The sequence below is a fragment of the Rhodococcus sp. NPDC003348 genome, assembly GCF_053589375.1.
Map to the genome: position 1 here is coordinate 1 of NZ_JBSFRT010000044.1, position 55,845 is coordinate 55,845.

The 55,845-nt window shown below is 69.7% G+C and carries 54 protein-coding genes, 1 tRNA gene and 1 pseudogene; 35 read left to right on the forward strand and 21 right to left on the reverse strand.

Going from position 1 to position 55,845, the window contains the following annotated elements:
* Nucleotides 1–133 precede the first annotated feature (133 nt).
* The 11 genes from ACWDU4_RS23215 (at nt 134) to xerD (ending at nt 12,098) form a co-directional block, all read left to right on the forward strand.
* Nucleotides 134–1,510, forward strand: coding sequence for a tetratricopeptide repeat protein (locus tag ACWDU4_RS23215; protein ID WP_450116290.1), 1,377 nt, complete (start codon nt 134–136; stop codon nt 1,508–1,510).
* A gap of 5 nt (nt 1,511–1,515) precedes the next feature.
* Nucleotides 1,516–2,475, forward strand: coding sequence for an HAD-IIA family hydrolase (locus ACWDU4_RS23220; RefSeq protein WP_450116291.1), 960 nt, complete (start codon nt 1,516–1,518; stop codon nt 2,473–2,475).
* Between the two features lie 84 nt (nt 2,476–2,559).
* On the forward strand, nt 2,560–2,775 hold the full coding sequence (locus ACWDU4_RS23225; protein ID WP_450116292.1) for a hypothetical protein: 216 nt from the start codon (nt 2,560–2,562) through the stop codon (nt 2,773–2,775).
* Between the two features lies 1 nt (nt 2,776).
* A complete protein-coding gene (locus ACWDU4_RS23230) occupies nt 2,777–3,592 on the forward strand; it encodes a TlyA family RNA methyltransferase (RefSeq protein ID WP_450116293.1) in 816 nt (271 codons plus the stop codon).
* Nucleotides 3,589–4,602, forward strand: a complete 1,014-nt coding sequence (locus ACWDU4_RS23235) for an NAD kinase (protein ID WP_450116294.1) — start codon at nt 3,589–3,591, stop codon at nt 4,600–4,602. Before ACWDU4_RS23230 ends, ACWDU4_RS23235 begins: the two co-directional genes overlap by 4 nt.
* Nucleotides 4,592–6,367: a DNA repair protein RecN gene (gene recN / locus ACWDU4_RS23240; RefSeq protein WP_450116295.1), complete on the forward strand. Its 1,776-nt coding sequence runs from the start codon at nt 4,592–4,594 to the stop codon at nt 6,365–6,367. The genes ACWDU4_RS23235 and recN overlap by 11 nt, the downstream gene beginning before the upstream one ends.
* Before the next feature lie 134 nt (nt 6,368–6,501).
* Nucleotides 6,502–7,686 carry a putative cytokinetic ring protein SteA gene (gene steA / locus ACWDU4_RS23245; RefSeq protein WP_450116296.1) on the forward strand — a complete coding sequence of 395 codons (1,185 nt, stop codon included), beginning with the start codon at nt 6,502–6,504 and terminating at the stop codon, nt 7,684–7,686.
* Entirely contained in the window at nt 7,683–8,627 is a 945-nt protein-coding gene (locus ACWDU4_RS23250) for a copper transporter (RefSeq protein ID WP_450116297.1), read from the forward strand. Before steA ends, ACWDU4_RS23250 begins: the two co-directional genes overlap by 4 nt.
* Nucleotides 8,628–8,775: 148 nt before the next feature.
* Nucleotides 8,776–10,524 (forward strand): CTP synthase, encoded by a 1,749-nt coding sequence (locus tag ACWDU4_RS23255; protein ID WP_450116298.1) that lies wholly within the window; start codon nt 8,776–8,778, stop codon nt 10,522–10,524.
* Nucleotides 10,525–10,531: 7 nt separating this feature from the next.
* Nucleotides 10,532–11,173, forward strand: coding sequence for an NUDIX domain-containing protein (locus ACWDU4_RS23260; protein ID WP_450116299.1), 642 nt, complete (start codon nt 10,532–10,534; stop codon nt 11,171–11,173).
* A gap of 1 nt (nt 11,174) precedes the next feature.
* On the forward strand, nt 11,175–12,098 hold the full coding sequence (gene xerD / locus ACWDU4_RS23265; RefSeq protein ID WP_450116300.1) for a site-specific tyrosine recombinase XerD: 924 nt from the start codon (nt 11,175–11,177) through the stop codon (nt 12,096–12,098).
* A gap of 37 nt (nt 12,099–12,135) precedes the next feature.
* On the opposite strand, the gene ACWDU4_RS23270 is transcribed toward xerD, so the two are convergent.
* The gene (locus ACWDU4_RS23270) at nt 12,136–12,930 is read right to left on the reverse strand and encodes a potassium channel family protein (RefSeq protein WP_450116338.1); all 795 of its coding nucleotides are present in this window, start codon (nt 12,928–12,930) and stop codon (nt 12,136–12,138) included.
* A gap of 274 nt (nt 12,931–13,204) precedes the next feature.
* Here ACWDU4_RS23270 and ACWDU4_RS23275 point away from each other — a divergent pair, with 274 nt between their 5' ends.
* The 8 genes from ACWDU4_RS23275 to ACWDU4_RS23310 all read left to right on the forward strand — a co-directional run bounded on the left by ACWDU4_RS23275 (nt 13,205) and on the right by ACWDU4_RS23310 (nt 19,791).
* A complete protein-coding gene (locus tag ACWDU4_RS23275; protein ID WP_450116301.1) occupies nt 13,205–13,615 on the forward strand; it encodes a hypothetical protein in 411 nt (136 codons plus the stop codon).
* A gap of 109 nt (nt 13,616–13,724) precedes the next feature.
* On the forward strand, nt 13,725–14,690 hold the full coding sequence (locus tag ACWDU4_RS23280) for a ParA family protein (protein WP_450116302.1): 966 nt from the start codon (nt 13,725–13,727) through the stop codon (nt 14,688–14,690).
* On the forward strand, nt 14,691–15,527 hold the full coding sequence (locus ACWDU4_RS23285) for a segregation and condensation protein A (protein ID WP_450116303.1): 837 nt from the start codon (nt 14,691–14,693) through the stop codon (nt 15,525–15,527).
* Entirely contained in the window at nt 15,524–16,309 is a 786-nt protein-coding gene (scpB, locus tag ACWDU4_RS23290; RefSeq protein ID WP_450116304.1) for an SMC-Scp complex subunit ScpB, read from the forward strand. Before ACWDU4_RS23285 ends, scpB begins: the two co-directional genes overlap by 4 nt.
* An 81-nt stretch (nt 16,310–16,390) precedes the next feature.
* Entirely contained in the window at nt 16,391–17,425 is a 1,035-nt protein-coding gene (locus tag ACWDU4_RS23295; RefSeq protein ID WP_450116305.1) for a pseudouridine synthase, read from the forward strand.
* A gap of 32 nt (nt 17,426–17,457) precedes the next feature.
* Nucleotides 17,458–18,120: a (d)CMP kinase gene (cmk, locus tag ACWDU4_RS23300; RefSeq protein ID WP_450116339.1), complete on the forward strand. Its 663-nt coding sequence runs from the start codon at nt 17,458–17,460 to the stop codon at nt 18,118–18,120.
* Complete coding sequence (gene der, locus ACWDU4_RS23305) at nt 18,117–19,553, forward strand: ribosome biogenesis GTPase Der (protein ID WP_450116306.1); 1,437 nt, start codon at nt 18,117–18,119, stop codon at nt 19,551–19,553. Before cmk ends, der begins: the two co-directional genes overlap by 4 nt.
* 164 nt (nt 19,554–19,717) lie before the next feature.
* Nucleotides 19,718–19,791 (forward strand) — tRNA-Pro (locus tag ACWDU4_RS23310).
* Nucleotides 19,792–19,877: 86 nt separating this feature from the next.
* On the opposite strand, the gene ACWDU4_RS23315 is transcribed toward ACWDU4_RS23310, so the two are convergent.
* From ACWDU4_RS23315 to ACWDU4_RS23365, 11 genes and pseudogenes are all read right to left on the reverse strand, one after another.
* Nucleotides 19,878–21,452: an MDR family MFS transporter gene (locus ACWDU4_RS23315; protein WP_450116307.1), complete on the reverse strand. Its 1,575-nt coding sequence runs from the start codon at nt 21,450–21,452 to the stop codon at nt 19,878–19,880.
* Nucleotides 21,449–22,066 carry a TetR/AcrR family transcriptional regulator gene (locus tag ACWDU4_RS23320; protein ID WP_450116308.1) on the reverse strand — a complete coding sequence of 206 codons (618 nt, stop codon included), beginning with the start codon at nt 22,064–22,066 and terminating at the stop codon, nt 21,449–21,451. The genes ACWDU4_RS23315 and ACWDU4_RS23320 overlap by 4 nt, the downstream gene beginning before the upstream one ends.
* A 67-nt stretch (nt 22,067–22,133) precedes the next feature.
* Nucleotides 22,134–23,633 (reverse strand): class I adenylate-forming enzyme family protein, encoded by a 1,500-nt coding sequence (locus ACWDU4_RS23325; protein ID WP_450116309.1) that lies wholly within the window; start codon nt 23,631–23,633, stop codon nt 22,134–22,136.
* A gap of 18 nt (nt 23,634–23,651) precedes the next feature.
* Nucleotides 23,652–24,473 carry a mycofactocin-coupled SDR family oxidoreductase gene (locus tag ACWDU4_RS23330; protein ID WP_450116310.1) on the reverse strand — a complete coding sequence of 274 codons (822 nt, stop codon included), beginning with the start codon at nt 24,471–24,473 and terminating at the stop codon, nt 23,652–23,654.
* Between the two features lie 138 nt (nt 24,474–24,611).
* Nucleotides 24,612–25,739, reverse strand: a complete 1,128-nt coding sequence (locus ACWDU4_RS23335; protein ID WP_450116311.1) for an NDMA-dependent alcohol dehydrogenase — start codon at nt 25,737–25,739, stop codon at nt 24,612–24,614.
* Nucleotides 25,736–27,415: a class I adenylate-forming enzyme family protein gene (locus ACWDU4_RS23340; protein ID WP_450116340.1), complete on the reverse strand. Its 1,680-nt coding sequence runs from the start codon at nt 27,413–27,415 to the stop codon at nt 25,736–25,738. The genes ACWDU4_RS23335 and ACWDU4_RS23340 overlap by 4 nt, the downstream gene beginning before the upstream one ends.
* Before the next feature lie 120 nt (nt 27,416–27,535).
* Nucleotides 27,536–28,213: pseudogene (locus ACWDU4_RS23345) on the reverse strand (hypothetical protein); the annotation flags it as partial.
* Nucleotides 28,203–29,753: a class I adenylate-forming enzyme family protein gene (locus tag ACWDU4_RS23350; protein WP_450116312.1), complete on the reverse strand. Its 1,551-nt coding sequence runs from the start codon at nt 29,751–29,753 to the stop codon at nt 28,203–28,205. The gene ACWDU4_RS23350 and the pseudogene ACWDU4_RS23345, both read right to left, overlap by 11 nt.
* A 17-nt stretch (nt 29,754–29,770) precedes the next feature.
* Nucleotides 29,771–30,571 carry an enoyl-CoA hydratase/isomerase family protein gene (locus ACWDU4_RS23355; RefSeq protein ID WP_450116341.1) on the reverse strand — a complete coding sequence of 267 codons (801 nt, stop codon included), beginning with the start codon at nt 30,569–30,571 and terminating at the stop codon, nt 29,771–29,773.
* 101 nt (nt 30,572–30,672) lie between these two features.
* Nucleotides 30,673–31,476, reverse strand: a complete 804-nt coding sequence (locus ACWDU4_RS23360; protein WP_450116313.1) for an enoyl-CoA hydratase/isomerase family protein — start codon at nt 31,474–31,476, stop codon at nt 30,673–30,675.
* A gap of 65 nt (nt 31,477–31,541) precedes the next feature.
* On the reverse strand, nt 31,542–32,378 hold the full coding sequence (locus ACWDU4_RS23365) for an enoyl-CoA hydratase/isomerase family protein (protein WP_450116314.1): 837 nt from the start codon (nt 32,376–32,378) through the stop codon (nt 31,542–31,544).
* A gap of 151 nt (nt 32,379–32,529) precedes the next feature.
* Here ACWDU4_RS23365 and ACWDU4_RS23370 point away from each other — a divergent pair, with 151 nt between their 5' ends.
* From ACWDU4_RS23370 to ACWDU4_RS23400, 7 genes are all read left to right on the forward strand, one after another.
* Nucleotides 32,530–33,195: a PaaI family thioesterase gene (locus ACWDU4_RS23370; protein ID WP_450116315.1), complete on the forward strand. Its 666-nt coding sequence runs from the start codon at nt 32,530–32,532 to the stop codon at nt 33,193–33,195.
* Nucleotides 33,192–34,433 (forward strand): CaiB/BaiF CoA transferase family protein, encoded by a 1,242-nt coding sequence (locus ACWDU4_RS23375; RefSeq protein ID WP_450116316.1) that lies wholly within the window; start codon nt 33,192–33,194, stop codon nt 34,431–34,433. The genes ACWDU4_RS23370 and ACWDU4_RS23375 overlap by 4 nt, the downstream gene beginning before the upstream one ends.
* Nucleotides 34,430–35,335: an enoyl-CoA hydratase/isomerase family protein gene (locus ACWDU4_RS23380; RefSeq protein ID WP_450116317.1), complete on the forward strand. Its 906-nt coding sequence runs from the start codon at nt 34,430–34,432 to the stop codon at nt 35,333–35,335. Before ACWDU4_RS23375 ends, ACWDU4_RS23380 begins: the two co-directional genes overlap by 4 nt.
* 120 nt (nt 35,336–35,455) lie before the next feature.
* On the forward strand, nt 35,456–36,631 hold the full coding sequence (locus ACWDU4_RS23385) for a thiolase family protein (RefSeq protein ID WP_450116318.1): 1,176 nt from the start codon (nt 35,456–35,458) through the stop codon (nt 36,629–36,631).
* A gap of 100 nt (nt 36,632–36,731) precedes the next feature.
* A complete protein-coding gene (locus tag ACWDU4_RS23390) occupies nt 36,732–37,493 on the forward strand; it encodes a crotonase/enoyl-CoA hydratase family protein (RefSeq protein WP_450116319.1) in 762 nt (253 codons plus the stop codon).
* Between the two features lie 84 nt (nt 37,494–37,577).
* The gene (locus ACWDU4_RS23395; RefSeq protein WP_450116320.1) at nt 37,578–38,348 is read left to right on the forward strand and encodes an SDR family oxidoreductase; all 771 of its coding nucleotides are present in this window, start codon (nt 37,578–37,580) and stop codon (nt 38,346–38,348) included.
* 30 nt (nt 38,349–38,378) lie between these two features.
* Nucleotides 38,379–39,176, forward strand: coding sequence for an SDR family NAD(P)-dependent oxidoreductase (locus tag ACWDU4_RS23400; protein WP_450116321.1), 798 nt, complete (start codon nt 38,379–38,381; stop codon nt 39,174–39,176).
* Here the strand turns inward: ACWDU4_RS23400 and ACWDU4_RS23405 are convergent.
* The 6 genes from ACWDU4_RS23405 to ACWDU4_RS23430 all read right to left on the reverse strand — a co-directional run bounded on the left by ACWDU4_RS23405 (nt 39,169) and on the right by ACWDU4_RS23430 (nt 42,909).
* The gene (locus tag ACWDU4_RS23405; protein WP_450116322.1) at nt 39,169–39,504 is read right to left on the reverse strand and encodes a rhodanese-like domain-containing protein; all 336 of its coding nucleotides are present in this window, start codon (nt 39,502–39,504) and stop codon (nt 39,169–39,171) included. The two genes, ACWDU4_RS23400 and ACWDU4_RS23405, sit on opposite strands and share 8 nt — an antisense overlap.
* Nucleotides 39,501–39,767, reverse strand: coding sequence for a hypothetical protein (locus ACWDU4_RS23410; protein ID WP_450116323.1), 267 nt, complete (start codon nt 39,765–39,767; stop codon nt 39,501–39,503). The genes ACWDU4_RS23405 and ACWDU4_RS23410 overlap by 4 nt, the downstream gene beginning before the upstream one ends.
* Nucleotides 39,764–40,219 (reverse strand): hypothetical protein, encoded by a 456-nt coding sequence (locus ACWDU4_RS23415; protein ID WP_450116324.1) that lies wholly within the window; start codon nt 40,217–40,219, stop codon nt 39,764–39,766. The genes ACWDU4_RS23410 and ACWDU4_RS23415 overlap by 4 nt, the downstream gene beginning before the upstream one ends.
* A gap of 34 nt (nt 40,220–40,253) precedes the next feature.
* A complete protein-coding gene (locus tag ACWDU4_RS23420; RefSeq protein WP_450116325.1) occupies nt 40,254–40,673 on the reverse strand; it encodes a MarR family winged helix-turn-helix transcriptional regulator in 420 nt (139 codons plus the stop codon).
* Nucleotides 40,674–40,770: 97 nt separating this feature from the next.
* Nucleotides 40,771–42,057: a cytochrome P450 gene (locus ACWDU4_RS23425; RefSeq protein WP_450116326.1), complete on the reverse strand. Its 1,287-nt coding sequence runs from the start codon at nt 42,055–42,057 to the stop codon at nt 40,771–40,773.
* Nucleotides 42,058–42,093: 36 nt separating this feature from the next.
* A complete protein-coding gene (locus ACWDU4_RS23430) occupies nt 42,094–42,909 on the reverse strand; it encodes a coniferyl-alcohol dehydrogenase (RefSeq protein WP_450116327.1) in 816 nt (271 codons plus the stop codon).
* A 210-nt stretch (nt 42,910–43,119) separates the two neighbouring features.
* Between ACWDU4_RS23430 and ACWDU4_RS23435 the strand changes: the two genes are divergently transcribed.
* A complete protein-coding gene (locus tag ACWDU4_RS23435) occupies nt 43,120–44,325 on the forward strand; it encodes a cytochrome P450 (protein ID WP_450116328.1) in 1,206 nt (401 codons plus the stop codon).
* Nucleotides 44,322–44,513 (forward strand): ferredoxin, encoded by a 192-nt coding sequence (locus tag ACWDU4_RS23440; RefSeq protein WP_450116329.1) that lies wholly within the window; start codon nt 44,322–44,324, stop codon nt 44,511–44,513. The genes ACWDU4_RS23435 and ACWDU4_RS23440 overlap by 4 nt, the downstream gene beginning before the upstream one ends.
* Nucleotides 44,514–44,581: 68 nt before the next feature.
* Here ACWDU4_RS23440 and ACWDU4_RS23445 read toward each other — a convergent pair whose 3' ends face one another.
* The 3 genes from ACWDU4_RS23445 to ACWDU4_RS23455 are packed head-to-tail and all read right to left on the reverse strand — an operon-like array spanning nt 44,582 to nt 47,923.
* On the reverse strand, nt 44,582–45,727 hold the full coding sequence (locus ACWDU4_RS23445; RefSeq protein ID WP_450116330.1) for a thiolase family protein: 1,146 nt from the start codon (nt 45,725–45,727) through the stop codon (nt 44,582–44,584).
* Complete coding sequence (locus ACWDU4_RS23450) at nt 45,724–46,161, reverse strand: Zn-ribbon domain-containing OB-fold protein (protein ID WP_450116331.1); 438 nt, start codon at nt 46,159–46,161, stop codon at nt 45,724–45,726. Before ACWDU4_RS23450 ends, ACWDU4_RS23445 begins: the two co-directional genes overlap by 4 nt.
* 58 nt (nt 46,162–46,219) lie before the next feature.
* Entirely contained in the window at nt 46,220–47,923 is a 1,704-nt protein-coding gene (locus ACWDU4_RS23455) for an acyl-CoA synthetase (protein WP_450116332.1), read from the reverse strand.
* A gap of 370 nt (nt 47,924–48,293) precedes the next feature.
* Here ACWDU4_RS23455 and ACWDU4_RS23460 point away from each other — a divergent pair, with 370 nt between their 5' ends.
* The 7 genes from ACWDU4_RS23460 to ACWDU4_RS23490 all read left to right on the forward strand — a co-directional run bounded on the left by ACWDU4_RS23460 (nt 48,294) and on the right by ACWDU4_RS23490 (nt 55,839).
* On the forward strand, nt 48,294–49,058 hold the full coding sequence (locus ACWDU4_RS23460) for an MlaE family ABC transporter permease (RefSeq protein WP_450116333.1): 765 nt from the start codon (nt 48,294–48,296) through the stop codon (nt 49,056–49,058).
* Nucleotides 49,059–49,072: 14 nt separating this feature from the next.
* A complete protein-coding gene (locus tag ACWDU4_RS23465) occupies nt 49,073–49,915 on the forward strand; it encodes an MlaE family ABC transporter permease (RefSeq protein ID WP_450116342.1) in 843 nt (280 codons plus the stop codon).
* Between the two features lie 67 nt (nt 49,916–49,982).
* Nucleotides 49,983–51,122, forward strand: coding sequence for an MCE family protein (locus ACWDU4_RS23470; protein WP_450116334.1), 1,140 nt, complete (start codon nt 49,983–49,985; stop codon nt 51,120–51,122).
* On the forward strand, nt 51,119–52,144 hold the full coding sequence (locus ACWDU4_RS23475) for an MCE family protein (protein ID WP_450116335.1): 1,026 nt from the start codon (nt 51,119–51,121) through the stop codon (nt 52,142–52,144). The genes ACWDU4_RS23470 and ACWDU4_RS23475 overlap by 4 nt, the downstream gene beginning before the upstream one ends.
* Before the next feature lie 85 nt (nt 52,145–52,229).
* Nucleotides 52,230–53,300: an MCE family protein gene (locus ACWDU4_RS23480; RefSeq protein ID WP_450116343.1), complete on the forward strand. Its 1,071-nt coding sequence runs from the start codon at nt 52,230–52,232 to the stop codon at nt 53,298–53,300.
* Nucleotides 53,297–54,646 (forward strand): MCE family protein, encoded by a 1,350-nt coding sequence (locus ACWDU4_RS23485; RefSeq protein WP_450116336.1) that lies wholly within the window; start codon nt 53,297–53,299, stop codon nt 54,644–54,646. The genes ACWDU4_RS23480 and ACWDU4_RS23485 overlap by 4 nt, the downstream gene beginning before the upstream one ends.
* Complete coding sequence (locus ACWDU4_RS23490; RefSeq protein WP_450116337.1) at nt 54,643–55,839, forward strand: MCE family protein; 1,197 nt, start codon at nt 54,643–54,645, stop codon at nt 55,837–55,839. Before ACWDU4_RS23485 ends, ACWDU4_RS23490 begins: the two co-directional genes overlap by 4 nt.
* Nucleotides 55,840–55,845: the final 6 nt, after the last annotated feature.

Here is a 55,845-nt window from a genome sequence, read left to right on the forward strand (position 1 = left end):
TGGTACTGCACTCGACAGGGTGTGGGAGAGTAGGACACCGCCGTACATAACATCCGAAAGGGGACCCATTCTACTGGGTCCCCTTTCGTGTTTTCATGGTCATGCCAGTGTTGTCTTCGAAGGAGATGTTGTGGTGGACAACAACGAAGATCGCCGTCCGTATGGAAACGGTGATCCGGATCGGCGTCACGGTGGCGCCTCGCAGGGCGGGAACGCTCGCGGCGGCCATCGGCAGGACGGGCAACGGCGAGACGGTCAGAGCAGTGCAGGTCGTGGCGGTGACGGACCCCGTGGTGGTCACCGTGGTGACGATCGCCGCGGTGGCGAACATCGTGGTGGCGGTGACCGCCGAGAGGGCGGGGGTTTCCGCAGCGGCGGAGAACAGCGTGGTGAACGGCGCAGCGACGGTCGCCGTGGTGAGCGTTCCGGTGAGCACCGTGGCGGTGGATACCGCGGCGGCGACGATCGGCGTTCCGGTGGTGAGCGTTCCGGTGAGCACCGTGGCGGTGGATACCGCGGCGGCGACGATCGGCGATCTGGTGGTGAGCGTTCCGGCGGTGGATACCGCGGGCGGGACGATCGGCGTGCCGGCGACGATCGGCGTTCCGGTGAACATCGCGGCGGCGGATACCGCGGCGAAGGACGCAGCGATCCCGGCTCCGGCCATCGTGGCGGCGAGTACCGAGGCGATCGCAGTGGCGGCGAGGATCGTCGCGGTGGCGGTGAGCGCCGAGGTGGGGACCGCCGCAGTGGAGGCCCGCAGCGACGCGGCGGCGAGGGCGGTTTCGCGCCGCGGCCTCGCGACGGCGGCGCATCTCCTGAACGGCGTGCACCGCGTCCCGACGAGCCGGACCTGCCCGAAGACATCCAGGCCGGCGAGCTCGATCCCGCGGTCCGGCGTGACCTGCTCAGCCTCGACAAGTCGAATGCGAACACGGTCGCCCGGCACCTGGTGATGGCGAGCAAGCTGCTCGAGGACGATCCGCAGCTGGCGCTCGCGCATGCCCGCGCCGCCCGGCAACGCGCCGGCCGTGTCGCGGTCGTCCGCGAAACCGCGGGCATCGTCGCCTACCACGCCGGCGAATGGGCGGAAGCCCTGTCCGAACTGCGGGCTGCCCGACGTATGGCCGGTGGTCCGGGTCTGCTCGCCGTGATGGCCGACTGCGAACGCGGCCTCGGCCGCCCCGAGCGGGCCATCGAGCTCGGCCGCAGCGAGGAGGCCCGCGCGCTGAAGGGTGACGAGGCCACCGAGCTTCGGATCGTCGTCGCCGGCGCGAGGATGGACCTCGGCCAGTTCGACCAGGCTGTGGTCACGCTGCAGACCCCGGAACTGGATGCGTCGAAGTCCGGTCCGACCGCGGCGCGGCTCTTCTACGCCTACGCAGACGCACTGGTTGCGGCCGGACGCCGCGAGGACGGCCTGAAGTGGTTCCTGAACTCGGCTGCCGCCGACCTCGACGGCGACACCGATGCCGAGGAGCGTGCTGCCGAACTGTCCGGCGACCAGTGAGTGAAATGACGTTGCGGGAGCGGCACGACGTGCTGCTCCTGGACCTGGACGGCACGGTGTATGCCGGCCCGCACGCGATCCCCGGTGCACGGGAGGCTCTGGTCGTCGACGGCGGGCCGCGGCTGTTCTACGTCACCAACAACGCCAGCCGTAGTCCCGCCCAGGTCGCCGGGCATCTCAACGAACTCGGTTTCCCTGCAACGGAATCCGAGGTCGTCACGAGTTCACAGTCGGCCGCGCGTCTGCTCGCGGACCGAGTACCCCCCGGTTCGCCGGTGCTCGTGGTGGGCACCGAGGCCCTCGCCGACGAGGTCCGCGTCGTCGGCCTGCATCCGGTGCGCAGTTTCGACGATGCGCCGGTCGCGGTCGTGCAGGGCCACTCGCCCGACACCGGGTGGCGGATGCTCGCGGAGGCGACACTGGCCGTCCGGGCCGGCGCGTACTGGGTGGCGACGAACGTCGACACCACCCTGCCCACCGAGCGTGGGCTCTGCCTCGGGAACGGTTCGATGGTTGCGGCGGTGCGTACCGCGACCGGGTGCGAACCCGATGTCGCGGGCAAGCCGGCGCGTCCGCTGATGGACGATGCCGTTCGCCGCAGCGCGGCCGGCCGTCCACTCGTGGTGGGGGACCGGATCGACACCGACATCGCCGGCGCCAACGCCGCCGGGCTCGATTCCCTGCTCGTGCTGACCGGTGTCAGCACGCCCCTCGACCTGGTGACGGCGCCGCCGTCGCAGCGCCCGACCTACCTTGCGTACTCGCTGGCGTCGCTCGACGAGGCCCCCGAGTCCCTTGCGATCGCTCCGCACCCGCACGTGTCGGTGTCGTTGGACGGCGCAACACTCACCGTTCGGACGGATCCGTCGGCGTCTGTCGACGAGGCGACCGTCCTGCGTGCCGCGTTGGCCGCGGCCTGGGCGGCTCCCGAGGTGACCGAGGTACGGGGCGCTCCGCACCTGTGAGTGCATCTCACCCGTACCTGGGGTGAGAATCGCTTGCGGGCGCGAGGCGCGCATTGTCGCGTCGATCGACTAGCGTTGTCGGCGATGAGTACGCCGACACCCAAGCCCGGCCAGCACCTACCGGGTCCACCACCGACCGTCGACCCCGCACAGATTCACGCCGAGGTCGACTCGCTCCTCGCGGGCCTGACCGCGAGCGACATGCCGGACGGTCATCAGGCGATACCCCGGCAGGCACACATTCTCGAGCGTGCGCACGACGTACTCGTGCAGGCGCTGGCGACAGTGGACAAGATCTGAGGTGGCCAGGCGTGCACGAGTCGACGCCGAACTGGTTCGGCGGGGTCTGGCTCGCTCCAGGGAACATGCGGCTCAACTGATCGCGGACGGAAGGGTCCTGATCAACGGGTCGGTCGCCGTCAAACCGGCCACCGGTGTCGAGGCCGGGACACCGCTGCTGGTCACCGAGGAGACCGACGAGGTCTCCTGGGCGTCGCGCGGCGCGCACAAACTGCTCGGCGCACTCGAGGCGTTCGAACCGCAGGGACTGTCGGTGTCCGGTAAACGCTGTCTCGACGCCGGCGCCTCCACCGGCGGATTCACCGATGTCCTGCTCAGTAGGGGCGCGGCCCGGGTCGTGGCCGTCGACGTGGGATACGGCCAGCTGGTATGGCGGTTGCAGTCCGACGATCGCGTGACCGTCGTGGACCGGACCAACGTGCGTTCCCTCGAACCCGAACAGATCGGCGGCCAGGTCGAGGTCGTGGTCGCGGACCTGTCGTTCATCTCGCTGAAGTTGGTGCTGGCGGCGTTCGTCGCCTGCGCGGCGGACGGCGCCGACCTGGCACCGATGGTCAAACCTCAGTTCGAGGTAGGCAAGGAGCGGGTCGGATCCGGTGGCGTGGTCCGAGACCCCGCCCTTCGCGCGGAGGCCGTGCTCGAGGTGTCGCGTGCGGCGGACGAACTGGGACTGCGCACCCTCGGAGTGGTCGCCAGCCCGCTACCCGGACCGTCCGGCAACGTCGAGTTCTTCCTGTGGCTGCGCAAGCAGGCCGGACCGGGTGCCGAGGACGTCGAGGCCCTCGTCCGGAAGGCCGTCGAGGAGGGTCCCCAGTGACGGGCGCCGAAGGTACGGGCGGCACTGCCGGCGGGCGTGCGGGCGGCACCGCCGCCGGGCGCGAGATCCTCGTCGTGGCGCACACGGGCCACACCGAGATCGCCGACACCACCCGACGGATCGCGCGGGTCTTCGCCGAGGCCGGGATCGGGTTGCGGGTGCTTGCCTCCGAGGCCGACCACACCACTCCGCCGCTCGCGGTCGAGCCCGCCCGCGCGGACCTCGACGGCGTGCGCCTGACCGTCGTCCCGCCGGGCCCCGCCGCGGCGGAGGGGTGCGAACTGGTTCTCGTGCTCGGCGGCGACGGCACGTTCCTGCGCGGCGCCGACCTGGCCCGGGCGGCCGACATTCCGGTGCTCGGCATCAATCTGGGCCGGATCGGGTTCCTCGCCGAGACGGAGGCTGAGCATCTGGAGGAGGCGCTCGGACACCTGGTGCGGCAGGAGTACCGCGTCGAGCGCCGGATGACCATCGACATCGCCGTCCGGGTGGACGACGTGATCGTCGACCGTGGGTGGGCGCTGAACGAGGCGAGCATCGAGAACGTCTCCCGGCTCGGGGTGCTCGAGGTGGTACTCGAGGTCGACGGGCGGCCGGTGTCGTCGTTCGGCTGCGACGGCGTGCTGGTGTCGACACCGACCGGATCGACGGCGTATGCGTTCTCCGCCGGTGGCCCGATCGTGTGGCCGGAACTCGAAGCGCTGCTGGTGATTCCGAGCAACGCCCATGCGCTCTTCGCCCGGCCGATGGTCACCAGCCCGGAGTCGCTGATCGCGGTCGAGACGTTCTCCGGAGGCCACGACGGGCTGGTGTTCTGCGACGGCAGCCGCACCCTGTCGTTGCCGGCGGGCGGACGTGTCGAGGTGGTGCGGGGCGCGAACCCGGTCAAGTGGATCCGCCTCGACTCGGCGCCGTTCGCGGACCGGATGGTGCGGAAGTTCGATCTGCCGGTGCGGGGATGGCGGGGCCGCGGCGGCCGTGGGGAAGGGGACAGCAGGCGTGCTCACTGAAATCCGCATCGACTCCCTCGGCGCGATCTCGAAGGCCGGAGCCCAGTTCCATGAGGGCCTGACCGTGCTCACCGGTGAGACCGGCGCGGGCAAGACGATGGTCGTGACGAGCCTGCACCTGCTCAGCGGCGCCCGCGCCGATGCCGGTCGGGTCCGGGTCGGCGCGCAGCGGGCGGTGGTCGAGGGCCGCTTCGCCACGACGAACGTCGGAGCCCAGGCGGCGGCCGAGGTCGATCGTCTGCTCGAGTCCACCGGAGCCGAACGCGACGAGGACGGCACCGTCATCGCGGTTCGGACCGTTGGTGCGGACGGGCGCTCCCGCGCCCATCTCGGGGGCCGCAGCGTTCCCGCCGGGGCGCTCGCCGAATTGACCACCCCGCTGCTGACCGTCCACGGTCAGAACGACCAGCTGCGGCTGCAGCGACCCGACCAGCAGCGCCAGGCTCTCGACGAATTCGGCGGCGCCACAATCGGTTCCCTTCTCGACAAGTATCGGGACCTGCGGGCGCGCTGGCTGGAGGCACGCACCGAACTCGACGAACGCACCCGGAGCAGTCGCGAACTCGCGCAGGAGGTGGACCGGCTCGAGTTCGCGCTCAACGAGATCGACGCCGTCGACCCCCAACCGGGTGAGGACGCCGCGATCGTCGCGGAGGTTCGCCGGCTCGGTGACCTGGACTCGTTGCGGTCCGCGGCCGCCGCGGCGCAGGCCGCGCTCGTCGGCGCTGCCGACCTCGGCGCGGACATGGCGTCCGATGCTGCCGGTGCCCTGGACCTGCTCGGCGACGCCCGGTCCCGGGTCGAGTCGTCCGAGGACCAGGCGCTGACCGTCCTGGCGCCGCGGCTGGCCGAGGCGATCACGATCCTCACCGACGTCTCCTCGGACCTGACGGGCTACCTCGAGGACCTGCCCTCGGACCCGGGTGCGCTGGACACCCTGCTGAGCCGGCAGGCCGAGCTGAAGACGTTGACCCGCAAGTACGCCGCCGACGTGGACGGTGTTCTGGAATGGGCGGCGCAGGCGCGCGAGCGGCGCGGCCGGATCGACGTGTCCGCCGACGCCCTCGCCGCGTTGGCGGCCCGCGTCGACGAGGCCGCCGGGGCGCTCGCCGTCGCCGCGGACGCGCTGAGCAAGGCCCGGGCGAAGGCCGCCGTCAAGCTGGGCAAGGCCGTCTCCACAGAACTCGCCGGGCTCGCGATGGGGAAGGCGAAACTCGACATCGCCGTGCACCCGGTACCTGCGACCGCGGAGGACTCCGCCCCGCTCGAGGTCGGCGGACGCCTGCTGCACGCCGGATCGGCCGGTGTCGACGAGGTGGAGTTCCGGCTCGCCGCACACAGCGGATCGGCGCCGCTGCCACTCGGCAAGAGTGCCTCGGGAGGTGAACTGTCCCGGGTGATGCTGGCGCTCGAGGTCGTGCTCGCCGGTGCGCAGTCCGGCGCAACGATGGTCTTCGACGAGGTCGACGCGGGTGTTGGCGGCCGCGCGGCGGTCGAGATCGGCCGGCGGCTGGCCCGCTTGGCACGCACCCACCAGGTCATCGTCGTCACGCACCTGCCGCAGGTCGCGGCGTTCGCGGACACCCACCTGGTGGTCGACAAGGTGGACGGAAAGCGCAGTGCCGACTCCGGAGTGCGCACCCTCACCGACGACGAACGGGTGGGGGAGCTCGCACGGATGCTCGCAGGTCTAGGGGATACCGAGACCGGTCGCGCGCATGCCGAGGAACTGCTCGCGACGGCGGGTGCCGAGCGGAACTCCTGAGGCCGTCACGCGCAACATGTGACAGGTTCGCGGCGCCTGCAGCCGTGTCGCTGGTGGTGTACGAGTGAAAAGTGAGGTAAGAGACTCGGCGCGCCTCCCGAACGGCGGGACGTGTCGGCGTCATCATCGTGGGCATGAAGATGCCCGCTCTGTTGTCACGAAACACCGAATCGCTGCCGGGAGTCACCGGCATCGCCAGGGTTGATCGCAACACGGCGAAGCTGCTTCGCCGCGTCGGCCCCGGCGACATCGTCGTCCTCGACGAACTCGACCTGGACAGGATCACCGCCGACACGCTGGTGGAGGCCGGCGTCACCGCCGTCGTCAACGTCTCCCCGTCGATCTCCGGCAGGTACCCCAACCTCGGCCCCGAGGTGCTCGTCGCCAACGGGATCGTCCTCGTCGACTCCGTTGGCGAAGAGGCGTTCAAGAAGGTCAAGGACGGGGCCAAGGTCCGTCTGCACGACGGCGGCGTCTACACCGGTGAACGCCGCCTGGTGACGGGGGTCGAGCAGTCGGAGGCGGAGATCTCCGACCTGATGATCGAGGCGAAGACCGGCCTGGTCGACCACCTCGAGGCGTTCTCCGGCAACACCATCGAGTTCATCCGCACCGAGAGTCCCCTGCTGATCGACGGGGTCGGGGTGCCCGACGTCGACGTCGATCTGCGGGATCGGCACGTTGTGGTCGTCGCGGACGGCCCGGACCACGCACAGGACCTGAAGAACCTCAAGCCGTTCATCAAGGAGTACTCGCCGATTCTCGTCGGTGTCGGCGCGGGCGCGGACGCCCTGACCGCCGCCGGTTACCGGCCCGACCTGATCGTCGGCGACCCGGAGGAGGTCACCGCGGACACCCTCAAGTCGGGTGCCGAGGTGGTTCTGCCCGCCGACCCGGACGGGCACGCGCCCGGCCTGGAGCGCATCCAGGACCTCGGTATCGGAGCGATGACGTTCCCCGCTGCCTGCGCTCCCGCCGACCTGGCGTTGCTGCTCGCCGATCATCACGGCGCGTCGCTGATCGTCACCGTCGGCAGCACGGTCTCGCTCGACGAGTTCTTCGACCGTGGCCGGCGGGACGCCAACCCGGCCGCGTTCATGACCCGCCTCAAGGTCGGGCCGAAGCTGGTCGACGCCAAGGCCGTCGCGACCCTGTACCGCAGCCGGGTCTCCGGCGCCGCGATCGCCCTGCTCGTGTTGGCCGCGTTGACGGCGGTGATCGTGGCACTGGTGGTGTCGAACATCGGTGGCGAGGCCCTCGACTGGGCCGTGCAGACGTGGAACAGCTTCGCGCTCTGGGTGCAGGGGCTCTTCAAGTGATCTCTGCGCGTCAACACGCGATCTCGATCGCGGCGATCTTCCTGGCCCTGGCCATCGGTGTGGTGCTCGGATCGGGCACCCTTTCCGACTCCCTGTTGTCGGGGATGCGGGACGACAAGTCCGAACTGCAGAACCAGATCAACGACCTGCACGAGACGAACAACCAACTGGGTGAACAGCTCTCCGCGGCGGACGGTTTCGACTCCGCGGTCGCCGGCCGGGTGGTGCGCGACACGCTCGCGCAGCGCACCGTCGTCGTCGTGACCACCCCCGACGCCGACCCCGGCGACCTCGACGGGGTCACCCGGCTGATCGGCGCCGCGGGTGGCACCGTCACCGGCCGGGTCGCGCTGACCGAGGCGTTCGTCGACGCGGCCAACGGCGACCAGTTGCGTACCACCGTCACCAACGTGATCCCCGCCGGGATCCAGTTGCGCACCGGGGCCGTCGACCAGGGGAGCCTCGCGGGCGACCTGCTCGGATCGGTGCTGCTGCTCAACGCGCAGTCCGCGCAGCCGCAGAGCACGCCCGAGGAGCTGGCACTGGCGCTCGACGCGCTGCGGGCCGGCGGCTTCGTCGCGTACGACAACGGCTCGGTGGCGCCCGCGCAGCTCGCAGTGGTCCTCACCGGCGCGGGCAACGCGGGCGACGGCGGAAACCGTGGATCGATCGTCGCCCGGTTCGCGGGCGCACTGGACGGCCGCGGCGCGGGCACCGTCCTCGTCGGCCGCTCCGACGCAGCCCACGGCAACGGTCCGATCGCCGTCGTCCGCTCCGACACCGCACTGTCCGCGGGAGTGAGCACCGTCGACAACGCGGACCGGGAATCCGGCCGGATCACCACCGTGCTCGCCCTCCAGGAACAGCTCGGGGGCGGGTCCGGCCGCTACGGCACCGGACCGAATGCGACGGCCGTCACGGTCGGAGCCCCGATCGGCTGAGCGTCACACGGCGACCCATCGTGAAATTGCGGGAAGCGGCGCGCGGTGCGGAGGTTCCGGCGCACAGGTGTTACCGTGAAGACCCGTGGGTCGGCAGGCCCCAGCTCTACCATTGATCAAGTCCTGCAAGTCGTCACGGGAGCCCTTCTTGCCACTGTCACGCAGTCACACGCGTACCGCCACCAAGCACATCTTCGTCAGCGGGGGCGTCGCATCCTCGCTCGGCAAGGGCCTGACGGCGTCCAGCCTCGGGCAGCTGCTCACCGCCCGTGGACTGCGGGTGACGATGCAGAAACTCGACCCCTATCTCAACGTCGACCCGGGCACCATGAACCCGTTCCAGCACGGTGAGGTCTTCGTCACCGAGGACGGGGCGGAGACGGATCTCGACGTCGGCCACTACGAGCGGTTCCTCGACCGCGACCTCAACGCGTTCGCGAACGTGACCACCGGGCAGGTGTACTCCTCGGTGATCGCCAAGGAGCGCCGCGGCGAGTACCTCGGCGACACCGTCCAGGTCATCCCGCACATCACCGACGAGATCAAGTCCCGCATCCTCGCGATGGCGGGCCCGGACGCGCAGGGCCAGGAACCGGACGTCGTGATCACCGAGATCGGTGGCACCGTCGGCGACATCGAGTCGCAGCCGTTCCTCGAGGCCGCCCGCCAGGTGCGCCACGACGTCGGCCGCGACAACGTGTTCTTCCTGCACGTCTCGCTGGTGCCGTACCTCGGCCCGTCCGGTGAGCTCAAGACCAAGCCCACCCAGCACTCGGTGGCGGCGCTGCGCAACATCGGCATCCAGCCGGACGCGCTGATCCTGCGCTGTGACCGGGACGTGCCGCAGGCACTGAAGGCGAAGATCGCGCTGATGTGCGACGTCGACGTCGACGCCTGCATCTCCACCCCGGACGCCCCGTCCATCTACGACATCCCGAAGGTGCTGCACAGCGAGGGCCTCGACGCCTACGTGGTGCGTCAGCTCGGCCTGCCGTTCCGGGACGTGGACTGGACCGTGTGGGGCGACCTGCTCGAGCGCGTCCACAACCCGCGCGAGACGGTGCGCGTCGCTCTCGTCGGCAAGTACGTCGACCTGCCCGACGCCTACCTGTCCGTCACCGAGGCACTGCGTGCCGGTGGATTCGCGCACCGCGCCAAGGTCGAGATCGACTGGGTGCCGTCGGACGTGTGCGAGACCGAGGCCGGCGCCCAGGAGGCGCTCGGCGAGGTGGACGCGGTGCTGATCCCCGGCGGCTTCGGCATCCGCGGGATCGAGGGCAAGCTCGGCGCCATCACCTACGCCCGCACCCGCGGCATCCCGCTGCTCGGGCTGTGCCTCGGCCTGCAGGCCGTGGTGATCGAGGCCGCCCGCTCGGTGGGGCTGACCGACGCCAACTCCGCCGAGTTCGAGCCCGACACCAAGCATCCCGTCATCTCCACGATGGCCGACCAGGAGGACATCGTCGCCGGCGAAGCCGACCTCGGTGGCACCATGCGCCTCGGCGCGTACCCGGCGGTGCTGGACAAGGGCTCGGTCGTCGCCCGCGCGTACGGTTCCGAAACCGTGTCCGAGCGGCACCGTCACCGCTACGAGGTGAACAACTCGTACCGGGACCGGATCGCGAAGTCCGGCTTGAAGTTCAGCGGCACCTCCCCGGACGGGCACCTCGTCGAGTTCGTCGAACTGCCGGCCGACAAGCACCCGTTCTTCGTTGCGACGCAGGCACATCCGGAGCTCAAGAGCCGGCCCACTCGCCCGCACCCGCTGTTCGCGGCGTTCGTCGGGGCGGCCCTGAAGTACAAGGCCGCCGAGCGGCTCGAGGTCGACGTGCACCCCGAGGACGCCGTCGAGACGGTCGAGACCGCCGCCGCCGCCGACGCCCCCAGCGCCGGCTGATCCGGCGATGAGCCGCCCGGGAGAACACGACTTCGACACCCTCGCCAGCCGCACCGTCTACGAGGGTGCGATCGTCGCGTTGCGGGTGGACCAGGTCGCGATGCCGGGCGGCACCATCGCGAGCCGCGAAGTGGTCGAACACCACGGCGCGGTCGCGGTGGTCGCGGTCGACGACCAGGACCGGCTCGTGATGATCAACCAGTATCGGCATCCCCTCGGGCGCCGGCTCTGGGAACTGCCCGCCGGTCTCCTCGACGCCGCGGGGGAGGACCCCGTCGACGCGGCCCGGCGTGAACTCGTCGAGGAGACCGGGCTGGCGGCCGCGCACTGGTCGGTGCTTGTCGACGTGGCCGTCTCACCCGGATTCACCGACGAGGCGATCCGCGTGTACCTGGCGACGGGCCTGTCGGAAGTGGACCGGCCCGACCCCGAACACGAGGAGGCCGACCTCGAGATAGTGCGGGTCCCGGTCGCCGAGACGGTCGAGCGCGCCCTGTCGGGGGAGATCGTCAACGCGACCGCACTGTCGGGCATCCTGGCGCTCGCCGCGGCCCGTGCCCGCGACGGTGCGGACGTCGTCGGTCGTCCCACCGACGCCGCCTGGGTGGACCGGCCCACCGCACTGGACCGGCGCAGGCACGGCGCCTGACGTGCTCGCCGAACAGGTCGGGGGGTACCTGGCCCACCTCGCGGTCGAACGTGGGGTGGCCAAGAACACCCTGTCGTCCTACCGCCGCGACCTGGAGCGATACAGCGAGTACCTCACGTCCCGTGGCATCGACGACCTCGACCGGGTCGCCGAACGGCACATCACCGACTTCGTCGTGGTGCTGCGCCGCGGCGACTCCGGGAACGGCGTCCGCCCGCTTGCGCCCGCGTCCGCGGCCCGGGCCCTGATCGCGGTCCGTGGGCTGCACAAGTTCGCCACCGCCGAGGGATACACCCGCGCCGACGTCGCGCACGCCGTCAAACCGCCGTCCCCGAGCCGGCGACTGCCGAAATCGCTACCCGTCGACCAGGTGCTCGCCCTGATCGAGTCCACCGGTGGGGAGGACGCCGGGGACCAGCCTCGTGCCCTGCGGGACCGGGCGCTGCTCGAGGTGCTGTACTCCACCGGCGCCCGCATCTCGGAGGCCGTCGGGCTGGACCTCGACGACATCGATGCCGTCGACCGGGCCGTGCTGCTCCGTGGCAAAGGCGGCAAGGACCGCATCGTTCCGATCGGCCGCCCCGCCCTCGCCGCGCTCGAGGCGTATCTGGTGCGCGGGCGGCCCGCACTCGTCTCCCGGGGCGGTCCCGCGGTGTTCCTGAACTCCCGCGGAGGCCGGTTGACCCGGCAGAGCGCCTGGCAGGTGCTGCGGTCGGCGGCGGACCGGGTCGGTCTCGCCGACGGCGTCTCCCCGCACACGCTGCGGCACTCGTTCGCCACGCACCTCCTCGACGGTGGTGCCGACGTCCGGGTCGTGCAGGAATTGCTCGGGCACGCGTCCGTGACCACCACGCAGATCTACACCCTCGTGACCATCGGCTCCCTGCGCGAGGTGTGGGCCGGCGCGCATCCGCGCGCCCTGTGATCCTCCGGCCCCATCCGCCCCTGGGGACGCTCGCGCCTCAGGGGCGGACCGGGGCCTTCTCGCGGTCCCCGTTCGCGTGCAGGGCGCTCGGGTCGCCCCCGCCGGCGGTGAGGGCGCGCACCGCGTCGCGCAGTTCGGCGATCTCGGCGTGCAGCGAGGTGATCTGCTGTGCGGTCGCGGCGCGGTTGCCGTCGTCCTCCTCGGCGACCCGTTGCACGATCCACGACGCGACGGTCGCCGTCACCACACCGATGAGGCTGATCCCGCCGACCATCAGCAGCACCGCGATGATCCGGCCACTCGTGGTGACGGGCGCGTAGTCGCCGTAACCCACCGTGGTGACGGTGGTGATCGACCACCACAGCGCCTCGCCGAACGACGAGATCACGGCGTCAGGGTGTCCGCGTTCGGATTCCAGCATGGCCAGTGAGGCGACATAGATGAACAGGACCGCGCTGCTGACCGTGTAGACGACGACGCGTCCCCGGATGGCGCCGCCGAGCGCCCGCTGCAACGCCGCAACCAGCACCAGCAGGCGCAGCATCCGCAGCGGACGCAACAGGGGAAGCGCCACCACTGCGAGATCGACGAGATGGAGTACGAACCAGCGTCCGCGGTCGGGCGCGAGGGTCAGTCGGACTACGTAGTCGACGGCGAACACCGCCCATGAGAGGACGACGACGACGTCCAGTGCCGCGTCCGTCCACGTGCGGGGCTGAGCGAGTACCTGCACCGAATAGGCGACCAGGAACGTGAGAGCGACCAGCGCGAGGGGCCACTCGGCTCGCCGTTCCCACCGTTCGAGCCGGGTCGCTCCGACGGTCGAATCGATGTTCGGTCGCTGCCACCACTGGCCGCGGTTCTCCCCGCCGTTCGCGCTCACCACGAGGGAGAACGGTAGCGGCTCGAGGGCGGGCCCACCGCGATTGCGGCCGGTGGGCCGCGACGTCGACGCCTCCGGCCGTCGGGGCCGGAGGCGGGGGACAGGAACACTGCGACCCGTCAGTGGGACCGGTCGCCCAGCCGAGCGGCCTGGCCGCGGTGAGTCGGCGGGCCGAGTCGGCATTCGGGTGGTTGGATGTTCGCAACCGGACCCGAGGAGCTCCATGCGAACCCGATTCCGTACCGCCGCCCGCTCGGTCGCCGCGGCCGAGAACGTCAACGTGGTGCCGTCGGTCGGCGGCGCGCACACCCACACCGACCGGCAGGCGGCGGATCCGGTGACGGGCAGGCCGGCCTACGAGACATTTCTCACTCGGGAGCTGCCGCGACCGATCGACTGCGCGCACGGGGGCAACGCCGTCGCCTGCGCGCAGCTGCTCGCCGACCCGCCTATGGAGACCGGCGTGTCCGGGGAGTTCGATTCCCTCGTCTGCCCGGCGACGACGGGATCGGTGCTCGCCGGGCAGGGCATCGCGCACACGATGAATCTGCGACCGGTGGGCACGCACAAGTGGGGTTACCGGAACGACGAACTGCGCAGCTCCCGGCCGGTGTTGCCGGGGTCGCTGCGCTGAAGTCGCCGGACGTGACCGGGCTGGGCGCGCGTGTCCGTGAGGGGTTCGGGCGGCCAGACGGTAGCGTCTGTGGCGAGCATGCACGAGCGAGGAAGGGGGCCATCGGACTGTGATGACACCTCAGCCGCCCTCGGCGACGGCGCACGACGACATCGCCGAAACGCGTCCGGTTCCGCGGGAACCGGACCTGTCGGGCACACCCGGCGTGGACAGCGTTGCGGGCGCCGGCGGTGAGCCGGAACTGGGCCCGACGGGCCGACCCCTGAGGGAGGTTCCCGAACCGCAGCCCCTCGCCTCCCACGGCCCCGCCAAGGTCATCGCGATGTGCAACCAGAAGGGTGGCGTCGGCAAGACCACCTCGACCATCAACCTCGGTGCCTCCCTCGCGGAGTACGGACGCCGGGTCCTGCTCGTCGACCTCGACCCGCAGGGTGCGCTGTCGGCGGGCCTCGGCGTCGCACACCACGATCTCGACCTCACCGTGCACAACCTGCTCGTCGACCGGAAGGTCTCGATCGACGACGTGCTGATGCGCACGCGCGTCGACGGACTGGACCTGCTTCCCAGCAACATCGACCTCTCCGCCGCCGAGATCCAGCTGGTCACCGAGGTCGGTCGGGAACAGACGCTCGGCCGCGCGCTCTACCCGGTGCTCGACCGCTACGACTACATCCTCATCGACTGTCAGCCCTCCCTCGGTCTGCTCACCGTCAACGCGCTCGCCTGCGCGGAGGGCGTGATCATTCCGATGGAGTGCGAGTACTTCAGCCTCCGCGGGCTGGCGCTGCTCAACGACACCGTCGAGAAGGTCCGCGACCGGCTCAACCCACGCCTGCAGATGTCGGGCATCGTGGTGACCATGTTCGACGCGCGCACCCTGCACGCCCGCGAGGTGATGACCCGCGTGGTGGAGGTGTTCGGGGACCTCGTCTACGACACCGTCGTCAACCGCACCGTACGCTTCCCGGAGACCAGCGTTGCCGGTGAGCCGATCACCACCTGGGCTCCGAAATCTGGTGGTGCGCAAGCGTATCGGGCGCTCGCGCGCGAGGTGATCGCGAGGTCCGGTCGGTAGATGGACGCGGAAACCACCGCCGCGACCGAGCCCGAGGACGGTGCCGAGAGCGGCGGATTCCGGGTTCGGCTGCGCAATTTCGAGGGACCGTTCGACCTCCTTCTGACGCTGATCAGCCAGCGTCGCCTCGACGTCACCGAGGTCGCGCTGCACCAGGTCACCGACGACTTCATCGCCTACACGCGGGAACTCGGCGCCGACATGGGCCTCGACCAGACCACCGAGTTCCTGGTCGTCGCGGCAACCCTGCTGGACCTCAAGGCCGCGCGGCTCCTGCCGTCCGGCGAGGTCGAGGATCCCGAGGACCTGGCCCTGCTCGAGGCCCGGGACCTGCTCTTCGCGCGCCTGCTGCAGTACCGGGCGTACAAGCAGGTCGCGCAACTGTTCGCCGAGCTCGAATCGGTCGCGCTGCGCCGCTACCCCCGTTCGGTCGCGTTGGAGGACCGCTACGTCGGGCTGCTGCCCGAGGTGCTGCTCGGCGTCGATGCGGCCGCGTTCGCGGACATCGCCGCCGCCGCGTTCGTCCCGCGGCCGGTTCCGACCGTCGGTCTCGACCACCTGCACGCGTCGACGGTGTCGGTGCCGGAACAGGCGGCGCTGCTCCTGGACCTGCTTCGGGAACGCGGGCCGGGGGAGTGGTCGGGTTTCGGTGAGCTCGTCGCCGATTGCGAGGTGACCGTGCAGATCGTGGCACGATTCCTGGCGCTGCTCGAGCTGTACCGGCAGCGGGCCGTGGCGTTCGACCAGCCCGAGCCGCTCGGGGAGCTGCGGGTCAGCTGGACCGGGGAAGGATCGACCGACGGTCGGGCGTTGGTGAGTGCGGAGGATTACGGATGAGTGAGCTCGAGGGCGCCGAGGCATCGCAGGACGCGGGGTCACCGCACGACACGGTGACCCAGCAGGACGCGGTGCCACCGGAGGGCTTGGGGGCGCCGCAGGGCGCGGACCGGCTGGACGTCGAGGAAGGGGCCGAGGACAGGCTCGACGACGACGAGCTCGAGTCCGCGCTGGAGGCGATGCTGCTGGTGATCGACACTCCCGTGCCGGGTGAGGCGCTGGCGACCGCGGTCGGCGAACCTCCGAAGCGGGTGGCGCAGATGCTCCGCCGGATGTCGGCCGCCCTGACCGCGCGCCGCAGCGGGATCGACCTCCGCCACGCCGGGGACGGCTGGCGGTACTACACCCGCAACGAGTACGCGCCGTATGTCGAACGACTGCTCCTCGACGGGGTCAGGTCGAAGCTCACACGTGCAGCGTTGGAAACCTTGGCGGTTGTTGCGTACCGTCAACCTTTGACCCGTGCACGGGTGAGCGCGGTGCGCGGAGTGAACGTCGACGGCGTCATGCGCACCCTGATCGCCCGGGGACTGATCGCTGAGGCCGGGACGGACCCCGGGACGAACGCGACAACCTACGTGACGACCGAGCTGTTCCTCGAACGGCTCGGGCTGGCTTCGCTGGCGGATCTGCCGCCGTTGGCACCGTTGCTGCCCGATGTCGACGTGATCGACGACATCAGCGAGGACATGGAGTCCGACCCGCGATTCGCGAAGCTGCGAGCTGCGCGGACGGACACCGAACCCGTCGTCGACACCGGCGTCGACGACGAGCACAACTGATCGATGAACGACAACATTCATTCGATCTGATCGAGTGAACGCATCCGTTCACTCGAACGAGAAGAAGTGACAGGAAGAAAAGTGAACAGATCCGCTCGCCGAGATGGCACACCGGACAGGGGCAGGGGAAACCCGGCCCGCAAGACGACAGGCAAGAAGGACGCCCCGCGCACCAGTGCTGGCGGTCCGAAGAAGCCGCACCGCGGCCAGGCCGCAGCCGCAACCCGGGGCGCAGGGGCCGCAGGCGCGACCAACAAGCGGGGCAAGCCGAAGCAGGCCAAGCCGCAGCGCCAGCAGGTGCCGGTCACCCCGAAGATCAGCAACGCCAAACCCGCCCGGCACCAGCACACCGAGAGCGTGGCGCCGACGCAGTTGCCCGCCGGTGAGGGCGTGCGGCTGCAGAAGGTGCTCGCGCAGGCCGGCGTCGCCTCGCGCCGCGCCGCCGAGGAACTCATCGAGCAGGGCCGCGTCGAGGTCGACGGCCGCATCGTCGTCGAGCAGGGACTGCGTGTCGACCCCGAGAACGCGGTGGTCCGGGTCGACGGCATCCGCGTCGTCGTCAAGAAGGACCTGGTGCACATCGCGCTGAACAAGCCGCGCGGCTGGCAGTCGACGATGTCCGACGACCTGGGGCGGCCGTGCATCGGCGACATCGTCTCCGAGCGGGTGTCCGCGGGGCAGCGACTGTTCCACGTCGGCCGGCTCGACGCCGACACCGAGGGACTGATCCTGCTGACCAATGACGGCGACCTCGCGCACCGGCTGATGCACCCGTCGTTCGAGGTGCCGAAGACGTACCTCGCGACCGTCCACGGTGTCGTCGACCGCAGCCTCGGCAAGAAGCTCAAGGCCGGCGTCGAGCTCGAGGACGGGCCCGCGAAGGTCGACTCGTTCACGCTCCTCGACATCAACGGCGGCCAGTCGCTGGTGAAGGTCGTGCTGCACGAGGGTCGCAAGCACATCGTGCGCCGTCTCCTCGACGCAGTCGGGCACCCGGTGGTGCGCCTGGTCCGCACCGACATCGGTGCCGTCTCCCTCGGCGACGGGCGTCCCGGCACCCTGCGGGTGCTCGGCCGCGGCGAGGTCGGCAGCCTGTACAAGGCGGTCGGACTGTGAGCGACGACGTGATCGTGCCCCTGGTGGTGGCGATGGACGGCCCGTCCGGTACCGGCAAGTCCAGCGTGTCCCGGCGGCTCGCCGACGCCCTCGCCGCCCGGTACCTCGACACCGGTGCGATGTACCGGATCGCGACACTGCACGTGCTGCGGTCGGGCGTCGACGTCGACGACCCGGACGCCGTTGCCGCCGCCACCGAGGCGCTCGACCTGTCGATCGGCACCGACCCCGCATCGGACCGGGTGCTGCTCGCCGGCGAGGACGTCACCGACGAGATCCGCGGCGGCGCCGTCACCGGGGCCGTGTCCGCGGTGTCCGCGGTGCCCCGGGTGCGGGACCTGCTCGTCGACAAGCAGCGCGCGTTCATCGCGCAGCACCCACGGATCGTGGTGGAGGGCCGTGACATCGGCACCGTCGTGTTGCCGGACGCGGACGTGAAGATCTACCTCACCGCCTCCGCGGAGGCCCGCGCGTTGCGGCGCAACGCGCAGAACGTCGCGGAGGGCCGCGGCGACGACTACAAGGCCGTGCTCGCGGACGTGCAGCGTCGCGACCACCTGGACTCGACCCGCGCGGTGTCCCCGCTGCGGCCCGCCGAGGACTCGGTGATCGTGGACACCAGCGAGATCGGAATCGACGACGTGATCGGCCGGCTGCTGCTGGTGGTCCGCGACAGGACTGGAGTGGTGCAGTGAGCGACGCATTCGAATTCGGCGGGGACGCGTATTCCGGCGACGGCACCTGGAACGAGGAAACCGACTGGGAGATGGCCGACTTCATCGGCGAGGAGGAGGGCGAGGAACACGTCGCCGTCCCGACGCTGGCGATCGTCGGCCGACCCAACGTCGGCAAGTCCACCCTGGTGAACCGGATCATCGGCCGCCGTGAGGCCGTCGTGGAGGACATCCCCGGTGTCACCCGGGACCGCGTCTCCTACGACGCGAACTGGGCCGGACGCCGATTCATGGTTCAGGACACCGGTGGTTGGGAACCGGACGCGAAGGGGCTGCAGCAGTCCGTCGCACGGCAGGCCGAACTGGCCATGCAGACCGCGGACGCCATCATCCTGGTGGTGGACGCGGTGGTGGGCGCGACCGCAACCGACGAGGCGGTCGCCAGGGTGCTGCGCCGATCCAAGACGCCGGTTCTGTTGGTGGCCAACAAGGTTGACGACGAACGTACAGAGGCCGAGGCGGCCGCGCTGTGGTCGCTCGGGCTGGGGCAGCCGTACCCGGTCAGCGCCATCCACGGCCGCGGGACCGGCGACCTGCTCGACGAGGTGCTCGCCGTGCTGCCGGAGACGCCGCGCGAGGGCACCGGCGGGCAGGGCCCGCGCCGGGTCGCGCTGGTCGGCAAGCCGAACGTCGGCAAGTCGAGCCTGATCAACAAGCTGTCCGGCGACGAACGGTCCGTCGTGCACGACGTCGCGGGCACCACCGTCGACCCGGTCGACTCGCTCGTCGAGCTCGGCGGGAAGGTGTGGCGTTTCGTCGACACCGCCGGGCTGCGCCGCAAGGTCAGCCACGCCAGCGGGCACGAGTTCTACGCCTCGCTGCGCACCAAGTCGGCGATCGAGGCCGCCGAGGTCGCGATCCTGCTGATCGACGCGTCGCTGCCGATCACCGAGCAGGACCTGCGGGTGCTGTCGATGGTCGCCGAGACCGGCCGCGCGCTGGTCCTGGCGTTCAACAAGTGGGACCTCGTCGACGAGGACCGCCGGTTGATGCTGGAGAAGGAGATCGACCGGGAACTGGTGCGGGTGCCGTGGGCGCAGCGCGTCAACATCTCCGCCCACACCGGCCGGGCCGTCCAGAAGCTCGTTCCCGCGCTGGAGACGGCACTGGAGTCGTGGGACAAGCGGGTACCGACGGGTCGCCTCAACACCTGGCTCAAGGAGGTCGTCGCCGCGACCCCGCCGCCGATGCGCGGTGGACGCCTGCCCCGGGTCATGTTCGCCACGCAGGCGGGCACCCGGCCGCCGACGTTCGTGCTGTTCACCACCGGATTCCTCGAGGCCGGCTACCGCCGGTTCCTCGAACGCCGGCTGCGTGAGGAGTTCGGCTTCGACGGCAGCCCGGTGCGGATCTCCGTGCGGGTGCGGGAGAAGCGGGACCGCAAGAAGCGCTAGACGCGGGCGGGCGGCGCGCCCTCGGTCACCGAGGGCGCGCCACCGCACGGGCGTAGATCGTGACGCCCCACCGCCTCCGGCGGTAATCGTGACGCGCTGACCAGCCGATTCGCGGTTGGGAGTGTCACTGTTGTAATCTTCTCAAGCGCCCGCAAGGACGTGGACGGGCTGTGGCGCAGCTTGGTAGCGCACCTGACTGGGGGTCAGGTGGTCGCAGGTTCAAATCCTGTCAGCCCGACAGACGAAAGGCCCCGGCGAGACATCTCGCCGGGGCCTTTCTCGTGTGTACTGACGTGGGCCACTCACGGCACGCCCGGTGACCGGTCAGCTTTCGGCCGCGGTGGCGTCCGAATCGGGGACGTCGCGGTCGACCGTGGTCGCCAACGGCTTCTCGACCAGGCACACAAGTGCGACCAGGGCGACGACGGCCAGCGGCACCATGTATCCGTAGATCGGCAGCAGCGCCTCGTTGTAGGACTCCAGCACCGGGACCCGCACGGTGTCGGGCAGCGCGTTGACCGTGGCCGGGGTCAGCGAGTTCAGGTCCCCGGCGCCGGCCTCGCCCGGGCCCGGCAACCGGTCGCCGAGCAGGTCGGTGAGACGGGCCCCGAAGATCGACCCCACGATCGCCGAGCCGACGGTGGCGCCGACCTGGCGGAAGTAGTTGATCGACGCGGTCGCGGTGCCGACGATGCTGCCGGGGAACGAGTTCTGCACGATCAGGGTCAGGATCTGCAGGCTCAGACCGAGACCGAAGCCGAAGACGCCCAGGTACAGGCACAGCAGGGGCAGCGGGCTGTCGATGTGGAGGGTGGACAGCAGGGCGAGCCCGACGCCCATGGCGGCGGCGCCGGCGATCGGGAACATCTTGTACCGACCGGTCCGCGTGACCAGCGCGCCCGAGGCGGTCGAGGCGACCAGCAACGACCCCATCATGGGCATCATCAGCAGGCCGGCCTGGGCGGCGTCGACACCGGAGACCATCTGGATGTAGGTGGGCATGTAGCCGATGACACCGAACATGGCGATGCCGAACATGAGTGCGGCGACGACGGTGAGGACGAAGTTCCGGTCCGCGAACAGCGACATCGGGATCACCGGGTTCGCGACCCGGAGTTCGGTGAACACGAATGCGACCGCGAGCACGACCGCCGCGACGATCAGGCCGATGATCGTGGCCGAACCCCACTCGTACTGGTTGCCGCCCCAGGTGCAGACCAGCACGATCGCGGTGGTCGCGCCCGCGACCAGGGCCATGCCGGGGTAGTCGATGCTCGGGCGGTGCTCGCGGTGGACCTTCGGCAGTCGCAGGAACAGCACGGTCGCCAGCACCGCGAGGGCGCCGAGTGGCACGTTGATCCAGAACGCCCATCGCCAGCCCGGCCCCTCGGTCAGCCATCCGCCGAGCAGCGGCCCGGCGACGGAGGAGACGGCGAAGACGGCGCCCATCACGCCCATGTACTTGCCGCGGCTGCGGGCGGGCACCACGTCCGCGATCGCGGCCTGCGAGAGGATCATCAACCCGCCGCCGCCGATGCCCTGGACGACGCGGCCGGCGATGAGCCATTCGATGTCACCGGCGAGCGCGCCGACCACCGATCCGGCGACGAAGGTTCCGATGGCGAAGATCAGCACCGGCTTTCGGCCCAGGAGGTCGCTGATGCGGCCGTAGACGGGCATCATGATGGTGCTCGCCAGGATGTAGCCGGTGATCACCCAGGTCATGTGGTCCACGCCGTTCAGCTCACCCACGATGGTGGGAAGCGCGGTGGACAGGACGGTCTGGTTCAGTGACGCCAGCAGCATCGTCACCATCAGTCCGGCGAAGAGCAGCGTGATGCTGCCCGATCCGGTGGTGCTGTCCGTGGTGTCCGGTCCGTCGGTCTTCACGGTGGTCACGAGATCTCCTCGATTGCGTTGCGGAACACGGAGATTGCGGACTCGAGCGCATCGGAGTGCGCGGAGTTCAGCGCGCTCGGGTCGCGGGTGTAGGCGAACCGGAGCACGGTGCCCGCCAGCATCACCAGTGCCCGGGTGGATTCCGCGGACCGGTGGCCTCCAGCCCCGCCCGCTCCACCGGCGGCGTGCTCGTCGAGCGCGGCGCCGACCAGTTTCTCGGCGGCCGAGACGTGCTCGGACAGGCGCTCGCGCAGTACCGGGAACTCACGGACGAGGGCCGGCACGTCCGTGGCCGAGGTGGGGCCGAACGTGGACTGCACGACCGCGACGATCAGGCGCATGGTGCGGGTGAACCGGTCCCCGTCGCCCGAGTCGAAGTAGCGCGACAGCGCGTCCTCGGGTGCCGACGGCGCCGAGGTGCCCAGGATCGCGTCCTCCTTCGACGCGAAATAGTTGAAGAACGTGCGCCGCGACACGCCCGCCCGATCGGTGATCGCGTCGATCGTCGCGGCAGGCAGACCGTGTTCGCGCGCCAGGGACATCGCGGCCGCATGCAGTTCCAGGGCGGTCCGTGCTCGGTGACGGGCGCGCAGCGTGGTCCGAGAATCATTCACCCGGGCAATATTTGCACTGGTGCACGCGAGTACGTGGCGAAACCGGAGGAATGACCCCGGTCCCGGCTCAGGTGCAGTAGAGGGCCGCGACCTCCGGCACGGTCACCTTCATCGCGGCATTGCGTGGCAGGCCGTCGACGATCGCGACCGCCACCGGCACGTGGTGGCTGGGCAGGGCGTCGCGGACCAGGCCGAGCAGATCACCCTCGGTGGGTGCCGGTGCCCCACGGCGGAGTTCGACGGCGGCGAACGGCACCTGCCCGAGCCTGCGATCGGGAACACCGACGACGCACGCGTCCAGAACCGCGGGGTGTCCGAGCAGCACGGCGCGGACGCGTTCGGGGATCACCTTGAAACCGCCGCGATTGATCGCGCCGTCGCCCCGTCCGTGCAGCGTCACGAACCCGTCGGCGTCGATCGACGCGAGGTCGGTGGTGCGGATCCATTCCGGTCCGATGACCTCGACCCGGCCCTCCAGCACGCCGCGGGCGCCGACACCCAGCTGCGCGCCGGTCGCGGGATCGACGATCCGGACCTGCACGCCGGGCAACGGTCGACCGACGCTGTCGGGCTTGCTCTTTCCGAACTGCCGGTGCAGCTCGGGGGTCCAGGCGCACACCGAACCCGCGAACTCCGTGGCCCCGTAGGCCCACAACAGCGGAATGCCGTACCGGTCCTCGAATTGGCGACGCAGCTGTGGGTCGAGGGGGCCGGAGCCGCCGGGCAGCGACTCGAGGGACGCGAGGTCCTCGCGTGGGACGTCCGCGTCGAGCAGCATCCGCAGGATCGCAGGTTGCACGCCGGTTCGCCGGATCCGGTACGTCTTGACGGCGCGCACCCACTCGTCGACCGTGAACTTCTCCAGCAGGACCATCCGCTTGTCCTGGAACGGCGCCGCGAGCAGTTGGCAGATGCCGATGCTGCCGAACGGCCAGAACACCAGTTCCGGGGGATCGTCCGGTGAGGCCGTGAGTCCGCCGGTCATGGTGAGCACGGTGTGCTGCAGGACCGCGGTCCGCAACGGCATGCGCCGAGGTGGTCCGGTGGTACCGCTGGTCAGGATGTGCAGGCCGGCAACGGCTTCCGAGTCGGTGTGCTGCGCATCCCCGGGTCGGTACGGCGCCAGCACTCGCGGGTCGGGCGAGTCCGTCGTCAGCGCCAGCGCTGCGCTTCCGGCGCGGTGGCGCGCCTCGAGTGCCGGTTCGGTCCAGTCGGTTCGGTCGGCGACGACCGCGGCCGCCCGCAGGGTCTCGATGTCCCGGGCGATCGACGCCGGGGACTGGTACGAGTAGACCATCGCCAGCGGGCGGCGGGCGGCGACCAGGCCGAGCGCCGCCGCCGCGTGCGGAAGCCGGTTGCGTGCCACCAATGCGATCGGTGCGTCCGGCGGTACCCCGGCGCGGTCCAGTGCCGCCGCGAGGTTGTCGATCCGGGCCGCGACCTCGTCGCCGGAATACCAACGGTGCTCGAACTCGATGAACGGGCGATGCCCGTATCCGGCCAGGTGGTCGGCGAGTTCGGCGGCGAACCGGGCGCCGTCGTCCGGCTCGGCGTGCTGCTGGACCATGATGCGGCGGACCTCTCGTCAATACTGCGTGGATCCCTGGTCGACCGAGATCTGGGCGGCGGTCACGTTCTTCGACTCGTCGGACGCCAGCCAGAGCACGGTGTCGGCGATGTCCTCCGGTTCGGCGATCCAGACCGGCAGGAACGGGGTGAGCATGTGCGCGAGCTGCGGATTGCTCTCGGTGGCGTGCCCGACCGCGGTGACCATGTCCCCGCTGCCCATCGGGGTGTTCACCGGACCGGGGTGGACGCTGTTGACGCGGATGGAGTGCTTGCCCAGTTCGGCGGCGAACCCGCGGGCCAGGCCGGTGACCGCGTGCTTGCTGGCGGTGTAGTGCACCATGAACGGCTGCATCTTCACGCCGGCGGCAGAGCTGATCAGGATGATCGAGCCGCCGCGCGCGCCGTCGACGATGTGACGGGCGCCGGCCATCACGGTGTTCCAGGTGCCGGTGACGTTGACCTCCATCACGTCCCGGAACGCCTCCGGGGTGATCTCGTCCCACGGCTGCGGGGATGCGATCCCGGCGTTCGCGACGATCACGTCCAGCCGCCCGAGCTCGGACACCGCGGCGTCCACGGCCTCACGCAGGCCGTCCAGGTCCCGGGTGTCGACGGGCGCGGAGATCGCCCGCCCGCCGTTGGCCTCGACCAGCCGCACCGTCTCGGCGAGGTCGTCCGGTGTGGCCGAGTCGTAGGGCACGCAGTCGGGCAGTTTGCCCGCCACGTCGACGGCGATGATGTCGGCGCCCTCGGCGGACATCCGGACCGCGTGCGCACGACCCTGGCCGCGTGCGGCGCCGGTGATGAAGGCAACCTTGCCTGCGAGTCGATCACCCATCGTGCCGTTCCCCTTCCGAACCGCGGCCGCCCGCCTGCCGGGCACCCTCGTTCGTCTCGTATCGGATTGTGCGCGAAGTGTGTTCGGCTTCCGGGGCGGCGGGATTCCGGGAATCCGCGCGCCCACCGTGGCGGCCGGTCACCGATCCTCGTCGGTGAACCGGACGACTCCGCGGATGTTTCGGCCCTCGAGCATGTCCCGGTAGCCGTCGTTGATCTGGTCGAGCCGATACTCGCGGGTGACCATGTCGTCGATCCGAAGATCACCGAGCTTGTACAGCGCGAGCACCTCAGGGATGTCAAGATGCGGGTTGCCGCCGCCGAAGATGCTGCCCTGCAGCTTCTTCTGCTGCAGGGTCAGGGTGGACAGGTTGAGCGAGGCGTCGGTGGCGGTGACGCTGCCCATTCCTGCCACCACGCAGGTGCCGTTCTTCGCGGTCAGCCGCAGCCAGCTCTCCACATCGCGTCCGTCGCACCGGCCGACGGTGACGATCACCTTCCGGCACATGCGCCCCTCGGTGGCCGCGGTCACCCCGGCCAGCGCGGCGTCCAGATCCGCGAACACCTCGTCGGCCCCGAACTTCGCCGCCTGCTCGCGCTTCCACTCCACCGGGTCCACCGCGAAGACCCTGCGGGCACCGGAGATCACCGCGCCCTGCAGTGCCGCGGTCCCCACGCCGCCCACCCCGACGACCGCGACGTCGTCCCCGGGCCGGACCCGGGCCGTGTGCACCGCGGAGCCGTAACCGGTGGTGACTCCGCAGCCGACCAGGCAGGCGACCTCGAACGGGATCGTCGGGTCGATGCGGACCACCGAGGTCTGGTGAACCACCGCGTACGGGGCGAAGGTGCCCAGCAGCGACATCGGGTACACGTTCCGGCCCCCGGAGGTGATCCGGAACGAGCCGTCGGACACCGACGCCCCGGCGAGCAGGTTCGCGCCCATGTCGCACAGGTTCCGGTTGCCGGACTGGCAGGACGGGCACCTGCCGCACGACGGGATGAACGACATCACGACGTGGTCGCCGACCGTCAGGTCGTCCACGCCGGCGCCGACCTCGACGACCACGCCGGCGCCCTCGTGACCGCCGAGGACCGGGAAGCCCGCCATCTCGACGTCCCCGGTGACCAGGTGGTGGTCGGAGTGACAGAGCCCGGCTGCCTCCATGCGGACCAGGACCTCGCCGCGGCGGGGTTCGCCGATCTCGATCTCCTCGATCGACCACGGCTGGTTGGCGCCGTGGATGAGTGCGCCCTTCGTCTTCACGGGTTCACCTCGACTTTCGTTGCAGTGCCTGCGGGTACCGGCGCCGCGAGCGGAGATCCGGTGTGGGGACGAGGGTTGTCGCCGGTGTCGGCGAGAAGCTTGCGCAGCCGGGACGGGTCGACCTTCCCGGTGGCGCCGCGGGGGATGTCGGCATCGTCGTGGACGATCCGCCACACCGAGGGGACCTTGAACGCGGACAGGACGCCACGCGCACCCCGCCGGAGTGTCTCGGGCGTCAGCTCCGGACCTCCGATGACCGCGGCGGCGACCCGGTCGCCGGCAGGTCCGGGCAGGCTGGTGACGAAGGCGGCGCGGACGCCGGGCAGCGTGCGCAGCGCGGCCTGCACCTCGCTCGGGTACACCGTCGCGCCGCTGACCTTGAACATGTCGTCCGAACGGCCCTGGTAGAAGAGGAATCCGTCCTCGTCGACCCGGCCGAGGTCGCCGGTGCGGTAGAACCCGTCGGGGGTGAAGACGTCCTCCCGGCGGCGCCTGCAGATTCCGCGCAGCAGATGTGTGCCGCGCAGCCGGATCTCGCCGACGGTGCCCACCGGCGCGGTCTCGCCGGTGCGAGTGTCGACGATCCTCAGCTCGACACCGTCGAACGGCCGGCCACAGCTGCCCCACGCGGTGCGGGGCATGTCGGTGTCGGCCGCGTGGCCGCTGTACGGGCCGAAGGACTCTGTCATCCCGAACAGGTTGGCCCGGGCACCGGGCGCGGACCGCAACTCGGCAGGCAACAGCGCCTCGAGGCTGCCCGGCCGCAGCGACGACAGGTCGGCGCGCGCGCCCTCGGCTGCCAACGCCTGCGCCTGGTCCGGCCAGCCCCGGAAGAGGGTGACGCATTCGCGTTCGAGAAGTTTCAGGGTCGATTCCGGGCTCGGGATCTCCTCGGTGACCAGTGTCGCCCCGGCGGCCAGCGCGGACAGGATGCCCGCCCCGAATCCGCCGACCCAGAAGAACGGCATCGGCAGGTACAGGCGGGTGTCCGGTCCGATGCACCGGTCCGCGAGGGTGGCGATCACCGCTGCGAGGGCGCTGCCGTGGGAGTGGATCACGCCCTTGGGGCTCCCACTGCTTCCGGAGGTGAAGATGACGACCAGGTCGTCGGCGGCGGTGACCCGGTCGGACAGCGAATCGACGAGGGCCAGCGCCTCGGGGGCCGGCCGGTGCAGCGCGAGGTACTCCGGTGTCCACACCCCGCGCAGCGCGGGGAGCGCCGGGTTCAGCAGCGGCTCCTTCCCGGTCGGCAGCGCCGAGCCGAGTTCGGCGGCGAGGCCGTCCAGGTGCCGGCGTCCGCGGAACTCCTCGACCGCCACCAGGAACCGCACCGAGGCGGTGGCCAGTTGCGCGCGCAGTTCGCGGGGCGTGAGCAGGGTGCTGAGCGGGACCGCGACCGCGCCGATCCGGGCCAGCGCCAGGACGATCGTGAGCCAGCGGGTGCTGTTCGGCATCAGCACGCCCACGCGGGTGCCCTTGCCGATGCCGTGTTGGACGAGGGTCGCCGCGACGGTGTGCGTCGCCGCGTCGAGTTCGCGGTAGCTCAGCCGGTCCCGGGTGTCGATGACCATCGGCCGGTCCGGATGCGCGGCGCTGTGGCTGCGGATCAGCGCAGGCACCGTGGCCCCGGCGCTGCGGCCGTGGCGGCAGCGCGGTCGATCGCGGCGCCCCGTCACGGTCGGCACGTCGGCCACCGCCGCCCCGGCGGACCTCTGCACCAGGTCCCGGCTGTGCCACCAGCCGTCCGGGTCGAAACACTGTTCGCGGCTGTGCCCGACGTGGCGCAGCATCACCCCGGTGCCGCGGACGCAGAGTTCGCCGACCGACCCCGGGGCGGTGTCGTCCCCGGTGTCGGGGTCGACGATCCTGGTTTCCGTGCCCGCCGCTGTCGCGCCCGCGGTCTCGGCGTGCCCCGGGCCGCCGTCCTTGTGTGCGCAGAACCTGCGCAGGCGTTCGACGAGGTGCTCGGCGGACCGCCCGTCGGCCACTCCCGCACGGGTGTGCAGCGCGCCCGGGGCGTGGCGGTCGGGTCCGTACAGGACCGCGACCAGGTCGTCGTCCGCGACGTCGGCCTCCACCGCCTCCACCAGATCCACCGAGATCGTGTTCCCTCGCCGCAGGAACCCCTCGACCTCACCGGTGCCGATCACGTGTCGCAGGTGCGGCAGATCGGCGCCCGGTGCCGGAGCGTCGTCGGGCGGACCGAGCACGATCTCCACCTCGGCGCCGGAGAGGCGGCGCCGGGTCTCGGTGCCGCCGGCGTCGTCGGCGGGGTCGGGCAGCGGAACGACGACGGCACCGACCCGCAGCGCCGCTGGCGCCCACTCGGCGAACCGGGCTCCGCCGTGAATGCCGACGCGGGTGCCCTTGCCCGCGCCGAGCGCGATCAGGGCACGGGCTGCTCGCGCGTCGGGGGTCTCCCGGTCACGCGGCCCGGTCGCAGGCGTCGCCGTCGGCTGTTCGTCAGCGGACATCGCCCACCCCGGGGTCGTGATCGGCAAGGCTGTCGAAGTGGGCACGGACGGCGACCAGATCGGCCTTCCCGGAAGGGGTTCGGGGCAGCGCCGGGACCACGGCGATCTCGGTGGGGATCTCGTAGCGGGCCAGTCGTGCCGACAGATACGTGGTCAGCGCCGTCGCGTCGGCGGTCCCGCCGGCGCTCAGTTCGACCATCGCGACCGGCACCTCGCCGAGCCGGTCGTGACGGCGGCCGATGACGGCGGCGCCGAGGACGTCGGGGTGGGATTCCAGTGCGGCGCGGACGTCCTCGGGGAGCACCTTGAATCCGCCGCGGATGACGGCCTGGTCCGCCCGCCCGACGATCCAGAGGAATCCGTCTCCGTCGAGGCGGGCGAGGTCGGTGGTGTGGATCCAGTCGGCGTCGGCGCCGAGCTGACCCGGCTTGACCTCGAGCAGTCCCACCTCGCCGGTCGGCAGTTCGTTGCCGCCCTCGTCGACGACCCGCAGCCGGGATCCGGGCTGGGCGCGGCCCACGCTGCCCCGCTTGGTGGCCCAGTGGCGTCGGTGGTCGGGCAGGGTCCAGCCGGCGACGCCGCCCCCGAACTCGGTTGCGGCGTAGGAGGTGAGGACGGGGATCCCGAACCGTTCGGTGAACGCGTCGGCGTCGTCGGCGGACAGCGGTGCGGTGCCCGAGGTGACGACGGTGATGCCGTCGAGATCGTCGCGGGTGAGATCGGAGTGCAGGATGCTGCGCACTGCGGCGGGGACCAGCGACACCGCGCGTGGGCGGTACCGCCGCACCGCGTCCGCCCAGGCCCGGATCTCGAAACGGGGGAGCAGCACGAACGGTCGTGCGGCCACGATGCACTGCAGCACCCGGAACACGCCGCCGATGTGGACCAGGGGTGCGTTGACGATCCCGACGCCACTGCTGAGCTTCTCCGGGCAGCGGCCCGGTTCGGGTCCGAGAACGCTCCGGGTGAGCATGTCGTAGGTCAGGGCGACCCGCTTCGGCGGCCCGGTGGTGCCGCTGGTGAGCATCAGGACGGCCACCTTCGGATCACTCTCGGGGGAATCGACCCTGCCGGAACCGCTCTGCGTGGCAGGGGCCGGGACCGTGCCGGTCGCAGGGTGCACGACGGGGGCCTCGGTCAGGTCGGTGACGGACACGGTGGTGACATCGGGGGCGACGAATGTGGCCAGGTCGTCGGCTTCGCCGAGAACGACGGGCAGGGCCAGGGCGCGCAGGTCGGCGCGGGTCCGGTCGTCGCCGCGGGACGGATTGACCACCACGACGCAGCCGCCGCCGAGCAGGACTCCGAGCAGTGCGGCGACGTGGACGGGCCGATTGCGCAGCAGGATCCCGACCCGCGGCGCCCGGCCGGGAGAGATCCGGCCGACGGTCTCCCGGATGCGCTCGGCACAGTCGGAGAGTTGCCGCCAGGTGCACCAGTCGCCGTCGTATTCGATTGCTGCGGAGTCGAGTTCGATCCGGAGGACGTCGGCGATGCGACGTGAGAGGACGTGATCCGGTGTGGTGGCGGGGGCATTCATCGTGGTCGCTGCCGTTCCTATCGAATTCTCGGGGCGGTCCGGCCGTGGTTCCCCGAGCGGGCGCGCTGCTGCGCGAGCTGCGCGGTGCCGATCGGATTGCCCAGGCGGGTGTAGATCAGGCCGTGGTCGAGCGCCGCACGGTAGGGCTTGTCCAGCGACTCCCAGATGGCCTTGACCGTTCCCTGGGTGGCGGCCGGTGGTTTGGCGGCGATCGTCGCGGCGATCTCGTGGGCGCGGGCCCAGAGGTCGGCGGCGGGGACGACCTCCGAGACGAGGCCGATGCGGAGCGCGGTGTCGGCGCAGACACGTTCGTCGTTGCCCATCAACGCGATTCGCAGTGTCTCGCCCAGTCCGACGCGGCGCATCAGGCCGATCGGTTCCAGTGCGGAGACGAGGCCGGCCGAGACGTGCGAGTCGAAGAACGTCGCGTCGGCCCCGCAGATGACGACGTCGGCCTCGTTGACGAAGTAGAACGCGCCGGCGGTGCACATGCCCTGGACGGCGCACACGACCGGTTTCCACATCTTCTGCCATTTCGGGCTGAGCAGTTCGCCCGGGTCCTCGTGACTCCAGATGTTGTCGGGCTGTCCGTAGCTGGACTTGACGTCGAGGCCCGCGCTGAATGCCCGGTCGCCCGCTGCGCGCAGCACCACGGCGTGGACGCGATCGTCGAGCTTGACGTGCTGCCACACCCGGGCCATCTCCTCGCACATGGTCCGGTCGAACGCGTTGAGGCGGTCCGGGCGGTTGAGGGTGACGGTGGCGACGTGGGCCGCCGCGTCCACCTCGACCAGGAGCGTCTCCCAATCGGTCCGCAGGGCGGTCGTCTGCCCTCCCGGCGAGTCGGTCGTCTGCCCCTCCGGTGAGCCGGTCGTCTGCCCTTCCGGCGAGCCGGTCATCTGCCCTTCCGGCGAGCCGGTCATCTGCACTGCCAATCCGGTGCGCGCTTCTCGACGAAGGCGCGGGGGCCTTCGAGTGCGTCCTCGGTTCGGGTCACTCGTTCGCGGAAGGATTCGGCGAGCATCTCGGCTTCGTGCAGGGGCAGGTCGAGTCCCTTGAGGATGGCGAGCCGGGTTCCGCGGACCGCGAGGGGTGCGTTGGAGTTGACGATGTCGGCGATTTCGTGTGCGCGTTCGAGCAGACGGTCGGGTTCGACGACCTCGCTGATCATCCCCAGTTCGCGCGCCCGCTGGGCCGGCATGCGCTCGTGCTTGCCCATCAGCGCCATTCTCAGCGCGACGGAGCGGGGGAGCACGCGGGCCAGACGCACCACTTCACGGCCGGCGACCAACCCGATCGAGACGTGGGGGTCGAAGAATGTGGCGTTCGCCGATGCGATCACGATGTCGCCGGTGGTCACCCAGTCGAGTCCGGCGCCGCAGCAGAGTCCGTTGACCGCGGTGATCACGGGTTTCGCCATCGTGCGGAACGGGGGAGTGCCTTCCTGGGGTGCCTCCCACTGCTCGTAGGTGGACAGGTAGGGCTTCTCGTTGATCACCTTGCCGTCACCGGGGATCTCCTTGACGTCGGCGCCGGTGCAGAATGCCCGGCCGCTGCCGGTGACGATGAGCAGCCACACCTTGTCGTCGTTCTCGACTTCGGCGTACGCGGTGCGTAGTTCGGTGATCATGTGAGGGCTCAGGGCGTTCAGCGCGTCGGGGCGGTTGAGCGTGATGGTCGCGGTGTGGCCGTCGACTTCGTACTTGATCGTGTCGTACGACATGCGGGTCCTCTCGGTGCGGCTTGTCGCGGTTCGGGTCGTCGCGGTGCGGGTTGTCTCAGCGTTGTTCATCGGCCCTCGAAGGCGGGGTTGCGGCGATGCGTGAACGCAGCCAGGCCCTCCTTGAAATCGCCGGTGCGACACGCGAGTTCGAGGTTGTAGAGCTCCTGGGTCATCGCCTGCTCCAGCGTGGCGTGCTGAGCGTGCGCGAGTGCCTGCTTCGCGAAGCCGAGTGCGACGGTCGGCCCGGTGGTCAGCCGGTGCAGCAGGTCCTCCACGGCCCGGTCGAGATCGGCCGCAGGCACGCTGTCGTGGATGAGGCCCCAGTCCGCGGCCCGGGTGCCGCTGACCTTCTCTCCGAGGAGAAGCATCCTGCGCGCCCGGGCAAGTCCGACGAGGCGGGGCAGCAGCCAGGTGGACCCGGAGTCGGGGCTGAATCCGCGGCTCAGGAAGGGTTCCCAGAAGACGGCGTCGTCGGCGGCGAGGGTGAAATCCGCGGCGAGGGCGAGGTTGCAGCCGAGTCCGACGGCCCAGCCTCGGACGCTGCAGACGACGGGCAGTGCGATGGTGTGGACGAGTTCGATGACGCGATGCGCGCCGTGGGGAACGCGCCGGACGAGATTTCCAGCGCGAGGGCGGACGGCTTCCGGGTTGTCGCCGGAGCGCGAATTGGTGTCGACCCAGTCCGCGCCGGCGCAGAAGTTCTCGCCCGCGCCGCGGATGTGGATCGCGCGCAGGGTGTCGTCGGAGGCCGCGTCGGTGAGCGTGCGGACGAGGTCGTCGATCATCGCGTGGCTGAGTGCGTTGCGCGCTCGGGGGCGGTCGAGGACGACGTCGAGCAGGGCGCCCTCCCGATGTGTCCTGACGGCGGCGGCCGCGCCCGCCGAGTCGATGTCCGTGGTCACCGCCGGCTCCGATCTTCTGCGTCCACTCTTCGGTGAATCCGTTCTTCCCAGACAGATACTGTTAGCTATACGGTAGGCGATACCGTTATTGCTGACACAAGTTAGCAAGGATCGGCCGCGGACGGAACCACGCTGCCGAGGAAGGTGGCCCATGGCGCAGCAGGACGACGCCCGATTCGGCGAGAAGCCGCTCGGGCAGACGATGGCGGCAGCAGCGGCGATGCGGCGGATGACCGGGCTGCTGCTGGCGCTCGAGCGAGACCATCCGGCGGTGGACGAGATGCTGGCGCGGCTGGCCGAATGGGAGCGGGACATCGCACCCTCCGCGCCGCGCGACCCGGCGCCGCGGATCGGTCCGAACCCCGATCCCGATCGGCGCGTCTACCTGGACCACGCCTTCGACATCGGCGCATTCAATCCGAGCTTCCCCGAATACCGCTTCGACCGGATCGAAGCCGACTCCGCATCCGGGACCGTGTGCTTTCCCGTGCCGTACGAGGGCCCGCCCGGACTGGTGCACGGCGGGTTCCTCGGGGTGTTCTTCGACTGCGTGGCGCAGCATCACAACTGCGCGGTGCGGGCGTCCGGAAAGACCCGTTCGATGAACATCCGCTACCGGCGGCCCACACCACTCCTGACCGACCTGGCCTTCGACATCGCCCGGCAGCCGACCGAGCGTGGCGTCCTGTCGACGGTTCGGCTGCTCCACGGCGACGAACTGTTGTGCACCGGAGAGGTCGACGCGGTTGCGCTCTCGCCGGACAAGCTCGCCGGCTTCCGATTCGACGGCCGGCGTGCGGACGGGGGCGCGCCGTGACCGGCGAGCGTCCGCCAGGTGCCCCCGGCAAGCGTCCGCCCGGCGTGGTCGGCGAGCGTCCGCTCGGTGCCGTCGGCGAGCGTCCGCTCGAGGGCGTGCTCGTCGTCGCGATGGAACAGGCGGTCGCGGGCCCCTTCGCCACCCGTCACCTAGCCGACCTGGGTGCCCGCGTGATCAAGGTGGAGCGGGTCGACGGAGGCGACTTCGCCAGAGGCTTCGATGCCGCCGCCGGCGGGATGGGGGCGCATTTCGCCTGGCTCAACCGCACCAAGGAGTCGCTCGCCCTGGACGTCAAGTCCGACTTCGGGCGGCAGGTCCTCGGGTCGCTGCTGAGCGGCGCCGACGTCTTCCTGCACAACCTGGCGCCGGGAGCGACCGCCGATCTCGGGCTGGCCGCCGCGGACCTGACGGTGGCTCACCCACATCTCGTCGTCTGTGAGATCTCCGGTTACGGCACCGGCGGCCCGTACGACAGCCGACGCGCCTACGACCTGCTGGTGCAATGCGAGGCGGCCGTGGTGTCGGTGACCGGCACGGTCGAAGCGCCGATCAAACCCGGAATCGCCGTCGCCGACATCGCCGCCGGGAGCTACGCGTACTCCTCGATCCTGGCGGCATTGCTCGCCCGGCACCGCACCGGTCGCGGCTGCGTCATCGAGGTCAGCATGCTCGACGCGGTCGCGGAGTGGATGGGCTATCCCCTGACCGTCGCCAAACACGGCGGCACTCCGAAGATGAACGCGGGCATGAGCCATCCGGCGATCGCGCCCTACGACGCCTATCCGGTGGCGGCGGGCGGTCTGGTCGCGCTGAGTGTGCAGAACGATCGGGAGTGGGCACGCCTGGCGCGCCTGGTGCTCGGCCGCGACGAACTGGTGGACGATCCACGGTTCGCGACCAACGCCGCGCGCGTCGCCCACCGGGGGCTGGTCGACGCCCTGGTCGGCGAACATCTGGCGCCGCTGGGTTTCGAGGAGGCCGTCGAGGAACTGACCGGCGCCGGAATCGCCTGCGCGAGGATCAATTCGGTCCGCGACCTGGTCGATCATCCTCAGCTCGTCGAGCGGCATCGATGGGTCGAGGTCGACTCCCCGGTCGGGGTCGTGCCGACCCTTCTTCCGCCGGCACCCAGCTCGGGCTGGGACGTCGCGCTCGGGCCGATTCCCGCGCTCGGTGCCGACACCGAACACATCCTGGCCGAACTCGGCCTGTCGAACAGGAAGGTATCCGACTCATGAGTGGTCCGACCCCGTCCGATCCGCGCATTCTCTTCGATGTCGACAGGGATCGCAGGATTGCCACCATCACGCTGAACAATCCGCAGCAGCGCAATTCCTACGATGCCGCCATGCGTGACAGCCTCGCGCGATGCCTCGACGCCGTCGCGGACGACGACGACCTGACGGTGGTGCTGTTGCGGGGCGCCGAGGGGGTGTTCAGCACCGGCGCGGACATGAACAACGCGTACGGGTGGTACGGCGAACGCAACGGCGACTCGCCTGCCGGATCACGGACCGTCAAGAGCAGGCCGAGCCAGCGCAGGCGGCTGACGGTGGATCGCAGGTCGTTCGACTTCTACCACAACTTTCTCGGGTTCCCGAAGGTGACGGTGGGTGAGATCAGCGGCTATGCGCTCGGTGGCGGCTTCGAGATGGCGCTGATGACCGACATCTCGGTCATTGCCCGGGACACGCGGATCGGTATGCCCGCCACCAGGTTTCTCGGGCCGGCGCTCGGCAGCCTGCACATGTTCTTCCATCGGCTCGGCCCGGTGCTCGCGCGCCGGCTGTTGCTGACCGGCGACATCGTCGAGGCGGCCGCGGTCGAGCACCTGGGGGTGTTCACCGAGACCTGCGCCGGCGACGTCGTGACGGCGCGAGCGCGGTACTGGGCCGAGAAGGCGGCGCGTATGCCCGCCGACGGTGTGGTGATCGCGAAGGAGGCGTTCCGCCTGGTCGAGCAGAGCCAGGCGTACCAGGGGGAGGAGGTGGCGAGCTATCTCTTCCACGCCTTCGGCACGAATCTGCAGTTCGCGCCGGGCGAGTTCAACTTCGTGAAGACCCGCGCCGAGGTGGGCACCAGGGAGGCCTTCCGGCTGCGTGACGCGCACTTCGACGTGCCCGAGCCCGATTTGCGCTAGAGACCGGCGCCGCCAGAATTATCTACTGTTGGCACTACGGTAAGTGCTAACATCAACCCGCGATCCGAACCGTCCGTCACCGCTGCCCGCTGCGCAGCCCGCCAGTACGAGGTCGAGAAGATGCCACAACCCGTCATCGTGAGTGCCGTCCGCACCGCGATCGGGCGTTCCTTCAAGGGGACGCTCGTGAACACTCCGGCCGAGACCCTGGCCACCACGATCGTCCCCGAGGCGATTCGCCGCGCCGGGGTCGACCCGGCCGTGATCGACGACATCATCCTTGCCGAATCGCATTACGGCGGAGGTGATCTCGCGCGATATGCCGCAGCCGCCTCCGGGCTGGAGTCGGTACCCGGACAGGCCGTGAACCGGCACTGCGCCGGCAGTCTGACCGCGATCGGCAACGCTGCGGCCCAGATCGGGTCCGGTATGGAACGGGTGCTCGTCGCCGGTGGCGTGCAGTCGCTCTCGACCGGTCCGCTCATGAAGTGGCGCATCCCCGGCCCCCAACTCGCCTTCCAGGAGCCGTGGATGCCGCCGACACATCCCGAGACGCCGGACGCGCCGGTCCTGGACATGGCCGTCACCGTCGGGTGGAACACCGCGAAGGCCAAAGGGATCAGCCGGCACGAGATGGACGAGTGGGCGCTGAACTCGCACCTGCGGGCGGTCGCCGCCCAGGACGCGGGCAAGTTCGCCGACGAGATCATCCCGCTCAAGGTCGAACTGCCCGACGGCTCGGTGGTCGACTTCGCGATCGACGAGCATCCCCGCCGGGACACCACCCTCGAGCGGCTCGCCTCGTTGCCGGTTCTGCATCCCGAGATCGAGGGATTCTCGATCACCGCGGGCAACAGCAGCGGCATCAACGACGCCGCTGCCGCGGTCACCCTCGCGGAGGAGTCCCTGGCGGCGGCCGAGGGTCTGACGGTCCTCGGCAAGGTCCGCGCCTGGGGCGCGGTGGGCGTCGCACCCCGGGACTGCGGACTCGGCGCCGTGAAGGTGATTCCGGCCGTGCTCGACCGGGCCGGCATCTCCGTTGCCGACGTGGCGTTGTGGGAGATCAACGAGGCGTTCGCGTCCGTGCCGATCGCCGCCTGCCGCGAACACGGGATCGACCCGGAGCTGGTCAACTTCTCCGGAAGCGGCTGCAGCCTCGGCCATCCGATCGCCGCCTCGGGTGCGCGGATGGTCACCACTCTCGTCCACGAGCTGCGGCGCCGTGGCGGTGGAATCGGGGTGGCCGCCATGTGTGCCGGCGGCGGTCAGGGTGGCGCCGTCGTCATCGAGGTCTAGAAGGCCAGGTCCAGAAGTCCAGCGGTGGGTCGCGTGCCCGCCACGTGCCCGGCCGGGCACGCGTCATCCGTGTGCCCGGCCCGCAGAAACCGGGAGGAACATGTCCGACGCAGTACTCACGGAACGCCGTGGTCGCGTTCTCGTCATCACGATCAATCGTCCGGAGGTCCGCAACGCGATCAATCTGGCGGTGTCCCAGGGACTCGCGGATGCGCTCGACGAACTGGACGCCGATCCGGAGTTGTCCGTGGCGGTGCTCACCGGGGCGGGCGGGAACTTCAGTGCCGGGATGGACCTGAAGGCCTTCGCGAAGGGCGAGTTCCCGTACATCGCGGGCCGCGGCATGGGATTCACCGAGAAGCCGCCGGCCAAACCGTTGATCGCCGCGGTCGAGGGCAACGCCCTTGCCGGCGGCACCGAACTGGTGCTCGCCACCGATCTGGTCGTCGCCGCCCGGGATGCCACCTTCGGCATCCCGGAGGTCAAGCGCGGTCTGGTCGCCGGTGGTGGCGGCCTGCTGCGGTTGCCCGAGCGGATTCCGTACCAGAAGGCACTGGAGCTGGCGCTGACCGGTGACCCGTTCACCGCGGAGGAGGGTGCCTCCTTCGGATTCGTCAACACACTGGCCGAGCCGGGCGGGGCGCTCGATGCGGCACTGGAACTGGCCGCGCGCATCACCGCGAACGGCCCGATTGCGGTGGCGGTCACCAAGAAGGTCATCGCGGCGGCCCGCAGCTGGAGCGAGGACGAGAAGTGGCAGAAGCAGATGGAACTCGTCGCGCCGGTCTTCGGCACCCAGGACGCGAAGGAGGGCGCAGCGGCGTTCGCCGAGAAGCGCGCCCCCCGGTGGACCGGTTCCTGACCGGGCTCCGTTCACCCACCCGGCCGGCCGATGAGGCCGTACACGCACACGAGTAGCGCGGAACACGAGAGAAGGGGAGTCACAGTGTCATTCGAAGGAGAGGTGGCCCTGGTCACCGGTGGTGCCGGCGGTCTCGGTGCCGCCACCGTTCGCAAGCTTCACGCCGAGGGTGCGGCGGTCGTCATCGCCGACCTCGCCGACGACAAGGCGAAGGCCCTCGCGGAGGAACTGGGCAACAAGGCCGTCTACGTGCGCACCGACGTTCTCGACGAGGACTCCGTGGCCGCCGCGATCGAGGCGGCCGGTGAGCTCGGGACGCTCCGTCACGCGGTGATCGCGCACGGCGGATTCGGCGTCCTCGAGAAGGTCGTCAACCGGGACGGCAGCCCGCACACCCTCAAGGGCTTCACCGACACCATCGCGCTCTACCTGACCGGCACCTACAACGTGCTCCGGCTGGTGGCCGCGAAGGTCGCGACACACGAACCGAAGGACAACGGCGAGCGCGGCTCGATCGTGATGACCAGCTCGATCGCCGGTTACGAGGGGCAGATCGGACAGTCCGCCTACTCCGCCGCCAAGGGCGGCGTCATCGCCCTCACGCTCACCGGTGCACGCGATCTCAGTGCGGTCGGGATCCGGCTCAACAGCATCGCGCCCGGCACCATGCGCACTCCGATCATGGAGTTCCTCGGGGAGGAGGCACTCGGGAAGTTCGCCGCCAGCGTGCCCTTCCCGAAGCGCCTCGGCACCCCGGACGAGTACGCCAGCCTGGCGGCGTACCTCCTCGAGAACCCGTACATCAACGGTGAGGTCGTCCGTATCGACGGCGCACAGCGATTCCAGCCGAAGTGACCACGCCGACGCAAATGATCCGGAACTGACGTGGATCTGGGACTGAGGGGTGCCACCGTGGTGGTGGCCGGCGGCGGCCGGGGCATGGGCCTGGCCGCCGCACGCTGTTTCGCCGCGGACGGCGCCCGGGTGGCCGTGCTCTCCCGTACCCGTCGCGACCTCGATGCCGCGGCGTCGGAGTTGACCGCACTGGGGAGCCCCGACGCGGTGGGCCTCGAGGCCGATCTGCGCGACCGCGACCGGATCGGCGAGGTGTTCGCCGAACTGGACCGGCGCTGGGACGGTGAACTGAACGTCCTCGTCAACGCGGCCGGGCCGAACGTGCGCGGCACCGTCGAGGACCTCACCGACGACCAGTGGCGGACGGCCGTGGACGACGGTGTGCTCGGCATGGTGCACTGCGTGCAGTCGGCGTTGCCGCTGCTGCGCACGGCGCAGTGGGCCCGCATCGTCAACTTCTCCGCGAGTTCGACTCAGCGGCAGACTGTTTCGCTCGTCGCCTACACGGCGGCGAAGTCGATGGTGACCAGTGTCTCGAAGAACCTGTCCCTCCTGCTTGCGAAGGACGAGATCCTGGTCAACGTGGTGTCCCCGGGCAGCGTGGCCTCACCGTCGCTGACCGGCTGGGCACGCTCCGTGGGAGTCGACAGCGACGATCCGTACCGGTTGATGGAGGCGATCACCGAGCACTTCGGCCATCCGTCCCAGCTGCCGCGGGTGGGCCTGCCCGACGAGGTGGGCTCGGTCGTCGCCTTCCTCGGCTCTCGGCGCAATTCCTACATGACCGGCGCCAACGTCAACGTCGACGGCGGCACGGACTTCACCTGACCTGTGTGAGCGGTCCGCCGGCGGCGCGCCAGTGGACGAGTCCGCCGCTCATGTTGACGGCGTCGAAACCGTTCTCCACCAACAGGTTCGCCGCCCCGGCCGACCGGATTCCCCCGGTGCAGAAGGTGATGAGGAGGCGATCGTCCGGGAACTCCGGACAGCGGTCGAGCAGTACTTCGAGAGGTGCGTGGACGGCGCCGGGAATGTGTACCCGATTCCACTCGAACTCGCGGCGGACGTCGACGACGAGCGCGCCGTCTTCGACGAGACGGACCGCCTCGGCGGCCGTCACGGCCGGTGGCCGGCGAAAGTAGTGTCGCAGGCTCATGCGTCACGCGCCTCCTGTCGCAGGTTGACCATCGTGATCGGGCCGCTGAGCACGGGTGCGAGAGCCCACGTCCGGGTCCTCGGCGCCAGCCCGCGACCGAGGAGTGCCACGGCGGCGACGGCGAGGTAGAACGCGCCGTGGATCGGACCGAGGATGCTCGCGACCGTGCTGTTGTGCACGGTGCCGAGGTTGGTCAGGAGTGCCAGGAGGCTGACGGTTTCGAGTGCCGAGAGCGCAGCGAGACCGCGCAGCTGCCCGGTCATGCGGCGCTCGATCCGGGGCGCACGATCATCAGGACGACGACGATCATCCACAGCAGGTTGAACACGCCCGCAGTCATGCTCAGGCGTCGGAGCCGGGCGCCGTCATCGGGGGAGGTGAGCGCCTCCTGTTGGAGTGGGGTGATCTGCAGGGCGAGCAGTCCGCCGGCGGCGGCGGTCAGCACCATCGCGACCACGACCCAGGCGTCGCCCGTGCGCCCCTGCATGGTGGCGAGGACGAGGCCGACGACCGGCACTCCGATCGCCAGGGCGCCGTAGATGCGGGTGATGCGGTACAGCACACGGGCGATGTCGACGCTTCGCTCGGCCTGTCTCGCCCCGTTCGGCCCGGCGGTCACCGGCGCATGGCGGGGAAACAGGCTCGTGGCCACCGCGACGGGACCCACGAAGAGGATGCCCGCCACCACATGAAGGGAGAGCAGCAGTGATTCCATGACCTTCAGTCTAACTGAAGGTTGCGGTCGGGTGTCAGTTGATGGCCGACATCACCCGAATCATGTGCGCCCGCAACGCCTCGGTGATTTCGGGGTGCTGCGCGGCGAAATCCGCGTCGAGACGGGCCACCACCTCGGCGGCCCGGGCCAGCAACGACTCACCGTCGGCCGTGATCGTCAGGGTCGACGCCGCCCCGGCGTGCGCGGTCCCGTCATCGACGAGCCCGGCCTCGACGAATGCCGCGACCGCCGTGTGGGCGCTCTGCACGGTGATGCGGGAGCGGCGGGCGAGTTCGCTGAAGGAGATCCCCGGGGTGCCGCGGATGTGGCCCAGCAACCCGTACTTGCGGGTGGTCAGGCCGAGCGGTTTGAGTGCCTCGGTGAATGCGGCCTCCCACACCCGGCCCACCGTGAGCAGCGTGACCGTCGGGCTGAAGGGTGGTGGTTCGGACATGCGAGAAGGCTACCCACGCCGAAGCCCGCGACCGGTCGCGCGCTCCACGAGCCGGACGTGTCGGTCGTTCAACCAATGCAGCGCCGGTGGCGCTGTGTCAGCGCACCGTCAGCCGCATCCGCTTGATGCCGTGCACGAAGTTGCTGTGCAGGTACTCGGGTTCGCCGATCTCGACCTCGGGCAGCCGGGTGAGCAGTTCGCGGAACAGGTGCCGCAGCTCCATTCGGGCCAGCTGGGCGCCGAGGCAGAAGTGTGCGCCGCCACCCCCAAACCCGACGTGCGGATTCGGGGAGCGTGAGATGTCGAACTCGTGCGGACGATCGAAGACCGACTCGTCCCGGTTGCCGGAGCAGTAGAAGAGGGCGACCTTCTCGCCGGCCGCGATCGGCGTGCCTGCGATCTCGGTGTCCACCGACGCGTGCCGGGCGAAGTTGAGCACCGGCGTGGACCAGCGGACGAACTCGTCGATCGCGGTGTCGATCCGATTGTCGAAGTCCGCGAGGAGCCAGTCCCGCTGCTCGGGGTGATCGATCAGTGCCTTGAGCGCGTGCGAGCTGGTCTGCTTGGTGGTGTCGTTGCCGGCCGAGCCGATCAGCACCATGAACGCGCCGACCTCGGTGTCGGTGAGCCGGTGGCCGTCGACCTCGGCCTCGACGATGCCCGTCATCAGGTCCTCGTGCGGCTCGACTCGGCGCAGCTGGGCGAGCTCGATGCCGGCATTCATCAGCAGGCCGAGCTGGGTCATCGAATGGGTGGCCCGATCCTCGAGCGAGGCGTACTCGTCGTCGCCGGTGCTGAACAGGCATTCGACCGCGTGCGCGACCACCTCGTGGTTCTCGGGTGCGATGCCGATCATCTCCGAGATCGTGCGCATCGGCAGCCGTCCGGAGAAGTCGGCAGCGAAGTCGACGGACCCGTTCGCCCGCAGATCGGCGAGCAGGTCGTCCACGATCGTGCGGGCGTTCGCCCGGATCTGGTCCTCGATGCGCTTGATCTGCCGTGGCGTGAACGACATGGCGATCAGTCGCCGGTAGCGGGTGTGCTCGGGCGCGTCCATTGCGAGGAAGAAGCTCATCGTCCGCTGGATCTCCGCGGGCATCGGATCGACGGTGATCCCCAGGCCGGAGACGAAGACGTCGTTGGTGAGGCTGGCGTGGCGGATGTCCGCGTGCCGGGTGAGGGCCCAGTAGCCGGTCTCCTCGTGCGGGAAGATCGCCGAGGACGGTGGGTGCCAGGTCAGGCCCGGTTCGGCGCGGAGTTGCGCGAAGGTCTCGTCGCGGCTGCGGAAGTCGCTGTCCCAGAAGGTGCCCGCGGAGATGTCCAGCGGGTGGTAGGGGCGGTCGGACGTCGACGGCTGTTCCGTCGGGGGTTCGGCGATGGTCATTGCGCTCCGGTCGTCGTTCGGATGGGTGTCGTGAGGTCAGAGCGCGATCGGCGCGCCGGCCAGCATCGAGGTGATGAAGCCGCCGTCGACCTGGATGTCCTGGCCGACGACCCAGCGGGCGCCGGGGGAGCCGAGGAACTCGATCACCGGGACGATGTCGTCGACGGTGGCGTGTCGTCCGACGGTGCCGCGGGCCATGTCGAGCACGTCCTTGCCCATGGTCTGCTCGAAGTCGGTCAGGATCGGCGTCTCGGTGGGGCCGGGGCTGACGGTGTTGACCCGGACGCCGTACTTCGCCCATGCCGGCGCGCTGAGCCGGCGCGTGTAGTGGAGCACCGCCTGCTTCGAGGTGCTGTACACCGGGTAGTTCGGGTCCTGCGTCTGCTGCCAGGCGAGAACCGAGTCGGCGTCGGTGGCCTCGAGGAGCCCGGCCAGTTCGGCGGTGCGGTCCTGCCAGCCGAGTGCCGCGGTGGAGGCCACCACGACGATGGCGCCGCCCTGGTTGAGTCGGGGGAGCATCCGCTCGGCCATCAGCCGGACTCCGAGGTAGTTGACGAGCAGGACGTCCCCGGCGGGGGCGGTGCCGGGGACCCCGGCGACGTGCGCCAGCAGGTCCCAGCCGTCGCCGATGTCGGCGAGCAGTGCGTCGACCGACGCCTTGTCGCGGAGGTCGCACCGGCGGTGTTCGCTTGCGGGAGTGGTGTTCTCGCGAGCGTCGACCGCGAGGACGTGGTGTCCCTGCCGGTGGAAATGAGCGGCGGTGGCCGCCCCGATTCCCGAGCCGGCGCCGACCACGACGATCTTCTGCTTCCCGGACGTCTGTTTCCCGGAGTTCTGCTCTTCGGATTCCACTGGCGCGCCACCGTCCTGTGTTGCGGTTCGGGTGTCGGGACACCCCTGGAATGTTCGTACTGTAAACGCGACTGTAATAATTTCCGACTGCTCCGGCAAGGGGTCTTCGTGGGAGTGTGGCGAACGGACCGACGAAATTATAGTATGCCTTACGGTAAGTTACTTCGAGCTGTCCTGCCCGGCCGGATGGCGGGATGACAGGAGGGTGCAGTGACCAAGACGAAGCTCGTGTTCGACCCGTTCTCCGAGGAGTTCTTCGGCGGACCGTACGAGCTGTACCGGCGCATGCGGGAGGAAGCGCCGGTCTACTACAGCCAGGAGTACGACTTCTACGCGCTGACCCGCCACGAGGACGTGTCGGCCGCGTACCGGGACTTCGAGACCTTCTCCTCCTCACGCGGCATGGACCTGTCCATGGTGCGTACCGGGGAGCCGCCGGTGCTCAAGTCGGTGATCGTGCTCGATCCGCCCGAACACCGTCACATGCGAAGCCTGGTCAGCCGGGTGTTCACGCCGCGCGCCATCCAGGCGCTCAAGCCGGTCGTCACCGAACTGGTCGACCACTACCTGGGCCAGGTGGATCCCGCGGGATTCGATCTGGTGCAGGACTTCTCGGTGCTGTTCCCGATCGAGGTGGTCTCCCGGATGCTCGGCGTTCCGGAGGAGATGCGTCTCCAGGTCCGGCTGTGGACCGACGACCTGCTGCACCGGGAGATCGGACAGGTCGACATGTCCGAGCGCGGCCGGCAGGCGGTCGTCGAGATGACCCGGTACTACTACGGGCTGGCGAACGAGCGCCGGGAGAACCCGTGCGACGACATGATCACCCAGTTGGTCCAGGCCGAGGTGGAGCGGGAAGACGGTGAGAAGACCAAGCTGTCGACGCTCGAGATCGCGGCCTTCGCCTCTCTCCTCGGCGGTGCGGGTGCCGAGACGGTCGCGAAGCTGATCGGCAACGCCGGTGTGCTGTTCGCTCGTAACCCCGGAGAGTGGGAGAAGCTGCTCGAGGATCGCGGCCGCATTCCTGCGGCCGTCGAGGAGTTGCTCCGCTACGAGTCCCCGAACCAGTACAACGTGCGGTACTCGATGAAGGACGTGACACTGCACGGCGTCACGATCCCGGCGGGCAAGCCCGTCTTCCTGATGCTGGGATCGGCCAACCGGGACCCCGAGGCGTTCAGCGATCCGGACGTCTTCGACATCGACCGCAATCGCTCCGAATCGCCGAACCTCGGTTTCGGCTACGGAATCCACAGCTGCCTCGGCGCGGCTCTGGCCCGGATGGAGAGCGCGATCGCGCTCGATCGCCTGCTCGATTTCATGCCGCGCTTCGAGGTGGACTTCGACCGTTGCACACGCGTCACCATGCAGAACGTCGCAGGCTGGAACACCGTGCCGGTCCGGGTGCTCCGATGAGGGTCGAGGTCGACTTCGGTGTCTGCGAGAGCAACGCGGTGTGCGTCGGCATCGCCCCGGACGTCTTCGACCTCGGCGAGGACGACCACCTGACGGTGCTGCGGCCCGAGGTGACCCCGGACAACGAGCAGGGGATCCGCGAGGCGGCGCGGCAGTGTCCGAGGCAGGCCATCACCATCGTCGACTGACCGTCGGGCGAAACGAACTGGGGGCCGGCCGCGAAAGCGGTTGGCCCCCAGCTCGTCCACGCTGTGTCTCAGGTGCTGACCACGGTGGCGCCGGCCGTGCCGGGCGCACCGTAGAGCAGCGCGAACCCGGCCCGCGGGTTGTCCGCCACCTGACGTGGCCCCGCTTCGCCGCGCAACTGCAGCACCAGTTCGTGCAGCTGACGCAGCCCGGATGCGCCGATCGGTTCACCGTTGGCGATCAGTCCGCCGTCGGTGTTGACCGGCATGGATCCACCGATTTCGGTGGCGCCCTCGGCGATCAGCTTCTCCTGGTCCCCGTCGGCGCAGAACCCGGCCTCGGCCATGTGAATGACCTCCGCGCCGGCGTCGGTGTCCTGGAGTTGGATCACGTCGATGTCCCCCGGGCCGATACCTGCGGATTCGAAGGCCGCGCGCGAGGCGTACACCGAGGGGGAGGCATCCTCCTCGACCGGCGCGTAGGTGGTGTTCACCTCGTACGCGCCGTAGCTGCGGGTCCGGACCTCGACCGATCGCAGGTAGACCGGTTTGGAGGTGAACCGGTGTGCGATGTCCGCCCGGCACATGATCACCGCCGCGGCACCCTCGTCGGGGGAGCAGAACATGTAGTGCGTCAACGGGTGGTTGAGCATCGGCGACGCCAGGATCTCCTCCTCGGGGATCGGCTTGCGTCGGTAGGCATTCGGGTTGAGCACACCGTTGCGGTAGTTCTTCGCCGCCACCCGTGCCAGGGTCATCTCGGAGATGTCGTGGTCGTGCAGGTACCGGTTCGCCTTCATTCCGAAGAACTTCGTGGTGAGGTACTGGCCGTTCTCGCCGTACCACTTCGGCATCCCCACCAGCGTGGGATCCACCGTGAAGGCGCCGCGGGGATGCTTGTCCATACCGATCGCGATACCGATGTCGTAGCGACCGAGGCGGATCGCGTCGGCGCAGGCCTCGGTCGTGCTGGCTGCGGTGGCGCAGGCGTTGAACACGTTCGTGAAGGGAATGCCGGTCAGCCCGACCAGGCTGACGATGGCATCCGGATTGGCGACCTCCCAGCTGCCGCCGACCGCGAACTGGATGTCGCGCCACTCGAGCCCGGCGTCGGTCAGCGCGGCCCGGATGGCGTCGGCGCCCATCTGCATGGCGGTCTTGCCCTCGAACCGGCCGAACGGGTGCATGCCCACGCCGATGATGGCCACGTCGTTCATGCGGCACCTCCCGTCGTCGGGACCGGCTCGAACGCGAAGGTCAGAATCTCGTCCCCGGATTCGTCGGTGCTCAGCGGAATCATCGTCAGTTCCATCTCCATTCCGAATCGCAGTGCGGCCGGGTCGTTCTCGGTGAGCCGGCCCTCGACGCGGATCACGTCACCGAGTTGGACGAGCCCGACGCCGAACGGGGTGAACGTCTTCGCGGTCTCCTTGCCGAGATAGGGCGGCCCGGGGAGGAATCCCTGGGTGGTCCAGGAGACGAGAGTGCCGCGTCTGGGCAACTCCACATCCGTCATCGACGCCGCGCTGCAGCGCGGACACTGCGCCTGGACCGGGAAGACGGTCGCCGCGCAGGCGTCGCAGCGGCTGCCGAGCAGGTGCGGTTCGGGGTCGGGCCAGGTCGAGATCTCGGGTGAGATGACTGTGGGCATGGGGCCTCCAGAGTGCCGATTGCCGGGTTCGGATGGGATGGGCGTGCGTGCCCGGAGGTCACGCCGGACTGGGCGCGGTCTCGGGGCGGGGTGCGGCGGCGGCCTGTTCGCGAGCCCAGCGGTAGTCGGCCTTGCCGACGGGGCTGCGCTCGATCCGGTCGCGGAACAGCACGGACTTCGGCAACTTGTACCGCGCGATCGACGCCGCCGCATGGTCGACGATCTCGCTCTCGGTGGCCTGTGCGCCGTCGGCCAGTTGCACGATCGCGACGACCTCCTCGCCCCACCGGTCACTCGGGCGTCCGGCGACGATTACGTCCCCGACGGCGGGGTGCGAGGCGATGGCCGACTCGACCTCCTCGACGAAGATCTTCTCGCCACCGGAGTTGATCGTGACCGAGTCCCGGCCGAGCAGTTCGAAGCTGCCGTCCGCCAAGTGCCGGGCCCGGTCACCGGGCAGCGCGTAGCGCTCCCCGCCAATCACCGGAAAGGTTGCCGCCGTCTTGGTTTCGTCGCCCTTGTAGCCGAGCGGAACGTAGCCCCGCTGCGCCAGCCAGCCGATGCCCTCGTGCCCGGGCTCGGCGACGGCCGTCAGGTCCTCGGACAGGACACAGGTGTACGAGCTCGGGTTGAACGTGCCCGTCGACACCGCGCCCGCAGAGGACACGTGCATCATCTGGGCACCGGTCTCGGACGAGCCGGCGCCGTCCATGACGATCGTGCCCGGCAACGCGGCGAGCAGGCGTTGCTTGATCCCGGGTGTCAGCTGGGCGCCGCCGTTGGCGACGATGTTCAGCGACGAGGTGTCGGCGTCGCCCCGCTCGAAGGCGGCGAGCAGGGGACGGGCCGTGGCGTCCCCGACGACCATCACGACGTTCGGACGGTCGCGTTCGATGGTGCTCACCACCGCCTCGGCGTCGAGACGATCCGAGGCCGGCGGGAAGACCAGAGTCTGCCCGGTGGTGAGGGCGGTGAGCGCGGCCCACTGGGCGGCGCCGTGAATCAGTGGCGGCACGACGAACACCTTCAATCCGGGATTCGACCGCGCGCGGTCGGCGATCTCCTCGTAGGAGCCGACCGGAATGCCGCTGTAGAAGTCCTTGCCGCCACAGGCGCCCATGAAGATGTCGTGCTGACGCCACAACACGCCCTTCGGCATGCCGGTGGTGCCACCGGTGTAGAGGACGTAGAGGTCGTCCGGAGAGTTCTCCGGAAGATCGTCGAGCGGGTCGACGCTCGCGAGCGCTTCCTCGTAGTCGACGGCGCCGTCGAGCAGCGCGTTGCCGGATTCGTCGGCGATCTGGACCAGCACGGACAGCTGCGGCAGCTGGTCGCGGATCTTCTGCAGTTGCGGGGCGAAGCTCGCGTTGTAGACCAGTGCGCTCGCGCCGGCGTCCCCGAGCAGATAGCGCAGTTCGTTCTCGACGTATCGGTAGTTGACGTTGAACGGCGCGACCCGGGCGCGGAACGCGCCGAGCAGGGACTCGACGTACTCGTTGCCGTTGTACGCGTAGATGCCGATCAGGTCCTGGCCGGTCTCGTGCGCGGCCAGTTGCGACCGCTCGGTCCGGCAACCGAGTCCGCGTGATCGCAGGTAGGTGGCAAGCCGCCGGGAGCGGTCGGCCACCTGGGCGTAGGTGAGGTGGCGGTCGCCGAACGCGATGAGCTCGCGATCGGGGATCGCGGCGGCGACGGCGTCCGCGACGGCGGGAAGGGTGAACTGCGGAATCGTCGGTGCGGCTTCCGTCTTGGGGTCGGGCAACGCTGCTCCTCGGGTCGTATACGGGTACGGCACTCGGTTCAGGGTTCACTGTAAGTACTACTGAAACCATTACGATAGAGCGCCGCGGGCGAAAGTGCCAGGAGATTCGGTGGGGTGGACCGGATGTGCCGGGGAGGCGCGTCCACGCCTCATGGAAGGCTATCGGAACATCTACTGTTGGCCATGCGGTATCTGCTAGCATCGGCGCCTACGAGGCTCTGGTGACGCCGTAGCGGAGGCGAATCAGATTGGTGCCCCGGGTGGTTCGAGACACCGAACGCGCCGCGAATGGAGTGCGTCCGGTGGCCCGTTCCGAGGTTCCCGGAGCGTGGCGAGACCGCATTTCCCGTTGGGCCGACTTGGGGGCGCGATGAACAGTGTTGTGGCAGTCCCGTTACGGGCGGCAGGGGGCTTCTTCGATCTCGTGGTCGACGTGGCCCGCGCATCGTTTCGCCGGCCGTTCCAGTGGCGCGAGTACATCGAGCAGTCGTGGTTCGTTGCCCGCGTCTCGATCGTCCCCACCGTCCTGGTGGCCGTGCCGTTCACCGTGCTGGTGAGCTTCACCATCAACATCCTGCTGCGTGAGATCGGCGCCGCCGACCTCAGCGGTGCGGGTGCGGCGCTCGGATCGGTGACCCAGGTCGGTCCGGTGGTCACGGTGCTCATCGTGGCAGGTGCCGGCGCCACCGCGATCTGTGCGGACCTGGCCGCGCGCACCATCCGCGAGGAGATCGACGCGATGCGCGTACTGGGCATCGATCCGATCCAGCGGCTCGTTGTGCCCCGCGTCCTGGCCTCGACCACGGTCGCGCTCCTGCTCAACGGGCTGGTGTGCACCATCGGCATCGCCGGTGGATTCCTGTTCTCCGTGCTGCTCCAGGGCGTCAACCCGGGCGCCTTCGTCAACGGGATCACGCTGCTGACCGGACTCGGTGAACTGCTCATCTCCCAGGTCAAGGCCGGACTGTTCGGGCTGATCGCCGGTCTGATGGCCTGCTTCCTCGGACTGAACGTACGCGGCGGTCCCAAGAGCGTGGGGGATGCGGTCAACCAGACCGTCGTATTCGCCTTCATGGCGCTGTTCGTGGTCAACATCGTCGTGACCGCGGTCGGCATCTCCCTGACGGCGCGGTGACCGCCGTGGTCGACGTGGTTCGCAGCAGGTATCCGATCGCCCGCCGCCGGTACCGCCGGTCGCTCAATGCCGTGGACGGCTTCGGTGGCCAGGCGGTCTTCTACGCAAAAGCGTTGTGGCACACGCCCAAGGCGATCAAACACTATCCCCGGGAGACCGTGCGTCTGGTCGCGGAGATCAGCATGGGAACGGGTGCGCTCGCGGTGATCGGTGGCACCGTGGTGATCGTCGGCTTCCTGACGCTGTTCACCGGCGGCACCATCGCAGTGCAGGGGTACAGCTCGCTCGGGAACATCGGCGTGGAGGCGCTGACCGGATTCTTCGCGGCGTTCGTCAACGTCCGGATCGCGGCCCCGGTGATCGCCGGCATCGGGCTCGCGGCCACGATCGGGGCCGGATCCACCGCCCAGCTCGGCGCCATGCGGGTCTCGGAGGAGATCGACGCACTGGAGACGATGGCGATCCCGTCGGTTCCGTACCTGGTCAGCACCCGAGTGGTCGCCGGGATGATCGCGATCGTCCCGCTCTATGCACTCGCGGTGGCCGCGTCCTTCGTCGCCAGCCGGTTCGCCACCGTGTGGATGTACGGGCAGTCGCCGGGCCTCTACGACCACTACTTCTCCACCTTCCTGGTACCCACCGACATCCTCTGGTCCTTCGTCCAGGCGATCGTGATGGCACTGGCGGTGATGCTCATCCACACCTACTTCGGCTTCCACGCCTCCGGTGGCCCCGTCGGGGTCGGCCTGGCGGTGGGCAACGCGGTGCGCGCTTCCCTGATCGTGGTGGTGACGGTGACCCTGCTCATCTCGCTGGTGGTGTACGGGATGTCCGGCAACTTCCACCTCACCGGATAGGCGGCGGCGCGTGGCGATGTCAGGTACCGAACTGTTCGACCGGCCCGTGCCTCGTCGGATCGTGGCAGTGGCATTCGCCACCGCGCTGGTCCTCGTCGTGGCCACCGCGCTGACCGCCTTCCTCGGCGGGTTCAGCCGCGCCGAGCGGGTCACCGTGGTGTCCCCGCGCGCAGGCCTGGTGATGGAACCGCAGGCCAAGGTCATGATGCGCGGCGTCGAGGTGGGCCGGGTGGCCTCCATCGACTACGACGGGGACGAGGCCGTCATCGCACTCGACATGGATCCGCACGGACTCGAGCAGATCCCCGCGAACGCCACGGTGGACATCAGGTCCACCACCGTGTTCGGCGCGAAGTACGTCAATTTCACACCGCCCGCGACGCCGACCGCCGGTTACCTCCAGGCGGGAACGACGCTCTCCGCGGAATCCGTCACGGTCGAGTTCAACACCCTGTTCGAGAATCTCGCCACCGTCCTGCACCGGGTGGAACCGGAGAAACTCAACGAAACGCTCGGCGCGATCTCCACCGCACTGCGCGGGCGAGGCGAGCGGATCGGCACCCTGATCGACGACACCGATGCACTCCTGCGGCAGATCAACCCGAGTCTGCCCGCGTTGCAACACGGTCTGTCCGCAGCCGCAACGGTGACCGGGGTGTACGCCGACACCGCCGACGACCTGCTGCGCACGGTCGACAACGTGACCTCGACCGGCCGGATGGTCACCGAGGAGGCGAGCGGCCTGCAGACCCTGCTGCTGGATGTCACCGGACTCGCCGACAACGCCACCGGGGTCCTCACCGACAACCAGCGCGACCTGACGTCCGCGATCGGCCTGCTGCGCCCGACCGCGGAACTGCTCGACGAGTACTCGCCGTCCATCTCGTGCATGCTGATCGGTCTCGACCTGCTCCGGCCGAAAGCCGAGGCGGTGGAAGGCGGTATGTCGCAGGGCTTCGCGCTGAGCGTGGGCATGACCTACGGCGTCGAGCCCTACACCTATCCGGACAGCCTGCCGCGCGTGAACGCCTCGGGCGGACCGAACTGTGCCGACCTGCCGCACGTGCCCGGACCCGGAGATCGGCCACCGTTCGTGGTCACCGACAACGCGCCGGTGCCGTACGCGCCGCGGACGACGTCGATCACCAATCCGCCCAAGTTCTTCCAGGTGTTCTTCGACGGCCTCTACCCGGGGATGGGACAGTGAGCAGGAACGCGACGATCGTCAAGTTCGCCGTCTTCGCGGCGGTGATGGCCCTGATCTTCGCAGGGCTCGTTGTGGTCTTCAGCGAGGCCCGTTTCGCGTCCACGACCACCTACCACGGGGTGTTCACCAATTCGTCCGGGATGCACTCCGGTGCCAAGGTTCGCATCGCCGGCGCCGAGGTGGGCACCGTCACGGGCGTCGACCGCGGACGGGACAATCTCGCGCACGTCACCTTCGATGTGGAGGACACCTACTCGCTGCCCGCCGCGACACGTGCGACGATCCGCTACGAGAACCTGGTGGGGGATCGCTATCTCGAACTGGGCGAGGGGCCCGGATCGACGGAGCCCATGGCCGCCGGCGACACCATCCCGCTGTCGCAGACCGAACCCGCGCTGGACCTCGACCTGCTGCTCGGCGGCTTCAAGCCGCTGCTGCGCGGACTCGATCCGGATCAGGTCAACAGCCTGTCCGAGGCGCTGGTCCAGGTGTTCCAGGGGCAGGGCGACACCCTCGTCTCCCTGCTCGGCAGCACCGGGTCGTTGACCTCCACACTGGCGGAGCGAGACCAGGTGATCGGTGAGGTCATCGACAACCTGAACTCCGTCCTGGCGACCCTGGACGGCAAACGTGACGAGTTCTCCGGCACCCTCGACCGGCTCCAGCAACTCGTCAGCGGACTCTCCGCCGACCGGGACCCGATCGGCGACGCGATTCCGCGGATCGCCGACGCCACATCGGGACTGGCCGAGTTGCTGCAGGCCGGCCGCCCCGACCTGCAGAAGACCATCGAACAGACCGGCATCCTGGCGGGCAATCTGGATGCGAGCAGCGACACGCTGGAGGAGAACCTGCAGGCCCTGCCGGACGTCTACCGCCGGCTGAGCCGCCTCGGCGCGTACGGCTCCTTCTTCCAGTTCTACATCTGCACCGCCTCGTTGCGCTTCAGCGCCGGCGACGGCCAGACCATCAAGATCAAGGTTCCCGGATCGAGCAACGAGGGAAGGTGCGGACCGAAATGAGCCGACCCGAGGGCTTTCGCTGCGTGGCCGAAATGGCGTCCGTACCAGTGAGAACAAGCGGGGGGATCGGGTGAGCGGGCGGCCGATGAACCCCGACGCCGCGGGGCGGCGCCTGCTGCGTCGCGGGACGGTGGGCACCGTCCTCGCGGTGGCGGTGGTGCTCGCCGCCCTGCAGTACGCCAAGCTGCCGTTCCTGCACTCTGGACTGCAGTACCGTGCGGTGTTCGTCGACGCAGGCGGACTGCTGCCCGGTGACAAGGTCCAGGTTGCCGGGATCACCTCCGGATCGGTCGACCGCATCGACATCGAGGGCGACCGGATCGTGGTGTCGTTCACCCTGGCCGAGGACGTCGCCCTCGGTGACCGGACGACCGCGGCCGTCAAGACCAACACCATCCTCGGACGTAAGTCCCTCGCCGTCGTTCCGGAGGGCCCGGGTCGGCTGCCGGCGCGGGGCACCATCTCCGACGACCGCACGACCTCGCCGTACTCGCTGACCGATGCGCTCGGCGATCTGACGGGCACGGTGCACGACCTCGACACCGCGCAGCTGAACTCGGCCCTCGACGCGATGTCGGGCGCGCTGTCCGGCACACCGCAGCCCCTCGGGGAGGCGGTGCGCGGCATCACCGATCTCACCACCGCCCTGAACCAGCGTGACGCCGGGCTCGAGGAACTCCTGGCGAAGGCGCACTCGGTCACGACGGTGCTCGCGCAGCGAGGCGACCAGATCAACGCCCTCCTGCTCGACGGCAACGATCTGCTCGGGGAACTCGAACGGCGACGGGACGCGATCACCGAACTGATCTCGGGCGTGTCGGCGGTCTCGAGGCAGCTGAGCGGGGTGGTCCACGACAACGAGGCACAGCTCGGTCCGACCCTGCAGAAGCTCGACCAGGTGACCGCCCTGCTCATCCGCAACCGCGACAGCCTCGTCGGCGCCCTCGACGGGCTCGGCCCGTACTCGACCGCCCTCGGCGAGGCGGTGGGCAGCGGGCCCTACTTCCAGGCCTTCGTTCAGAACTACGCGGCCGGCGAGTTCCTGGCCCCGCTGATGAGTTCCCTGGTCAATCCGGGCCAGCTGCCGAAGGACCTGCAGGCACTGATGGACCCGCCGCCGAGCATCGAGAAGTACCAGGGGGTGAACCCGCGATGAAACCGTTCACGAGCGGACCGACGGCGAAGCCGTCTTCGAGTGCGCTGACCGCGCTGCGTCCCAGCCGGACCGTGCTGCGCTGGGGGATCGTCGCAGTGCTCGTCGCGGCACTGGCCGTGGCCGGGTACCTGGTGGTCGACCGCACCACGCACTACCGGCTGTCGGCCCGATTCCCGTCCACCACCGGCCTCTACCAGGGCGACGACGTGCGCGTGATGGGAGTACGGGTTGGCACGGTGGAGCGGATCGAACCGGGACGCGACTCGTCGCTGGTGACGATGTCGCTCGACCGCGGTGTCGAGATTCCCGAGGACGCCAAGGCCGTGATCATGGCGACATCCCTGGTGTCCGGGAGGTTCGTGCAACTGACCCCGGCCTTCACCGGAGGAGTGACCCTCGCCGCGGGCACCGAGATCCCCCTCGAACGCACCGCCGTTCCGGTCGAGTGGGACGAGATCAAGAACGAACTCGACAAACTCACCGACGCTCTCGGCCCCCAGGCCGACGATCCGCAGGGCTCGTTCGGCCGGTTCGTCGACACCGCAGCCGACAACCTGGACGGCAACGGTCCGGCGCTGAACGCCGCGCTGCGCGAACTGTCGCACACCATGAGCACGCTCTCGGACGGTCGCACCGACCTGCTCGGCACGATCCGCAACCTGCAGACGTTCGTCACCGCACTCTCGAACAGCAACTCCCAGATCGTCCAGTTCGGGGGACGGCTGGCCACCGTCGGGGACGTCCTCGCGTCCAGCTCCGATCAGCTCGGGGCCGCGCTGACCGACCTGGACACGGCGGTCGGGGACGTGCAGCGGTTCCTCGGTGCCAACACCGACCAGCTGGCGCACAGCATCTCCGAACTCGCCACCGCGACACAGGTTCTCGCGGACAAGCGTCCGGAGATCGAGCAGGTCCTGCACATCGCCCCGACCGCCCTGGTGAACTTCTACAACCTGTACCAACCCGCCCAGGGCACCCTGACCGGGGTGTTCGGCCTCAACGAGGTCGCCAATCCGGCGGCGTTGCTGTGCGGTGCCATCGAGGGCACCGCGAACGAGGGCACCGAACGCACCGGCGAGCTCTGTCGTCAATACCTGGCGCCGCTGATGAACGGGATGATCGTGAACTACCCGCCGATCATGACCAACCCGGTCAGCGGCATCACCGCCTTCCCCGATCAGCTGGAGTTCCAGCCGCCGAGCGTCGAGGCCCAAGTGGCCTCGAAGACCACGGCAGCGGGGGCCACGGCCCCCGGCGCGGCCGGAGACATCACCCGGCCCGTGGCCGGAAATGCCACTGCTCCCACCGATCTCGGTGCTCTGCTCCTCCCCGGAGGTACCCGATGAACGTCCGGATCACGACCATGCCGAGGCTGCGCCGGGGTGTGTTCGCACTCGCCACCTCGATCGCGGTGGCGCTGTCGGTGTCAGGCTGCGAGTGGGACGGCCTGAACTCGGTGCCGATGCCGGGGGCGCGGGGGACCGGCGAGGACTCCTACGAGGTCGCCGTCCAGTTGCCGAATGCCACCACGCTGACGCAGAACTCGCCGGTGCGGGTCGACGACGTGACCGTTGGATCGGTCCGGAGGATCGCCGCCGAGGGCTGGCACGCAATGGTCACCATCGGTCTCGACTCGGGCGTGGTGCTCCCGGCGAACGTGACCGCGCGGATCGGGCAGACCAGTCTGCTCGGTTCCAACCACCTGGAGCTGGCCCCGCCCACGGACGTCGCACCGGAGGGGCGTCTGGAGGCCGGCGACGTCATCCCGCTGGAGCGGGCCGGTGCCTTCCCGACCACGGAGCAGACCCTCTCGGCACTGTCGGTGGTGCTCAACGGCGGTGGCCTGGCGCAACTGCAGGACATCACCCGTGAGCTCGACACCGCTCTCGGCGGTCGGGGTGAGACTACCAGAGATGTTCTGGTGCAACTGAACTCGCTCACGTCCGGGTTGAACGATCAGCGCGGCGACATCGTGGCGGCCCTGGACGGACTGGAGCGCCTGTCGGGCGAGTTCGACCAGGACCAGCAGGTGCTGACGAACGCCCTGGACGGACTCCCACCGGCGCTGGACGTTCTGCTCGAGCAACGGCAGGACATCACCACGGCGGTCACCTCCGTGGGGCGGCTCGCCGCGGTGACGAACCAGATCCTCGACACCAGCGGCGCAGACCTGCAGGCGGACCTGAAGCACCTGGCGCCGGTCCTGCAGACACTGGCCGGTACCGGGGAGCACCTCGCCGGCGTCATGTCGCTCCTGCCGACCTTCCCGTTCTCGACGAAGAACATGGACAAGTGGCTGCTCGGTGACTACGCGAACCTGGACATCAACCTCGACCTGACGAACGCCCGGCTCGACAACAACTTCCTGATCGGCACCCCGCTGGGTGGGACCCTCGGCGGGGTCGAGGGGGCTCTCGGCACCGTGGGCGGGGGTGGCGGCCCCCCCCCCCAAACCGTGGGCGCGCCCCGGGGGGGGGGCCCCCCCCGCGGCCCCCTTGGGGATAGTAAAACTCAGAAAAACAAACAACCCACCAGATAAATAGTT

Bases quoted from the DNA above. Each gene is read 5' to 3' on its own strand.
- ACWDU4_RS23330 (WP_450116310.1), bottom strand. From the start codon at position 24,473: ATGGGTGATCGACTCGCAGGCAAGGTTGCCTTCATCACCGGCGCCGCA.
- ACWDU4_RS23360 (WP_450116313.1), bottom strand. From the start codon at position 31,476: ATGTCGTACGACACGATCAAGTACGAAGTCGACGGCCACACCGCGACC.
- cmk (WP_450116339.1), top strand. From the start codon at position 17,458: ATGGACGGCCCGTCCGGTACCGGCAAGTCCAGCGTGTCCCGGCGGCTC.
- ACWDU4_RS23380 (WP_450116317.1), top strand. From the start codon at position 34,430: ATGAGTGGTCCGACCCCGTCCGATCCGCGCATTCTCTTCGATGTCGAC.
- ACWDU4_RS23490 (WP_450116337.1), top strand. From the start codon at position 54,643: ATGAACGTCCGGATCACGACCATGCCGAGGCTGCGCCGGGGTGTGTTC.
- ACWDU4_RS23480 (WP_450116343.1), top strand. From the start codon at position 52,230: ATGAACCCCGACGCCGCGGGGCGGCGCCTGCTGCGTCGCGGGACGGTG.
- ACWDU4_RS23275 (WP_450116301.1), top strand. From the start codon at position 13,205: ATGCGAACCCGATTCCGTACCGCCGCCCGCTCGGTCGCCGCGGCCGAG.
- ACWDU4_RS23385 (WP_450116318.1), top strand. From the start codon at position 35,456: ATGCCACAACCCGTCATCGTGAGTGCCGTCCGCACCGCGATCGGGCGT.
- ACWDU4_RS23425 (WP_450116326.1), bottom strand. From the start codon at position 42,057: ATGACCATCGCCGAACCCCCGACGGAACAGCCGTCGACGTCCGACCGC.
- ACWDU4_RS23485 (WP_450116336.1), top strand. From the start codon at position 53,297: ATGAAACCGTTCACGAGCGGACCGACGGCGAAGCCGTCTTCGAGTGCG.
- ACWDU4_RS23410 (WP_450116323.1), bottom strand. From the start codon at position 39,767: ATGACCGGGCAGCTGCGCGGTCTCGCTGCGCTCTCGGCACTCGAAACC.
- ACWDU4_RS23370 (WP_450116315.1), top strand. From the start codon at position 32,530: ATGGCGCAGCAGGACGACGCCCGATTCGGCGAGAAGCCGCTCGGGCAG.
- ACWDU4_RS23225 (WP_450116292.1), top strand. From the start codon at position 2,560: ATGAGTACGCCGACACCCAAGCCCGGCCAGCACCTACCGGGTCCACCA.
- scpB (WP_450116304.1), top strand. From the start codon at position 15,524: ATGAGTGAGCTCGAGGGCGCCGAGGCATCGCAGGACGCGGGGTCACCG.
- ACWDU4_RS23445 (WP_450116330.1), bottom strand. From the start codon at position 45,727: ATGAACGACGTGGCCATCATCGGCGTGGGCATGCACCCGTTCGGCCGG.
- ACWDU4_RS23460 (WP_450116333.1), top strand. From the start codon at position 48,294: ATGAACAGTGTTGTGGCAGTCCCGTTACGGGCGGCAGGGGGCTTCTTC.
- ACWDU4_RS23405 (WP_450116322.1), bottom strand. From the start codon at position 39,504: ATGAGCCTGCGACACTACTTTCGCCGGCCACCGGCCGTGACGGCCGCC.
- ACWDU4_RS23285 (WP_450116303.1), top strand. From the start codon at position 14,691: ATGGACGCGGAAACCACCGCCGCGACCGAGCCCGAGGACGGTGCCGAG.
- ACWDU4_RS23450 (WP_450116331.1), bottom strand. From the start codon at position 46,161: ATGCCCACAGTCATCTCACCCGAGATCTCGACCTGGCCCGACCCCGAA.
- ACWDU4_RS23325 (WP_450116309.1), bottom strand. From the start codon at position 23,633: ATGGTCCAGCAGCACGCCGAGCCGGACGACGGCGCCCGGTTCGCCGCC.
- ACWDU4_RS23350 (WP_450116312.1), bottom strand. From the start codon at position 29,753: ATGAATGCCCCCGCCACCACACCGGATCACGTCCTCTCACGTCGCATC.
- ACWDU4_RS23390 (WP_450116319.1), top strand. From the start codon at position 36,732: ATGTCCGACGCAGTACTCACGGAACGCCGTGGTCGCGTTCTCGTCATC.
- ACWDU4_RS23420 (WP_450116325.1), bottom strand. From the start codon at position 40,673: ATGTCCGAACCACCACCCTTCAGCCCGACGGTCACGCTGCTCACGGTG.
- ACWDU4_RS23440 (WP_450116329.1), top strand. From the start codon at position 44,322: ATGAGGGTCGAGGTCGACTTCGGTGTCTGCGAGAGCAACGCGGTGTGC.
- ACWDU4_RS23415 (WP_450116324.1), bottom strand. From the start codon at position 40,219: ATGGAATCACTGCTGCTCTCCCTTCATGTGGTGGCGGGCATCCTCTTC.
- steA (WP_450116296.1), top strand. From the start codon at position 6,502: ATGAAGATGCCCGCTCTGTTGTCACGAAACACCGAATCGCTGCCGGGA.
- ACWDU4_RS23260 (WP_450116299.1), top strand. From the start codon at position 10,532: ATGAGCCGCCCGGGAGAACACGACTTCGACACCCTCGCCAGCCGCACC.
- ACWDU4_RS23220 (WP_450116291.1), top strand. From the start codon at position 1,516: ATGACGTTGCGGGAGCGGCACGACGTGCTGCTCCTGGACCTGGACGGC.